General features: G+C 51.4%; 60 protein-coding genes and 1 tRNA gene (2 of these 61 cut by a window edge). 42 read left to right on the forward strand and 19 right to left on the reverse strand.

Annotated features, from left to right (window positions below; translation table 11 throughout):
* The 12 genes from P771_RS0108270 to P771_RS0108330 all read left to right on the forward strand — a co-directional run.
* On the forward strand, positions 1-115 hold the 3' end of the coding sequence (locus tag P771_RS0108270) for a basic amino acid ABC transporter substrate-binding protein (protein ID WP_028574776.1). The gene continues 623 nt to the left of window position 1, outside the view; 115 of the gene's 738 nt are visible here — the last part of the coding sequence; the start codon falls outside the window, past its left edge; it ends in the stop codon at positions 113-115.
* A 366-nt stretch (positions 116-481) separates the two neighbouring features.
* A complete protein-coding gene (locus tag P771_RS0108280) occupies positions 482-1,267 on the forward strand; it encodes an amino acid ABC transporter permease (RefSeq protein ID WP_028574778.1) in 786 nt (261 codons plus the stop codon).
* Entirely contained in the window at positions 1,254-1,997 is a 744-nt protein-coding gene (locus P771_RS0108285; protein ID WP_028574779.1) for an amino acid ABC transporter ATP-binding protein, read from the forward strand. Before P771_RS0108280 ends, P771_RS0108285 begins: the two co-directional genes overlap by 14 nt.
* 31 nt (positions 1,998-2,028) lie before the next feature.
* Positions 2,029-2,517 (forward strand): HIT family protein, encoded by a 489-nt coding sequence (locus P771_RS0108290; protein WP_028574780.1) that lies wholly within the window; start codon positions 2,029-2,031, stop codon positions 2,515-2,517.
* A 12-nt stretch (positions 2,518-2,529) separates the two neighbouring features.
* The gene (locus P771_RS0108295; protein ID WP_028574781.1) at positions 2,530-2,883 is read left to right on the forward strand and encodes a lipopolysaccharide assembly protein LapA domain-containing protein; all 354 of its coding nucleotides are present in this window, start codon (positions 2,530-2,532) and stop codon (positions 2,881-2,883) included.
* Between the two features lie 35 nt (positions 2,884-2,918).
* The gene (locus tag P771_RS0108300) at positions 2,919-4,034 is read left to right on the forward strand and encodes a tetratricopeptide repeat protein (protein WP_028574782.1); all 1,116 of its coding nucleotides are present in this window, start codon (positions 2,919-2,921) and stop codon (positions 4,032-4,034) included.
* A 59-nt stretch (positions 4,035-4,093) separates the two neighbouring features.
* Positions 4,094-6,742 (forward strand): DNA mismatch repair protein MutS, encoded by a 2,649-nt coding sequence (mutS, locus tag P771_RS0108305; protein ID WP_051617213.1) that lies wholly within the window; start codon positions 4,094-4,096, stop codon positions 6,740-6,742.
* Positions 6,739-7,161 (forward strand): hypothetical protein, encoded by a 423-nt coding sequence (locus P771_RS18300; RefSeq protein WP_051617214.1) that lies wholly within the window; start codon positions 6,739-6,741, stop codon positions 7,159-7,161. Before mutS ends, P771_RS18300 begins: the two co-directional genes overlap by 4 nt.
* A gap of 54 nt (positions 7,162-7,215) precedes the next feature.
* Positions 7,216-8,463 carry a diaminopimelate decarboxylase gene (gene lysA, locus P771_RS0108315; RefSeq protein ID WP_028574784.1) on the forward strand — a complete coding sequence of 416 codons (1,248 nt, stop codon included), beginning with the start codon at positions 7,216-7,218 and terminating at the stop codon, positions 8,461-8,463.
* A 158-nt stretch (positions 8,464-8,621) separates the two neighbouring features.
* Positions 8,622-10,718: a succinate--CoA ligase subunit alpha gene (gene sucD / locus P771_RS0108320; protein ID WP_028574785.1), complete on the forward strand. Its 2,097-nt coding sequence runs from the start codon at positions 8,622-8,624 to the stop codon at positions 10,716-10,718.
* Positions 10,719-10,777: 59 nt separating this feature from the next.
* Complete coding sequence (locus P771_RS0108325) at positions 10,778-11,242, forward strand: 23S rRNA (pseudouridine(1915)-N(3))-methyltransferase RlmH (RefSeq protein ID WP_028574786.1); 465 nt, start codon at positions 10,778-10,780, stop codon at positions 11,240-11,242.
* A gap of 77 nt (positions 11,243-11,319) precedes the next feature.
* Positions 11,320-12,063 (forward strand): SDR family NAD(P)-dependent oxidoreductase, encoded by a 744-nt coding sequence (locus tag P771_RS0108330; RefSeq protein WP_028574787.1) that lies wholly within the window; start codon positions 11,320-11,322, stop codon positions 12,061-12,063.
* 25 nt (positions 12,064-12,088) lie between these two features.
* Here the strand turns inward: P771_RS0108330 and P771_RS0108335 are convergent, their stop codons facing one another.
* Positions 12,089-13,405 (reverse strand): L-cysteine desulfidase family protein, encoded by a 1,317-nt coding sequence (locus P771_RS0108335; protein ID WP_028574788.1) that lies wholly within the window; start codon positions 13,403-13,405, stop codon positions 12,089-12,091.
* Between the two features lie 312 nt (positions 13,406-13,717).
* On the opposite strand from P771_RS0108335, the gene P771_RS0108340 reads away from it, so the two are divergent.
* The gene (locus P771_RS0108340; protein WP_028574789.1) at positions 13,718-15,457 is read left to right on the forward strand and encodes a dipeptidase; all 1,740 of its coding nucleotides are present in this window, start codon (positions 13,718-13,720) and stop codon (positions 15,455-15,457) included.
* Between the two features lie 175 nt (positions 15,458-15,632).
* Here the strand turns inward: P771_RS0108340 and murA are convergent, their stop codons facing one another.
* Positions 15,633-16,883: a UDP-N-acetylglucosamine 1-carboxyvinyltransferase gene (gene murA, locus P771_RS0108350; protein WP_028574790.1), complete on the reverse strand. Its 1,251-nt coding sequence runs from the start codon at positions 16,881-16,883 to the stop codon at positions 15,633-15,635.
* A gap of 230 nt (positions 16,884-17,113) precedes the next feature.
* On the opposite strand from murA, the gene P771_RS0108360 reads away from it, so the two are divergent.
* From P771_RS0108360 to hisF, 10 genes are all read left to right on the forward strand, one after another.
* The gene (locus tag P771_RS0108360) at positions 17,114-18,415 is read left to right on the forward strand and encodes a phenylacetate--CoA ligase family protein (RefSeq protein ID WP_028574791.1); all 1,302 of its coding nucleotides are present in this window, start codon (positions 17,114-17,116) and stop codon (positions 18,413-18,415) included.
* Positions 18,416-18,445: 30 nt separating this feature from the next.
* Positions 18,446-18,877: an ACT domain-containing protein gene (locus tag P771_RS0108365; protein WP_028574792.1), complete on the forward strand. Its 432-nt coding sequence runs from the start codon at positions 18,446-18,448 to the stop codon at positions 18,875-18,877.
* 87 nt (positions 18,878-18,964) lie between these two features.
* Positions 18,965-19,040 (forward strand) — tRNA-His (locus P771_RS0108370).
* Between the two features lie 412 nt (positions 19,041-19,452).
* Complete coding sequence (locus P771_RS0108385; RefSeq protein ID WP_028574793.1) at positions 19,453-19,674, forward strand: hypothetical protein; 222 nt, start codon at positions 19,453-19,455, stop codon at positions 19,672-19,674.
* Positions 19,652-20,407, forward strand: coding sequence for an ATP-grasp domain-containing protein (locus tag P771_RS16960; protein ID WP_035244145.1), 756 nt, complete (start codon positions 19,652-19,654; stop codon positions 20,405-20,407). The genes P771_RS0108385 and P771_RS16960 overlap by 23 nt, the downstream gene beginning before the upstream one ends.
* Positions 20,408-20,527: 120 nt before the next feature.
* Positions 20,528-21,631: an NAD(P)H-dependent flavin oxidoreductase gene (locus P771_RS0108395; RefSeq protein ID WP_028574794.1), complete on the forward strand. Its 1,104-nt coding sequence runs from the start codon at positions 20,528-20,530 to the stop codon at positions 21,629-21,631.
* A gap of 49 nt (positions 21,632-21,680) precedes the next feature.
* On the forward strand, positions 21,681-22,511 hold the full coding sequence (locus P771_RS16965; RefSeq protein WP_035244147.1) for an amino acid ABC transporter permease: 831 nt from the start codon (positions 21,681-21,683) through the stop codon (positions 22,509-22,511).
* Between the two features lie 31 nt (positions 22,512-22,542).
* Positions 22,543-23,367, forward strand: coding sequence for a transporter substrate-binding domain-containing protein (locus P771_RS0108405; protein WP_028574795.1), 825 nt, complete (start codon positions 22,543-22,545; stop codon positions 23,365-23,367).
* A gap of 74 nt (positions 23,368-23,441) precedes the next feature.
* Positions 23,442-24,083, forward strand: a complete 642-nt coding sequence (hisH, locus tag P771_RS0108410; protein WP_028574796.1) for an imidazole glycerol phosphate synthase subunit HisH — start codon at positions 23,442-23,444, stop codon at positions 24,081-24,083.
* Positions 24,073-24,852 carry an imidazole glycerol phosphate synthase subunit HisF gene (hisF, locus tag P771_RS0108415; protein WP_028574797.1) on the forward strand — a complete coding sequence of 260 codons (780 nt, stop codon included), beginning with the start codon at positions 24,073-24,075 and terminating at the stop codon, positions 24,850-24,852. The genes hisH and hisF overlap by 11 nt, the downstream gene beginning before the upstream one ends.
* A gap of 56 nt (positions 24,853-24,908) precedes the next feature.
* Here the strand turns inward: hisF and moaC are convergent, their stop codons facing one another.
* The 3 genes from moaC to rpoZ are packed head-to-tail and all read right to left on the reverse strand — an operon-like array spanning position 24,909 to position 26,722.
* Entirely contained in the window at positions 24,909-25,391 is a 483-nt protein-coding gene (gene moaC / locus P771_RS0108420; protein ID WP_028574798.1) for a cyclic pyranopterin monophosphate synthase MoaC, read from the reverse strand.
* A gap of 9 nt (positions 25,392-25,400) precedes the next feature.
* The gene (gene dnaJ / locus P771_RS0108425; protein ID WP_028574799.1) at positions 25,401-26,504 is read right to left on the reverse strand and encodes a molecular chaperone DnaJ; all 1,104 of its coding nucleotides are present in this window, start codon (positions 26,502-26,504) and stop codon (positions 25,401-25,403) included.
* A 2-nt stretch (positions 26,505-26,506) separates the two neighbouring features.
* On the reverse strand, positions 26,507-26,722 hold the full coding sequence (gene rpoZ / locus P771_RS0108430; RefSeq protein ID WP_028574800.1) for a DNA-directed RNA polymerase subunit omega: 216 nt from the start codon (positions 26,720-26,722) through the stop codon (positions 26,507-26,509).
* 283 nt (positions 26,723-27,005) lie between these two features.
* Here rpoZ and P771_RS0108435 point away from each other — a divergent pair, with 283 nt between their 5' ends.
* The 17 genes from P771_RS0108435 to P771_RS0108530 all read left to right on the forward strand — a co-directional run bounded on the left by P771_RS0108435 (position 27,006) and on the right by P771_RS0108530 (position 41,861).
* The gene (locus tag P771_RS0108435; protein WP_028574801.1) at positions 27,006-27,752 is read left to right on the forward strand and encodes a tRNA lysidine(34) synthetase; all 747 of its coding nucleotides are present in this window, start codon (positions 27,006-27,008) and stop codon (positions 27,750-27,752) included.
* Positions 27,753-27,953: 201 nt separating this feature from the next.
* Positions 27,954-28,856 (forward strand): M23 family metallopeptidase, encoded by a 903-nt coding sequence (locus P771_RS0108445; RefSeq protein WP_028574803.1) that lies wholly within the window; start codon positions 27,954-27,956, stop codon positions 28,854-28,856.
* Between the two features lie 166 nt (positions 28,857-29,022).
* The gene (fliR, locus tag P771_RS0108450) at positions 29,023-29,811 is read left to right on the forward strand and encodes a flagellar biosynthetic protein FliR (RefSeq protein ID WP_028574804.1); all 789 of its coding nucleotides are present in this window, start codon (positions 29,023-29,025) and stop codon (positions 29,809-29,811) included.
* Between the two features lie 23 nt (positions 29,812-29,834).
* Positions 29,835-30,896, forward strand: coding sequence for a flagellar biosynthesis protein FlhB (gene flhB, locus P771_RS0108455; protein ID WP_028574805.1), 1,062 nt, complete (start codon positions 29,835-29,837; stop codon positions 30,894-30,896).
* A gap of 97 nt (positions 30,897-30,993) precedes the next feature.
* The gene (flhA, locus tag P771_RS0108460; RefSeq protein ID WP_028574806.1) at positions 30,994-33,096 is read left to right on the forward strand and encodes a flagellar biosynthesis protein FlhA; all 2,103 of its coding nucleotides are present in this window, start codon (positions 30,994-30,996) and stop codon (positions 33,094-33,096) included.
* A complete protein-coding gene (locus P771_RS0108465) occupies positions 33,086-34,153 on the forward strand; it encodes a flagellar biosynthesis protein FlhF (protein ID WP_028574807.1) in 1,068 nt (355 codons plus the stop codon). The genes flhA and P771_RS0108465 overlap by 11 nt, the downstream gene beginning before the upstream one ends.
* Positions 34,154-34,201: 48 nt before the next feature.
* The gene (locus P771_RS0108470) at positions 34,202-35,020 is read left to right on the forward strand and encodes a MinD/ParA family protein (protein ID WP_028574808.1); all 819 of its coding nucleotides are present in this window, start codon (positions 34,202-34,204) and stop codon (positions 35,018-35,020) included.
* Positions 34,974-35,762, forward strand: a complete 789-nt coding sequence (locus P771_RS0108475) for a FliA/WhiG family RNA polymerase sigma factor (RefSeq protein ID WP_028574809.1) — start codon at positions 34,974-34,976, stop codon at positions 35,760-35,762. Before P771_RS0108470 ends, P771_RS0108475 begins: the two co-directional genes overlap by 47 nt.
* A gap of 9 nt (positions 35,763-35,771) precedes the next feature.
* Entirely contained in the window at positions 35,772-36,155 is a 384-nt protein-coding gene (locus P771_RS0108480) for a chemotaxis response regulator CheY (RefSeq protein ID WP_028574810.1), read from the forward strand.
* Between the two features lie 35 nt (positions 36,156-36,190).
* Positions 36,191-36,880, forward strand: coding sequence for a flagellar basal body-associated FliL family protein (locus P771_RS0108485; RefSeq protein ID WP_028574811.1), 690 nt, complete (start codon positions 36,191-36,193; stop codon positions 36,878-36,880).
* On the forward strand, positions 36,881-37,186 hold the full coding sequence (locus P771_RS0108490) for a hypothetical protein (protein WP_028574812.1): 306 nt from the start codon (positions 36,881-36,883) through the stop codon (positions 37,184-37,186). It begins immediately after the preceding gene.
* Between the two features lie 20 nt (positions 37,187-37,206).
* Positions 37,207-37,620 carry a hypothetical protein gene (locus P771_RS0108495; protein ID WP_028574813.1) on the forward strand — a complete coding sequence of 138 codons (414 nt, stop codon included), beginning with the start codon at positions 37,207-37,209 and terminating at the stop codon, positions 37,618-37,620.
* 81 nt (positions 37,621-37,701) lie between these two features.
* Complete coding sequence (locus tag P771_RS0108505; protein WP_028574814.1) at positions 37,702-38,007, forward strand: hypothetical protein; 306 nt, start codon at positions 37,702-37,704, stop codon at positions 38,005-38,007.
* A 5-nt stretch (positions 38,008-38,012) separates the two neighbouring features.
* Positions 38,013-38,999, forward strand: a complete 987-nt coding sequence (locus P771_RS16970) for a tRNA dihydrouridine synthase (RefSeq protein ID WP_035244148.1) — start codon at positions 38,013-38,015, stop codon at positions 38,997-38,999.
* Positions 39,000-39,025: 26 nt separating this feature from the next.
* Positions 39,026-39,895, forward strand: coding sequence for a 4-hydroxy-3-methylbut-2-enyl diphosphate reductase (gene ispH, locus P771_RS0108515; protein ID WP_035244149.1), 870 nt, complete (start codon positions 39,026-39,028; stop codon positions 39,893-39,895).
* Positions 39,896-40,013: 118 nt separating this feature from the next.
* On the forward strand, positions 40,014-40,961 hold the full coding sequence (locus tag P771_RS0108525; RefSeq protein ID WP_028574816.1) for a chemotaxis protein: 948 nt from the start codon (positions 40,014-40,016) through the stop codon (positions 40,959-40,961).
* Between the two features lie 18 nt (positions 40,962-40,979).
* Positions 40,980-41,861: an amino acid ABC transporter permease gene (locus tag P771_RS0108530; protein WP_028574817.1), complete on the forward strand. Its 882-nt coding sequence runs from the start codon at positions 40,980-40,982 to the stop codon at positions 41,859-41,861.
* A gap of 117 nt (positions 41,862-41,978) precedes the next feature.
* Here P771_RS0108530 and P771_RS16975 read toward each other — a convergent pair whose 3' ends face one another.
* From P771_RS16975 to P771_RS0108590, 11 genes are all read right to left on the reverse strand, one after another.
* Positions 41,979-43,163, reverse strand: a complete 1,185-nt coding sequence (locus P771_RS16975) for an MFS transporter (protein ID WP_051617215.1) — start codon at positions 43,161-43,163, stop codon at positions 41,979-41,981.
* Positions 43,164-43,333: 170 nt separating this feature from the next.
* Positions 43,334-44,485, reverse strand: coding sequence for a glutamate 5-kinase (gene proB / locus P771_RS0108545; protein WP_028574818.1), 1,152 nt, complete (start codon positions 44,483-44,485; stop codon positions 43,334-43,336).
* A gap of 20 nt (positions 44,486-44,505) precedes the next feature.
* The gene (gene obgE / locus P771_RS0108550; protein ID WP_028574819.1) at positions 44,506-45,522 is read right to left on the reverse strand and encodes a GTPase ObgE; all 1,017 of its coding nucleotides are present in this window, start codon (positions 45,520-45,522) and stop codon (positions 44,506-44,508) included.
* Between the two features lie 72 nt (positions 45,523-45,594).
* Positions 45,595-45,864, reverse strand: coding sequence for a 50S ribosomal protein L27 (rpmA, locus tag P771_RS0108555; protein WP_028574820.1), 270 nt, complete (start codon positions 45,862-45,864; stop codon positions 45,595-45,597).
* An 18-nt stretch (positions 45,865-45,882) separates the two neighbouring features.
* Complete coding sequence (gene rplU / locus P771_RS0108560) at positions 45,883-46,194, reverse strand: 50S ribosomal protein L21 (protein ID WP_028574821.1); 312 nt, start codon at positions 46,192-46,194, stop codon at positions 45,883-45,885.
* Positions 46,195-46,275: 81 nt separating this feature from the next.
* On the reverse strand, positions 46,276-47,028 hold the full coding sequence (locus P771_RS16980; RefSeq protein ID WP_051617216.1) for a ComF family protein: 753 nt from the start codon (positions 47,026-47,028) through the stop codon (positions 46,276-46,278).
* A gap of 57 nt (positions 47,029-47,085) precedes the next feature.
* Positions 47,086-47,664, reverse strand: coding sequence for a flavodoxin family protein (locus tag P771_RS0108570; protein WP_028574822.1), 579 nt, complete (start codon positions 47,662-47,664; stop codon positions 47,086-47,088).
* Complete coding sequence (locus P771_RS0108575; RefSeq protein WP_028574823.1) at positions 47,654-47,833, reverse strand: hypothetical protein; 180 nt, start codon at positions 47,831-47,833, stop codon at positions 47,654-47,656. Before P771_RS0108575 ends, P771_RS0108570 begins: the two co-directional genes overlap by 11 nt.
* A 56-nt stretch (positions 47,834-47,889) precedes the next feature.
* Positions 47,890-49,011, reverse strand: a complete 1,122-nt coding sequence (locus P771_RS16985; protein WP_161635955.1) for a glycosyltransferase — start codon at positions 49,009-49,011, stop codon at positions 47,890-47,892.
* Positions 48,965-49,597, reverse strand: a complete 633-nt coding sequence (locus P771_RS0108585) for an MBL fold metallo-hydrolase (RefSeq protein WP_028574825.1) — start codon at positions 49,595-49,597, stop codon at positions 48,965-48,967. Before P771_RS0108585 ends, P771_RS16985 begins: the two co-directional genes overlap by 47 nt.
* Positions 49,598-49,638: 41 nt before the next feature.
* Positions 49,639-50,145, reverse strand: a complete 507-nt coding sequence (locus P771_RS0108590) for a nitroreductase family protein (RefSeq protein ID WP_028574826.1) — start codon at positions 50,143-50,145, stop codon at positions 49,639-49,641.
* Between the two features lie 159 nt (positions 50,146-50,304).
* Between P771_RS0108590 and P771_RS0108600 the strand changes: the two genes are divergently transcribed.
* Entirely contained in the window at positions 50,305-52,695 is a 2,391-nt protein-coding gene (locus P771_RS0108600) for a diguanylate cyclase domain-containing protein (RefSeq protein WP_028574827.1), read from the forward strand.
* A 104-nt stretch (positions 52,696-52,799) separates the two neighbouring features.
* Positions 52,800-53,210, forward strand: coding sequence for an acyl-CoA thioesterase (locus tag P771_RS0108605; RefSeq protein WP_028574828.1), 411 nt, complete (start codon positions 52,800-52,802; stop codon positions 53,208-53,210).
* A gap of 96 nt (positions 53,211-53,306) precedes the next feature.
* Here the strand turns inward: P771_RS0108605 and P771_RS0108610 are convergent, their stop codons facing one another.
* The 3 genes in view from P771_RS0108610 to P771_RS0108620 are tightly spaced (at most 20 nt apart) and all read right to left on the reverse strand, a layout consistent with a single transcriptional unit that may run on beyond the window.
* A complete protein-coding gene (locus P771_RS0108610) occupies positions 53,307-54,464 on the reverse strand; it encodes a M20 family metallopeptidase (protein WP_028574829.1) in 1,158 nt (385 codons plus the stop codon).
* A gap of 11 nt (positions 54,465-54,475) precedes the next feature.
* Positions 54,476-56,026: a KamA family radical SAM protein gene (locus tag P771_RS0108615; protein WP_028574830.1), complete on the reverse strand. Its 1,551-nt coding sequence runs from the start codon at positions 56,024-56,026 to the stop codon at positions 54,476-54,478.
* Positions 56,027-56,046: 20 nt separating this feature from the next.
* Positions 56,047-56,401, reverse strand: the 3' end of a protein-coding gene (locus tag P771_RS0108620) for an ATP-grasp domain-containing protein (RefSeq protein ID WP_028574831.1). It continues 1,040 nt past the right edge of the window; 355 of the gene's 1,395 nt are visible here — the last part of the coding sequence; its start codon lies beyond the right edge, outside the window; its stop codon occupies positions 56,047-56,049.

The raw sequence follows: 56,401 nt of genomic DNA on the forward strand, positions 1-56,401 counted from the left end.
AATTGCTGTCCAAAAAGGCAATGAAAGGGTCCTGGAACTGATCAACAAGGGAATCCAGGCTGTCAAGGACAAGGGAATCGAAGACGAACTCAAGGCCAAGTGGTTTGGTCTGTAAAAAAATGCCGGGACCGGAGTGGTGAATCACCTCTCCGGTCCCTTTTGCATTGCCGGTCCTTCTGGAGCCAGGTTTTGTCCGGTGGTTTTAAAAGTACGACAGCGGGACTTGGTGCTTCTGGAACCCGGACGGTCCCGGCCCATCCAGACTGGACAGCCACTATTCAATGTGAAACCCTAGTCTTTTTGACTGAAACCTGCGGCTCTCCCAGCTGGTCCAGACGGCGGTCCGCATCCATCAATCTGGACAAGCTGATCTTTTTTCAAGTCATGTCCGGGTCTGCCTGGTTCAGGATCTCGAACCTCAACCGGCCAAGACCCTCTGAATCAGGATCTGTTCGATATTGACCTACACAACCATTACCCAATGAACGATAATAAAATCAAAATCGAAGTCACAGACGGGGCAGCCATCCCTTCATCCAAGGACCGGGGCATGGTAAACGCCTGGAGGGTGACCTTTGTCGGAGCTGTATCCGCCATTATTTTCCTGATCCTGTACAAGCCCGATCCATACCTGCGGATTATCAAGTTTGTGCCCGACGGGATCCTGATAACCTTTCAGATTACCTCCCTGTCCATTATTCTGTCCCTGATAGTTGGACTCTTTACCGGCCTGGGCAGGCTGTCCAAAAACCCGGCAATAAACCTCATTGCCTCTGTCTATGTTGAGGTTATCAGGGGAATCCCTCTGCTGGTTCAGCTGTTTTATATTTACTATGCCCTGGGCACATTCTTCAGGGTTCATCCCTTTACAGCTGCAATCATAGCCATGACTGTCTGCTACGGGGCCTACATGGGCGAAGTGTTCCGGGCCGGCATCGAATCCATTGACAAGGGACAGACCGAAGCAGCAAGATCCCTGGGATTCAGCAAGTCCCAGACCATGTTCTATGTGATCATTCCCCAGGCCATGCGCACTATCCTGCCCCCAGTGGGCAACGAGTTCATAGCCCTTTTAAAAGACACTTCTCTGGTGTCCATCCTGGCTGTATCCGACCTGCTGCGCCGGGGCCGGGAATTTGCCACCCAGACCTTTGCCTATTTTGAAACCTATACCATGATCGCCCTCATCTATCTGATGATAACCCTGATCCTGTCGAAAATCGTCAGTATCCTGGAAGACAAGGTAAGGCCATATGACAGAAAATAGTCAGCCCATGATTCAGATCAACAATATTTTTAAATACTTCGGAAATATCCAGGCCTTGAGCAATGTTTCCCTGCAGGTGGCCAGGCGGGAAAAGGTGGTTATTATCGGCCCCAGCGGCTCTGGCAAGAGCACCCTGCTCAGGGCCATTAACAGGCTTGAGAGTGTTGACCGGGGTGAGATAATAATTGATGGTCAGAACATCACCGATAAAAGATGCGACATCAACAAGGTCCGGATGGAACTGGGGATGGTCTTTCAGAACTTCAATCTTTTTCCCCACAAGTCCGTGCTTCAAAACCTGACCATGGCCCCCATGAAACTGAAAAAGGTGCCCCCTCTCCAGGCCAGGGAAACGGCAATGTATCTTCTGGAAAAAGTCGGGATAAAAGACAAGGCTGCTGCTTATCCGGCTCAGCTTTCAGGGGGCCAGCAGCAGAGGGTGGCCATAGCCAGGGCTCTGGCCATGAATCCCAAAATAATGCTCTTTGATGAACCAACTTCAGCCCTGGATCCGGAGATGATTGGCGAAGTCCTGGAAGTCATGGTCAATCTGGCTCTGGAGGGAATGACCATGGTGGTGGTGACCCACGAAATGGGATTTGCCAGACAGGTGGCGGACAGGGTAGTATTCATGGATGAAGGAAAAGTCGTGGAAACCGGAACTCCTGAACATTTTTTTCAGAGTCCTGAACACCCCAGGACCAAAAAGTTTCTGAGCCAGATATTGTAAGCAGAAGCATCAACAGTGGATCAGAGTTGAAATGAAAGCTTTATGGGCACCCTGGCGGATAGAATACATCCTTGGCCCCAAGCCGGATGAATGCGTTTTCTGCCTCCCCCGGCACAGGGACGAGGACAGGCAGCGCCTGGTCCTGCACAGGGCTGAGCAGTGCTTTGTCATCATGAATAAATTTCCGTATAGTAACGCCCATATCATGGTTACCCCGTTCAGACATGTCCAGTGCATGACCGAACTCCAGGACCATGAGGTCCAGGAAATGATGCTCCTTATCAGATCCTGCACCAGGATTCTCAAGACAGCCTTTAACCCGCCGGGAATAAACATCGGCCTGAACATCGGTGAGGCAGCAGGGGCTGGAATAAAGGAACACCTTCATTTTCACCTGGTGCCCAGATGGGTGGGAGACCATTCTTTCATGGCCGTCATGAGTGAAACCATGGTCATACCCGAGCACCTGCAGTCAACTTACACCAAACTGAAACCATTTTTCAAAACCCTTACCACATAAAAGGAGCATTCCATGAAATACCTTAGAGTGGCCGCTCTGATTCTGCTGTTTTTCTTTTCCATGCTTTTCTTTGTCCAGAACCATGAACTCCTGTCCACCACGGTCAGACTTCACCTGGACCTGCTGGGAGCTGAATTCCAGAGCAGGGACATTCCTTATTATCTCATAGTGTTGCTGGCCTTTGTGGCTGGAGGATTCATCTCCCTTATCTATTTACTGGCCGAGAAAATCCGCCTGAGCGGAGAAATCAGGAAAAACCGGGCCAGAATCAAGGATCTGGAGGAAGAGGTTAACTCTCTGCGCAACATGCCTCTGGACAATGACAGCTTTGTCATGGACTCTCAGGAAAACGGAACCAGGCCCTAGGCCCCGGCCCTGGGCACCGCAGAAAAAAGGACTTCATGTTTCACTGGCTTCAAGGGCTTAAACGCCGCACCAGGGATGAAAAGAACTCCCTTCTTCAGTTCAGCGAAGGTTTCCTGCCTCCTTCCCAGGACACCTTTGCAGCCATTGGAGAACTGAGCCGGGTTGTCAGGAACAATCCGGATGCGGTTGAAATTTACCTGGCCCTGGGCAACCTGTTCCGATCCCAGGGCGAAATTGAAAGGGCAATTCAGATTCGGACCAATCTCATTGCCAGGCCGCAGCTCAACGAGCAGTTCAAGGCCAGGGCCTGGTTTGAGCTGGGCATTGACTTCAAACGGGCCGGAATCCTGGACCGGGCTCATGCCGCCCTGGAACAGGCCCATAGAATTACCGGCGATGATCCGGCCATTCTCAAGGAAATGGCCAGACTCTACGCTGACACCAACGATTTTGACCGGGCTGCCAAATACTACTCCCTGCTGGGCCAGCCCCTGGCCCAGGCCCATTACATGGTCAAAGACGCTGGCCAGGCCGCCCGGAACGGTGATGAAAATTCAGCCTACAGACTCATCCACAAGGCAATCAGAGTTTATCCCGGGTCAGTGGAAGCCTGGCTGGAAATCATCTGCCGGGACTATGAACTGGAACAATGGAACAACCTGCAGGCCAATCTGAAAAAGGCCCTGGAGCTGGTCAAGGATGATCTGCGTTTTGTTCTCCTGGAGGGTCTCTATCAGTTCATCCGAAAAAGGTCCCCGGATCAAGGGCATGACTTTATTAATGAGAATTGCTCAAGAATCATCGTGGAGACCTTGGGCAGCTTTGAGCAGAGCCTGATTTTCTGCTACTATTGCTCAATCTTTTTAAAAGAATCGGGCAAGATGGAACAAACCAGAGAGTGGCTGGAAAAATCTCTGGTCATGGACCCGGAATTCTGGCCGGCCAGGCTGGAAATCCTGGACATCACCCAGCAGGAACAGATCATGACCGAATCCTTCAAGACCCAGCTCGGTTTTTTCACCCGCAAGGCCAGGATGGTCAAAAGGTTTGTCTGCCGCAGATGCGGTCTTAAACGGGAACAGCTCTTTTATTTATGTCCCAGATGCTACAGCTGGCACTCCATTTCCTTCAGGACTCTTTTGAATGAATAAACCATACGGGCTGGCCAATTGGTCCTGCCCCGACTGCTTGACACCGGTTTGAATCCAATATGCCACCTACTGCCAAACCCTTCAGTCTGCCTCAGAACATCAAGCTGACTCCCATGCTGGAGCAGTATCTCCGGATTAAACAGGAAAACCCTGATGCCCTCCTCTTTTTCCGGATGGGAGATTTTTATGAGCTCTTTTTTGAAGACGCTGAAACTGCAGCCAGGGAGCTTCAGATTACCCTGACCTCCAGAAACCCGAATGCCCAGACCAGGGTGCCCATGTGCGGAGTACCCCACCACGCCTGCGATGAGTACTTAAGACAACTATTGGAAAAGGGTCACAAGGTGGCCATCTGCGACCAGGTCGAAGACCCCAGACAGGCCAAGGGCCTGGTCAAGAGGGCTGTGACCAGGATTCTGACTCCGGGTACAGTGGTCGAGGAATCAAGTCTTTCAGCCAAGGAACACAACTACCTGACCTCCCTGTACTGGGACCAGGACCAAAGCACCGGTGCCCTGTGCTGGGCTGACTTTTCCACTGGAGAATGGACCGGCCTTGAACTGAAAAACCTCCATGATATCTGGCAATGGATCTATAAGCTAAACCCCTCAGAAATCCTGGCACCTACAGGATTCACCCTGCCTGCTGTCCATGCCGGGCTCAAAAAGCGCTTCAACTTTGTTCCCCAGAACTCCTATTTTGATCAGAGATCCGGTGCTGAACTGATCCTCAGGGATCAGCAGGTCTCTTCCCTGGAAGTCCTGGACCTCCAGGACAAACCAGCCCTGATCAGGGCCTGCGGTGCAGTGCTCATGTATCTGATCCAGACCCACAAGGGCGATCTTGGACATATGGCCCCGTTCAGGCCCATGGTACCAGGCAGATATCTGAACCTGGACGAAGTTTCCATCCGAAACCTGGAAATATTCCGGAGTCTGAGCGGAGATAAAGGACCAGGTACACTGGTCCATGCCCTGGACAGCACCATCACCCCCATGGGCGGACGATACCTGGAAAAACGCCTGCAACAGCCCTGGAAGGAATCCGGGATAATCCGGGCCAACCAGGAAATGACAAATCTTTTCCTGACTTCGGATAGCCTGCGCAGTTCCCTGAGACAGAAGCTAAAAAAGACCTTTGACCTGGAAAGGATCTCAACCAGGATCACTCTGAACAGGTGTACGCCTAAAGATTTTGCCGCCCTTGGCCATTCTTTGAAGATCCTGCCGGAAATCAGGTCCATTCTGGAAAACTCCAGCCACCAGCCAGGTCTGCTGGAAAATCTGCTTGCAGACTGGGACGATCTGGAGGAACTTGAGACCACTCTGACCAGGGCCTTTCCGGACAATCCTCCCCACCTCATAACTGAAGGAGGTATTTTCAGACAGGGCTTTGATCCGGAACTGGACGAACTAATTGAACTCACCGACCACGGCCAGGCCAGACTCAAACAACTTTTGGAGACTGAACAGGACCAGAACAGCCTGCCCAAGCTCAAGCTCGGATTCAACAGGGTTTTTGGATATTATTTTGAACTGTCCAGGGCAGTTCAGGACAAGGTGCCTGATCATTTTGAACGCCGCCAGACCCTGGTTTCCAGTGAACGGTATGTCACAGCCCGGCTCAAGGAACTGGAAAACAGCCTGGTTACAGCCTCGGAAAAAAGAAAATCCCGGGAATACGACCTGTTCATGGACATGCGCCAATACGCAGCCGGTTACAACCAGAGGATCAAGGCCATGTCCACCTGCCTGGCCAGGCTGGACTTCTGGCAGGGCCTGGCTGAAACCGCCAGGGCCAATAACTGGTCCAGGCCGGAACTGTCCACTGACCTGGGCATCAGCATCAAGGCCGGCAGACATCCGTCCATTGAAGCCATTCAGGGCCGGTCAGGATACGTTCCCAACGACCTGGAACTGACTGATGAGGGCCGGATGCTTCTCATCACCGGGCCCAACATGGCCGGTAAATCCACGGTACTCAGGCAGACGGCCATCATCTGCATCCTGGCCCAGATGGGTTCCTTTGTCCCGGCCAGGGAAGCCCGGATCGGCCTTTGCGACCGGATCTTCTGCAGGGTGGGAGCCTCGGACAACCTGGCCCGGGGCCAGAGCACTTTTATGGTGGAAATGACCGAGACGGCCCGTATCCTGCGTCAGGCCACCAAAAAAAGCCTGATCATCCTGGATGAAATCGGCCGGGGCACCAGCACCTTTGACGGCCTGGCTCTGGCCTGGGCCATAGTGGAGGAACTGACCGGAAAGCATGGAGGAATCAGGACCCTGTTCGCCACCCATTATCATGAACTCACGGTCCTGGATCAGAATATTGCCTGCCTGAAAAACTTCAATATCGCTGTCAAGGAATGGAAGGGAGACATCGTCTTTTTGCGTCGCCTGGTGCCTGGGCCGGCAGACAAGAGCTATGGGATCGAGGTGGCCAGGCTGGCTGGAGTTCCGAACCGGGTTGTCCAGCGGGCCGGAGAAATCCTGACCCATCTGGAAAGACAGCGGGACAGAAAACCGGTCCTGGTGGAAAACCGGCCCTCACTTCTAGGCCTCTCTAGAACCCCAAAGGCCCGAATAGAGCCTGAAAAAAAACAGGATCAGCTGGCCCAGGAGCTGAAAATAATGAACCTGGACTCCATGACCCCCATGCAGGCCCTGACCACTCTGCATGAATGGAAATCCAGACTGGAGCAGAAATGAAAAAAGTAATCTGTCTGATGATCCTGGCTGTGGCTTTGGGAACCATGGGCTGCGGCAAGAAGGTCTGGCCCGAACCAGATGCAGACCAGGAAAAATTCAACCTGGCCATTATTGATTACAAAGCTGATTCCACCTGCCTGGAAATCACTGCCCAACTCACCGGGAACCACCGCAATCTGGCCCGGGTGGTCCTGGAGCTGGAGGCATCTGATGTCCCATGTCCCACCTGCCCTTTCCTGATTACTGATTCGGTCTACCTGGAGCCGGGTTCCCCGGCCATGGACAGGTCTGAAAACAGGGTAAATATCACCCATTGCGGACTTGACCCTGACAAGCACTACAGGGCAAGGTTAAGGGCAGGCAATGTGTATCCCGCCATCCGGGAAACCCTGTCAGGGGTGATTACCATTGTCAGATGATCAGTCACTTTAAAAACCTTATCAACAATTTCAAATAGTTTTTCTGGAGAAAAAATGCACCACTTTGAGTACAGAGACGGACAGTTATTTGCAGAGGATATCAGTATCAAGGACCTGGTCAAGGAATTCGACACTCCGCTGTATGTTTATTCGGCCAGGACGCTTAGACGACATTTCCAGGCCTTTGACTCGGCCTTTGAAGGCATCAGCCATTTGACCTGCTATTCAGTCAAGGCCAATTCCAACCTGTGCGTGCTTAAAATGCTGTCTGAAATGGGTTCGGGCATGGATATTGTATCCGGCGGAGAGCTCTTCCGAGCCCTCAAGGCCGGGGTGGACCCCCGGAAAATCGTCTACTCCGGAGTAGGTAAAAGAGAGCATGAAATCAGGGAGGCCCTGATTGCCGGAATCCTGATGTTCAACGTGGAATCAAGACAGGAACTGGAAAAGATCAACCAGGTGGCCGGTGAGATGGACATGAAGGCCAGGATCAGCCTGCGCATCAACCCGGATGTCGATCCCCAGACCCATCCATACATTTCCACTGGTCTGAAAAAAAACAAATTCGGTCTGGACCTGGAACAGGCCCTGGAATCCTACAAGCTGGCCAGGGACCTGCCCCATATTGAGCCCGTAGGGATAGACTGCCATATCGGGTCCCAGCTGACCAGTATCGAACCTTTTATCGAAGCCCTGAACAGGATCAAAAAATTCCACTCCCGGCTGGCCGGTCTGGGCATTGCAATCAAATACCTGGACCTGGGTGGAGGCCTTGGTATAACCTATGACGAGGAAACTCCTCCCCATCCAGTGGAATTCGGAAAGGCTGTAAAAGAAGGCCTCCAGGGTTTGGATCTGACTTTGATTCTGGAACCCGGAAGGGTCATCGCTGGAAACGCCGGGATCCTGGTCACCAGGGTTCTCTATACCAAGCAATCACCTTCCAAAAACTTCATCATCGTGGACGCGGCCATGAACGATCTGGTCCGGCCTTCACTTTACGGCTCTTTTCACCGCATTGACTGCGTGGACCAGAAAGACGCCCCTGCCTACAAGGCCGACGTGGTGGGTCCCATCTGTGAGACCGGGGATTTCCTGGCCCAGGACAGGGAAATCAGACAGGTTGAACAGGATGAACTCCTGGCTGTCTTCTCAGCCGGGGCCTACGGCTTTACCATGTCTTCCCAGTATAATTCCAGGCCCAGAGGTGCTGAAGTAATGGTGGACGGAGACAAGGTCACCCTGGCCCGGCGCAGGGAAGTCTACTTCGACTTGGTGGACCTGGAAGAGCAATGCTTCTAACAGACCGCCCTTTAGACCTTCAAAACCTTTGATGCGGCTTTAGCAGTAAATTCTGAAAAAATATTCCTGAATGGATAAAGCAGCCCGGCACTTTTCCGGGCTAGTCCACATCCCAGGAATGGAGATATTCCGAACCAGACCCACAATAAGGGGCATTAATGAAGCTGAACGAACACAACAGCAAGGTTCTTTTGTCCAGATCCGGAATCCCGGCTCCCCAGGGTGATCTCCTGGATCTGAGCCAGGTTGAGAATTATTCACCTGCCTTCCCCTTTCCCGTGGTGGTCAAGGCCCAGGTCCTGTCCGGAGGCCGAGGTAAGGCCGGAGGGGTCAAACTGGCCGCAAATCCGGAAGAATTAAAAACCACTGCCCAGCAGATCCTCGGGCTGACCATCAAGGAGGAAAGAGTCCCCTTTGTCCGGGTGGAACCGGCTGCAGACATCCAAAGGGAAATATATCTGTCCATTTCCCTGGTCCGGGCCACAGGCAGATTTGCCCTGACCATAGGCCGGGAAGGCGGAGTTGATATTGAATCGTCAGGCCCGGACAACCTGCTGATCATGGATGTTGACCCATTAATCGGACTCTGCCAGCACCAGGTCCGCCAGGGCTTCTTCCATCTCGGCCTGGAAAAATCCCTGCTCAAGCCCTGGGCTGAACTGGTCAACAACCTCTTTCAAGCAGTATGTAAGCATCGCCTGCTCCTGGCTGAGATAAACCCCCTGATTCTGACCAGCAAAGGAGATCTGGAAGCCCTGGACGGCAAGGTGGAGATTGACGACAATTTTGCCGATCTCCATCCTGATTTGAATGAATTCTTTGAGCCCAGACATTTTGGGCCGGAAGAAAACGCTGCCAGAAAGGCGGGGCTCAGCTACCACAAGCTCCATGGTTCAGTGGGCCTTATGGTTAATGGCGCTGGGCTGGCCATGGCCACCATGGATCTGCTGAACTTTTCCGGTCTGCCGGTCGCCAACTTTCTGGATCTGGGCGGAGGGGCCGACCAGGAAAGAATGGGCAAGGCCCTGGAGATCCTGTTTCTGGATGATTCAGCCAGGACCATATTCATTAATATCTTCGGTGGAATTTTGTCCTGCGAAAAAGTGGCTCTGGCTCTTTCCGGAGCCCTGAAAGGCCAGGACCCACCCAAACCCATGGTGGTCAGATTTTCGGGATTCAAGTCCAAAGAGGCTGGAGAAATCATCCGCTCCTTGAATTCCAGGGACATCCATGCGGTGGACGACCTGACCAGTGCAGTTGATGCCCTGAAAAAGATCAGCCCTGATCAGGCTGACCTTCCAGAATTCAAGCGCATTGAACTTTCCGGGGAGTCAAGCCCTGTTCTTACCAGAACTTTGGGCCAAGACCTGCCCTTCCCCATAAACAGGGAAACCAGGGTCCTGGTTCAGGGCATCACCGGCCGGGAAGGGAGCCTGCATACCAGGGAAATGCTGAGCTACGGAACCAGGATCGTTGCCGGAGTTACTCCATTCAAGGGCGGAACTGAGGTCCAGGGAGTGCCGGTCTACAACACGGTGAGCGCTGCCTGTGCACAACACCGGATAGAGGCCAGCATCATCTTTGTTCCAGCCGCATTCGCTGCAGACGCCATCCTGGAGGCCGTTTCCTGCTCCATTCCCTGGATTGTCTGCATTACCGAAGGCATCCCTCAGCAGGACATGGCCAGAATTCTTCCTGCAGTAAGATGCTCAAATTCCAGACTTATCGGTCCCAACACTCCTGGTATCATTGTGCCCGGTCAGACCAAGATAGGGATCATGCCCGGGTCCGTATTCACCCCAGGACCAGTGGCTGTCCTGTCCAGGAGCGGTACCCTGACTTATGAATGCGTGCATCGGCTCAGCCGGGCCGGAATCGGCCAGAGCCTGTGCGCAGGCATTGGCGGAGACCCCTTTATCGGCCAGGACTTCATTGACATCTGCCGGTTACTTCATGACGATCCAGCCTGCAAGGCCCTGCTCATCCTGGGGGAGATCGGAGGAACAGCAGAGGAAGACCTGGGCAGGGAACTCAAAAAATCAAGGTTCAACAGACCGGTCCTGGGTTTCATAGCCGGACAGACCGCACCTCCGGGCAAACGTCTGGGGCATGCCGGGGCCATCCTGGACCCGTCTGGCGGAGGAATCAGGACCAAGCTTGAAGCCATGCACCGTTCCGGGATGATCATCTGCCCGGATCTGGCTTCCATTCCAGAGCTGGTGAGCCGGGCCCTGGCCGACAGACAGACATTTTGACAACCGGGTCTTTTAAAAAATGATCCCGGATATCCCAAGTTTTTTCAGATGAGGCAGGTATGCGGGGAATCAGGATAATCCAGGTGGGCAAGGTTCGAAAGGGATTTTGCAGAGAGGCCCTTGGCCACTACCTGCAAAAAATAACGCCCTATATTCAGGTCCAACTGGTCACTGTCAAGGATGCCAGAAACGGGGACAGACATCAGAAAATGGAGACTGAAGCCAGGGCCATCCTGGACCGGCTCACCCCCCAGGACCTGTTGGTGGTCCTGGATGAACAGGGCAAGGCCATGACCTCCAGAAAATTTTCAGCCAGGCTCCAGGCCTGGGATGAAGACCCTGGGCGCCGGCCCTGCTTTGTAGTGGGCGGAGCATGGGGCCTGTCCGACACGGTCAGGTCAAAAGCCGACCAGCTCATGGGGCTGGGACCCATGACCCTGCCCCATGAGCTGGCCGCAGTAGTCCTTTTGGAACAGATCTACCGAGCCCAGACCATACTCCATGGTCATCCCTATCATCATTAAGTTCTGTCTTGCCGGACTGAACAGTACAGGTAAACAGCATAAACAAGCTTCGGTAAAAACAGCCCGGTCATTCAACCATGCTCAATAATGATTCAACTCTGATCATCACTGGAGCCTCCATGGGCATAGGCCGGGCCCTGGCCCTTGGTCTGGCCGGACTTGGAGTCAACCTCGTTCTTAATGCCAGAACCAGAGATCTTCTTGATCAGACTGCTTTTCAATGTTCAAAACAAGGAGTAACGGCCAGGGCCGTGTGCGGGGACATTTCCCGGCCGGAAACTGCAGTCTGCTGCGTTGAAAAGGCCCGTGAGTCCGGCAGGTTGACCGGCTTTATCCATGCTGCCGGCCTGCTCAATCCAGGTCCATATATCTGGGAGCTGGGCTACCAAGAGTTCTCAGGAGTGTTTGACGTAAATGTCCTGGCTTCTTTCACTTTGATCAGGGAGGTAGTCCCGCTGCTCATCCCGGCAGGACAGGGCCTGGCCGTGTTCATTGGTTCAGGTGCAGCTGAAATCACCCAGCCGGGCATTGCTGCTTATTGTGCTGCCAAATCTGCCCAGGAGCATCTTGCCAGGCAGCTGGCCGCAGAAACCAGGGCAGTGACATGTTTTGTCTACAGGCCGGGGATTGTGGAAACCAGGATGCAGGAACAGGCCAGACAGGCCCGGGGCGGCGGCGCCCGGGAACTGCACCGGGTATTCAGACCCTGGAAGGAAAAAGGACAGCTCCTGAGCCCTGAACAATCAGCTCAAGGGCTGATCAATATCCTGAAAAACAACCCTCACAAACATCATGGTAAAACCGTGACCTGGACCCCCTGACTGCTCCAGGCCTGCAGGGTCATCCTCAGACATCAGAAAACTGCTTGGCCACCATTATCTCCAGGATGGTCCGGTCGGTCTCGATCATCCCCTCTGTGGCCAGTGTCCCCATGTTGCGCATGGTATCCTCGGAAGAACGCCCGATAATCCCGTCTGTGTCCTGCACATTTACCCCGTGTAAAGAAAACAGGGCCGCCTGGACCGCTGTTCCGGCTGCTGTTGCCAGCTTCAGGGCACACCCGGTTTTGGCGCCGTCGCAGATCACTCCAGCCAGATCTTCCATCAGATTCTTGATGGAGCCGGCAATATGTCTGGCATCGCCCCCCAGCAGAAAAGTTATGCCTGCTGTGGCTCCGGAGCCGGCTGCCACGGAACAGCCGCAAATGGCGGACAGTCTGCCGGTGTGAGCCTTTACATACGCTGTAACAATATGGGACAAAGCAATGGCTTCCAGGACCGTATTCTGGGGCAGACCAGACACATAATCCTTTACCGCCCAGATAGGAAGCACTGCTGTCAACCCGTGATTACCTGAACCGGCTGAACTCATGGCTGGCAGGGGAACTCCGGACATCCGGGCATCAGCTGCAGCAGAAGTAAGAATCCGGGCAGACAGGATCATGTCCTTTTGAATCAATCCCTGGCGGAACAGACGCTCCAGGGTCTTACCCACCCCCAGGCCCAGACCGTACTTCAGGCCCTGCTGAGCCAGACGCAGATTGACATCAACTCCTTGTTGCAGAAAGTCAAAATCCTCATCATCCAGGTTGTCAGTCAGAGCCAGAAGATCGGTTAAAGAAAGTTTTTTCAGCCACTCATCCATTTGATCCAGGGGGTTATCCTTGCTGCCTGTATCTTCCCGGATCAGGGGACTTGAGACGGCTTTTCCGTTCAGCTTCAGATCAGTGATATTATCATGCAGTCCCTGGATGATGGATTCTGCCCTATCCTGCCCTCTGGTGATCATGGTCCGCACATACAGACCCCGACGGTCTTTGAGCAGGTTCACCTTTATCCGGCCAGCCTGAATCATGCGCTGGGCCTCTGCAACGTGGTCCTGGGTCAACGGCTGCAGAACTTCCAGCCCCAGATCCGGATCACCACCCAGGGCACCCAGGGAAGCAGCCATGTCCAGGCCGGACAGCCCCCCGGCCCCGGGGATGGAAACTGCCAGTCCGTTTTTATACACATTGGGGTCCAGCCATAACTCTATAGAATCAAAAAACTTGTCCGGAAGCAGGGATATGGCGGCAGCAGCACCCAAAGCAACAGCTGCCGGTTCAGTACACCCAAGGGCAGGAGAAACCTGAGCCTGGAGGACATCTTTGACTGAATAATCCATGGTGGTCCTCTCTCAAAAAAAACATATTATAAAACAGGACGGTTCAAACCCAGGTAACCATCCTATCTTTTGCCCCAAAAATCAATCAGGTAATAATGACCAGGGCCCTGATTTAAAACAGCTTCCCCCTGTGATTAGACCTTGCATTCAAGGCTGCCCTGGGGCATGTTTTTATAAAAGATGGAAATACCTGAAGTTATGAATGACCTGGTCTTAACATCGCCAAATTAGCTGGCCTGATCAACTGTAAATCCAGATCCGAATATTTTTTGACCCAGCTGGTCAACCGGTTTGAACAAGGAGAAAATACCGATGCCCAAAGTCCTGATTTTTTCTATGGTTATTGCCATGCTGGCCATTTCTTCACCCGCCCTGTGCTGCACCACTACCCTGACCGGCAAGGACGCTTCAGCCGACGGATCAGTTATGATCTCCCACACTGACGACGGACTGGTTGATGCACGGCTGGTGCATGTTCCGGCCATGGACCATCCTGAAGGTGCCCTGCGCCCTGTCTACTATGACCTGGCCGCCATGGGCTACCTGCCTGAATGGGGAGGTTCAGAGCAGCACCGCCTGATAACCGATACCAGGGGCCCGGGGTATGACATCCAGGGAGAGCCGCCCAGCATCCCCTTGGGATATATTCCCCAGGTTGCCCATACTTATGCCTATATTGACGCCAATTATGGTGTAATGAATGAACATCAGGTGGCCATAGGGGAATGCACCAATAAGGCCAGGGTACATCCCATGCCTGCGCCGGGCAAAAGAATTTTTTATTCAGCAGAATTGTCCAGGGTGGCTCTAGAGCGGAGCAGGACTGCCAGGGAAGCAGTGGAGCTCATGGGGCAGCTCATTGAAACCTACGGCTATTACGGAACCGGAGAAACCCTTCTGGTGGCCGATCCCAATGAAGGCTGGGTCATGGAAATGGCCGGTTATGACCTCAACGGCACCAGCGGTGTCTGGGTGGCCAAACGGGTCCCGGATGACGGATTCTTTGTGGCTGCCAACCAGTTCAGGATCAGGGAAATCCAGGAGAATAACCCGGACATGCTCTATTCTGGCAATATTTTTACAGCTGCCCAGTCCAAAGGGTGGTGGAAACCAGAAGACGGTCCCCTGGACTGGGCCAGGGTTTATGGAGACGGTGAATTTCATCATCCATACTATTCCCTGCGCAGAGTGTGGCGGGCCCAGTCCCTGGTGGCACCATCCCTTGATCTGCCGGCATGGGTGGATGGACCCTTTACCAAAGAATATCCATTTGCAGTCAGGCCTGACCAGAAACTCACCCCCCAGGACATCATGGCCATCCACCGGGACAATTATGAAGGTACGGAGTTTGATCTGACCAAAGGGCTGGCAGCCGGACCCTTTGGCAACCCCAACCGTTTTGAAGGCGGACCTGAAATCACTATGGACGATGAAGGTGAAGTCTCCAGGCTTGAAGGTCAGTTTGAGCGTCCTTTGAACGTATTCCGCTGTGTATACGCCTATGTGACTCAATCCAGGAACTGGCTGCCCGGTCCCATCGGGGCCAAGGTCTGGTACGGGGCTGACCGTCCGGCCACTTCAGCCATGATGCCCCTTTATCCTGGCGGTTCCTATCTGCCGGAGTCCGTCCAGAGGGCCAGCATCCTGCAGTTCGATCGGGGCAGCATGTGGATGGCATTCAACTATGTGGCCAATTATGCCATGCTCAAATACTCGTACATGATCGAGGACATCAGAAGCGAGCAGAAGCGCTTTGAAGCAAGGGTCTTTGGAGAACAGCAGTCAGTGGAGGCAGCAGCCCTGGAACTCTGGACAGCCGGTGATGAACAGGGGGCCAGAGCCCTGCTTGCTGAATATTCCCAAACCACTGCCTGGGAAATACTTGATACCTGGTGGAGATTGTCGGAGCATCTTTATGTCAAGTACAATGACGGATACATAAATACTCCTGCGGCCATTGCCCAGCCAGTCCCCTATCCAGCCTGGTGGCTCAAGGCTGTAGGGTACGAAGACGGTCCGGTTTCATACCATAAGCCTGAAAACAGGAATTGAAAAAGCCTGATGCTGTTTCAAGGCGGTTTCAGGATTTCCTGAAACCGCTGGCCAGGCAGCTGTGCTTGTTTATATTCTCAAACAGGCAGCCACAATTACGGCTGAGTCAGAAATAACGCCAAGGCCAGGAAGCACCCGGATGTCATGAACTGCCCGGCCTCCCCAAAAGGCTTTATCACTCCTTTTCCCGGCTGATCCTGGCCCCGACAGCAGACAGTTTTTGCTCCATGCTTTCATAGCCCCTGTCCAGATGGTATATCCTTCTCACCTCTGTCCTGCCCCTGGCTGCCAGACCGGCCAGGACAAGGCTGGCACTGGCCCGGAGATCCGAGGCCATGACCGGGGCACCGGTCAGCCTGGCACCTCCCCGGATCATGGCCGTCTGTCCGGACAGCTTGATCCTGGCCCCCATTCGGATTAATTCCAGGGCATGCATGAACCTGTTTTCAAAAATTGTTTCCTTGATCATGCCCGAACCATCAGCCACGCACATAAGGGCCATGATCTGGGCCTGCATGTCCGTGGGGAATCCTGGATAAGGAAGGGTGACCAGGTCAACGCAGTTCAGCTGACCATTGGGCTTGACCCTGATCCCGGACTTTTCCTTTTCAATATGAACCCCCATTTCCCTGAGTTTGGCCACCACCGCTTCCAGCTCTTCAAAGGGACAATTACTGAGAACCAGATCTCCCTGGGTAATGGCTCCGGCCACCATGTAGGTCCCGGCCTCAATCCGGTCGGACATGACCCGGTATCTGCAGCCCTTGAGGCTGGAAACCCCTTTGATGGTAATAACACTGGTTCCCTGGCCGGTGATCCGTGCGCCGCAGGCATTGAGAAAATTAGCCAGATCCACAACTTCCGGTTCCCTGGCAGAATTCTCCAGGACTGTTTCTCCATCTGCCAGGCTGGCGGCCATGAGCAGATTTTCCGTGCCCCCGACTGTTGGGAAGTCAAAGATAATATGGGCTCCTTTGAGCCGCTGGCAGGTTCCCATAATATAGCCAGAGTCAAGATCAAACCGTGCCCCCATCTGTTCCAGGGCCCTCAAATGCAGATCCACCGGTCTGGAACCAATGGCACATCCTCCGGGCAGGGCCACCCTGGCCCGGCCCAGCTTGGCCAGCAAGGGACCCAGGCAGAGCACTGAAGCCCGCATGGTCCGGACCAGATCATAGGGAGCTTCAGGCACCAGATCTCCGGCCCGGACCTCGACATATTCTCCCCTGAACCTGGAATCACAACCCAGAAGAGTCAGCAGCTTGAGAGTGGTATGAATATCCCGCAGGCCAGGAACGTTCTCCAGGATGACATCTCCGTCAGCCATAAGAGCGGCAAACAGAACCGGCAGGGCTGCGTTCTTTGAACCACTTATCCGGATCACACCCTTCAGGGCCTGTCCGCCGTCAATTATCAATTTGTCCATCTGTTGTCTCAACTTGTAGTTTGTTCAGTTTTCAAGATTATTCAAGGAGCTGTCCAGGGCATTCCAGAGCCCGGCTCAAGCTTCAGTGGCCTGTATATTTTGTCCCTGGCCGGGTGTAAACCTTTTTCCCTTGACTATGTATGGGCTTTTAAGGCAAAAAATCGGATGTTGAAGTAAAATCCGTTAATTTTCAAGAGCATTCTATTCAGCCCGTTTCAGGAGATACACCTATGGTCTTTGACGTTCAAAATGAAACCATGCCCCGGGATGAACTGGAAACTCTCCAGCTCAGACGACTCAAATATCTTGTCCAGAAAGTCTATCATAATGTCCCCTTTTATAAACAGAAATTTGACGAGACCAACTTCAGACCAGATCACGTCAAATCCCTTTCTGACCTGAAGTACCTGCCCTTTACTGAAAAGCAGGATCTGCGCAACAACTATCCCTTTGGGCTTTTTGCCGTACCCAGGGAAAGCGTGGTCCGGGTCCATGCATCATCCGGAACTACAGGCAAAGCCACGGTGGTGGGTTATACCCAGCGTGACGTGGACAACTGGGCCGGACTCATGGCCAGATCTTTTGAGGCCTGCGGGGTCACCAGGGCTGACATCGTTCATAATGCTTACGGGTACGGCCTGTTCACCGGCGGCCTTGGAGCCCATTATGGAGCTGAAGCACTTGGAGCCACCATCCTGCCGGTATCCGGAGGAGCAACCAAGCGCCAGGTGATGCTCATGAAGGATTTCGGTCCCACTGTCATCTGCTGCACTCCATCTTATGCCCTGCACCTTTACGAAACAGCCCTGGCCAATGGAATCAGCATCAACGACCTCAAACTCAGGGTGGGCATCTTCGGGGCTGAACCCTGGACCGAGGAAATGCGCCAGGACATCCAGAATAAACTGAGGATCAAAGCCCTGGATATCTACGGACTATCTGAAATCATGGGGCCTGGTGTGGGTATCGAATGCATTGCAGCCCAGCAGGGCCTGCATATCTGGGAGGATCACTTCCTGGTGGAAATAATTGATCCTGAGACCGGTGTTCCCCTGCCCTATGGCGAGAAAGGGGAACTGGTCATCACCACCCTGACCAAGGAAGCCCAGCCTTTAATAAGATACAGGACCAGGGATATCACCAGGATCAATTCCATCCCGTGCCGGTGCGGCCGGACTCACTACCGGATAGAACGAATCACCGGAAGAAGCGATGACATGCTCATCATCCGGGGAGTCAATGTATTTCCTTCCCAGATTGAAAGCATTCTCCTTGAGACAGAAGGTCTCTCACCCCACTACCAGCTCATAATCGACCGTAAGGGTTCCATGGACATCCTGGAAATCCAGGTGGAGGTGGATGAAAAGATCTTTTCGGATGAAATCCGTCATCTTCAGAAGATGGAAAAGAAAATCACGTCACACATCAAAGAATTCCTCGGGGTCACTGCCAAGGTCACCCTGGTGGAGCCCAGAGGCATTGCAAGATCAGAAGGCAAGGCCCAGCGAATTTTCGATAAAAGAAAAATCTAGATTACTCAGTCAACCATCAGGAGGATGACCATGAAAGTGGAACAGATTTCAATATTTCTGGAAAACAGAGCCGGGAGACTGGCCGACGTAACCAGAACCCTGTCTGAAGCCGGGGTGAACATAAGGGCCCTTTCCCTGGCCGATACCACTGACTTTGGAATACTCAGGCTCATTGTCACTGATCACGAAAAAGCCAAGGAAGCCCTCAAAAAGAACGGATTCACTGTTGGCAGGACCAATGTTGTGGCTGCTGAAGTAAAAGACAGGCCGGGCGGACTGCACGATATCCTGTCCATGCTCAGTGAAAACGGAATCAACGTGGAATACATGTACGCCTTTGTCCAGCAAAGCGGCAAAAACGCTGTGCTCATATTCCGTTTTGACCGGACTGATGAAGCCATTGAAACTCTGCAGAAAAACGGAGTGCGCATCATTCCGGGAAATGAGCTTTACAATATCTGACCGATACAAATCAGCCATTGGTTGACTGCAGTAATATATTTGACTTGACTGCAGCCCTGAGAACATTTAAGAAATGGCTCTTTCATGGTGGGTGTAGCTCAGTTGGTAGAGCACCTGGTTGTGGCCCAGGTGGCCGTGGGTTCAAGTCCCATCACTCACCCCAAAAAGAAACAAGAGGCCGTGTCCTGATACACGGCCTTTTTTGTGACGAATTTCCAGCCTGCACTTTGAATCATGGCCCGGGTTTAATGACCCTGGATAAAATTTCAGGACTCTTCCGGCATAAACAGCTTTACATATTCTGGCCATGATCTCTGGCTCATCCGCCGGTCCTGCTGCCTGCCTTTGTTATGACCTTCAGACTGACCACAATTATTCCCCCAGGGATCTTTGACCGACTCCCCCGGTCCGGCTAGCAGGCCAGGGACATCATCCGTTCAAAAGGCAAAACTTTAAATTTCGTGTGCACACCTTGAATTCTCACCAACAAAAGTTTATTGTTACAAGTAGATATAAGAATGAACGCCTGCTTTTTAACAGGCGTGAGACCATGGCTGATTAAGCCCGGAGAGTATATGGACCCCAAGGATTTCAACCGGTTTTTTTCTGATATCAGAAAGCATTTCCATTCAGGCAAGGCCAGCCTGGAAAGGAAAATGCCCGGAATAGAAGCTGAGATTGTTCGCTATGCAGGAAAGATCGGCCTGAAAGAAAAGGACATTGAAGATGCCAAAAACAAGGTCAGAGAAAAACTTAAAGAGTTGAAGATAATTAATGATAATCAGAAAAATAAATGAGTTCCGGGGAAAATTTTCTCAGCTGCAAAAGGGCGACGCTTTTGTTGGCAACCTTGTGTTAAGGCCTGGGGAAGAATTCATTCCTGTGGATATCATTAACCGGGGAATCATTGTTTTCCCGCCTTTATCAGCCCAGCTCCTGAGCAGATCCAAAATTTTCCAGGCTGAGATCCTGGGCGGTTTCATGGTTGAAGATACCTTTGTGGCTTATAAAAACAAGGATATCATGCGCAATATGCCCCGGTTTGCCGGACATACCCAGGTAGTCTGCAAAAGGGACCGCAAGCACCTGGGGCTGGGACTCAGCAGGTGGGACTCCCTGGAATCCCTGCAGAGCCTTGCAGCCATGGAAACCCTTCCCTTTCCTTTTGTTGTCCAGCCTTTTGTACCAAATGCCAGGGACATCCGGGTAGTCATCATTGAAGACTATTGTGAAGCCTATGAAAAAATCAATCCATACAGCTTTCGCAAAAATCTGGCCCATGGCGGAACCGCCCATAAAATAAAACTCACTCCGGAACTGGACAGTTTCTGCCGCAGGGTTATGGCCAGGGGTGAATTTCCCTACGCCATTCTGGATATACTCGTGGATGAATCTGACAGACTGTATCTGTCGGAAATCACCCTAACCGGGGGACTCACAGGCTCCAGACTGGGCCAGGAAGAATTCCGGAAAAGAAAAAAATCCATCAACAACGCCTATGCCTCCTCGCTGGGCAAGTCTCATCTATAACGCCCTGGACTTGTTTAATTATTATTCAGGTCAATCTCATTTTACCTGATCCACGGCCTTGCTTTTTCGGCATTCCTGTGTTTATCTGTCTAGATAAACAATGTCATTCGGAGGATTATTATGGACTTTCCAGAATTAAGAATAAAAGACCTAGTGGCCAAGGTTCCCATCATCCAGGGTGGAATGGGAGTGGGAATTTCCCTGTCCCGCCTTTCTTCTGCCGTGGCCAATCAGGGCGGGGTGGGGGTTATTTCCGCAGCCATGATCGGAGTTGATGAACCGGATGTGGCCAAAAATCCGGTCCAGGCCCATATCCGGGCCTTGAAAAGGGAAATTCAGAAAGCCAGGGAGATGACCTCAGGCATCCTGGGAGTGAATATCATGGTCGCTTTGACCAACTTTGCCGATATGGTCAAAACATCTGTCCAGGAAGGCATTGACATCATCTTTTCCGGAGCCGGGCTTCCCTTTGATCTGCCCAAGTATCTCAAAGAAGGTTCCAGGACCAGGTTGGTACCCATTGTTTCGTCGGCCCGGGCCGCCAAAATCCTGTGCAAGAAATGGATATCCAAGTTTGACTATACTCCTGACGGTTTTGTAGTGGAAGGGCCTCTGGCTGGAGGACACCTTGGCTTTAAACCCGAACAGATCAATGATCCGGCCTACCAGCTTGAAAAGCTGGTCCAGGAGGTCGTGGAAGAGGTCAAGCCCTTTGAACAGGAACGCGGACAATCCATTCCGGTCATTGCTGCCGGTGGAATCTACACTGGAGAAGACATCTGCCGCTTTCTGCGTCTTGGAGCATCCGGTGTCCAGCTTGGCACCCGTTTTGTGGCCACCCATGAATGCGATGCTGATGACAACTTCAAACAGGCCTTCATAAATTCCAGACAAGAGGATCTCATGGTCATTAAAAGTCCGGTGGGCATGCCAGGACGGGCTCTGCGCAACACTTTCCTGAGTGACGTGGAGCAGGGCAAAAGAAAGCCCTTTAAATGCCCCTACCACTGCATTGTAACCTGCGACTACCAGAAAAGTCCTTACTGCATAGCTGCAGCCTTGAATAGCGCCAAAAAGGGCAAAATGCATCGGGGATTCGCTTTTGCCGGAGAAACAGCCTGGCGCATCACCGGGCTGATGTCTGTCAAAGAACTGATGGACACGCTGAAACAGGAATACATCATGGCCTGTTCCGATCAAAAAGAACCGATTCCGGCCCTTTGATTCTGCAACCGCCTCCAGGATTCTTTTCTGGAGGCGCACCCCAGAACCCATGATCCCTAGTCTTATCAGGAAGTTCCATAAAGTCATTTTATCCAGGAACCTTTGGGATATCATCAAGTTCCTGATAATTCTGGGAATAATCTACTGGATTATTTCCACCGGGTCTGACAAGCTCAACTATAACTGGCAATGGTACAGAGTAAAACAGTTTCTGTACACTTTTGACCAGGGCAGTTTTACTGTCGGTCCACTGCTTCAGGGTTTGTGGGTCACCCTGAAGATCACCTTTTTCAGCCTGTTCCTGGCCCTGGCCCTGGGGCTGACCACCAGCATCTTCAGGTTGTCCAATTCCATGGTGGCCGGCCTTGTTGCCAGGACTTACGTTGAAGTCATCCGCAATACTCCGCTTTTGATACAGCTTTTATTCAACTATTTTGTTTTGTCCCCTATCCTGGGCATTTCACCCTTCATGACCGCAGTGCTGACTCTCAGCCTGTTTGAAGGAGCCTATGCGTCTGAAATAATCAGGGCCGGCATCCAGTCCATTGACAAGGGACAGTGGGAAGCAGCTCAGAGTTCAGGATTAAACAGGATGCAGACTTATTTTTACATAATAATTCCACAAGCATACAGATTTCTTGTCCCTCCTTTGACCAACCAGAGCGTATCTCTGGTCAAGGACTCTGCCCTGGTAAGCACCATAGCCATCTATGACTTGACAATGCAGGGACAGGTCATAATATCAAATACGTTTTTAACCTTTGAAATATGGTTTACCGTCGCTGCCATTTACCTGGCCGTGGCATTGATCATCACCCTGGTGGTGTCCATCCTGGAAAAGCGCCTTCAAGGAAAAAAAGTTCCGGTTAAAACCTTCTGAATTTTCCACATCCCCAAACCAAGGAGTCAACATGTCAGTTTATAAAAAGATCATGATTGCCCTGCTCATGGTTATGTTCATGGCCCCGGCAGCCCATTCATCCCAGATCCGCTCCCAGCTGACCCAGGAGAGCACACTCGAACAGATCCTTAAGCGAGGCGTGATCAGGGTGGGCATGTCCACCTTTGTGCCTTGGGCAATGCAAAACAAAGAAGGGGAATTCATTGGATTTGAAATTGATGTAGCCACAAGACTGGCCCAGGACATGGGTGTCCGAGTTGAGTTCATACCCACCAGGTGGTCTGGGATCATCCCGGCCCTGCTCACCGGTAAATTTGATGTCATTATCGGAGGGATGGGTATCAGGCCTGACCGGAACCTTAAAGTCAACTTTTCTATCCCTTATGATCATACAGGCATGTCCATGGTTGCCCATCAAGAAAAAGCCAAGGGCTTTTCCTCCCTGGAAGACTTTAACCGTTCCGATGTGACTGTAGCAGCCAGACTCGGGACCACAGCTGCCGCTGCAGCCGGCGATTTCTTACCCAAGGCCTCTTTAAGACTTTTTGATGATGAGGCCCAGGCAGTCCAGGAACTCCTCAACGGAAGGGTTCATGCTGTAGTGGCCTCAGCCCCTCTTCCGGCCTTCCAGGCACTGATGCACCCCAACAGACTGTTCGTTCCGTTTGAGGGCACCTTCACCAAGGAGCCCATCGGTTTTGCAGTCAGGAAGGGCGACCCTGATACATTGAATTTTTTTGACAACTGGATAAGATTTGTCCAGGCTGATGGCTGGCTGGAAAAAAGAAAAAAATACTGGTTCGAGACCCGGGACTGGGAAGACCAGATCAAGTAATGGACCGGATATATCTTTAAAGGCCTTTTTTTGACCCCATTGCTTTATTAATAATTCTACCCAAAGAGCGACCAATGATTGCAATCCTGGACTACCGGGCTGGAAACCTGACCAGTGTCAAAAGAGCCCTGGATCACCTGGATATCCCCAACCAGATCACCAGTGATCCTGAAATAATAGACAAAGCCCCGGGCATAATCTTTCCTGGAGTGGGCGCAGCCGGCTCAGCCATGCGCAACCTCAAAGAGAGCGGCCTGGACAGCTCCCTGATGAGTGCCATCCGATCAGGTAAGCCCATGCTCGGCATCTGCCTGGGATGCCAGATCATTCTGGACAAAAGCCTTGAAAACAATGCCCGGACCCTGGGAATTGTTCCTGGAGAATGCAGAATATTTTCACCTGATCTGAAGGATGAATCCGGAAGACCCATCAATATCCCTCACATGGGCTGGAACAGGGTCCGGCTTGTCCAGGACTGCCCTCTTTTCAAGGGCATCCCGGATGATGCTGAATTTTATTTTGTCCACAGCTACTATCCTGTTCCAGACCCTGGGATGGTAATAGGCATGACCACCTACGGGCTGGACTTCTGCTCGGTCTTTGGTCGGCCTGGACTGTGGGCCATGCAGTTTCATCCGGAAAAAAGCGGCAGACCGGGCCTCAAGATCCTTTCCAATTTTTACGCTTACTGCCTGGAGAACAGCAATGCTCAGTAAAAGAATCATCCCCTGCCTTGATGTCAGGGACGGGCGCCTGACCAAAGGAGTCAAATTCAAAGGTAATGTAGATATCGGTGATCCAGTGGAAACTGCAAGGCTCTATTATGAGCAGGGGGCCGATGAAATAGTATTCTATGATATTACGGCTTCAGCCGAAGGCAGAGGTATTATGCTTCGGGTCGTGGAAAAAGTTGCTGCAACCATCTTTATTCCATTTTCTGTCGGCGGAGGCATAAGTACCCTTGAAGATATGCGGGCAGTGCTTCTGGCTGGGGCTGAAAAAGTCTCTGTAAACTCGGCAGCAGTAAAAAATCCAGGAATTATCTCCCAGGGGGCTGAAGCTTTTGGATCTCAGTGTATCGTGGTGGGAATGGACGTCTTGCAGGTGGAAAAAACTGAATCCATTCCTTCAGGATATGAAATAGTTATCCACGGAGGCAGGAAACACATGGGGCTGGACGCCCTGTGGTGGGCCAGGGAAGTGGAAAAGCTGGGAGCCGGAGAAATATGCCTCAACTCCATTGATGCCGACGGGACCAGGGATGGTTATGAACTCCAACTGACAAGGCTCATTTCCGAACATGTCCGTATCCCGGTAATTGCTTCCGGGGGAGCTGGAAATCCCCTGCACATGGCCGAAGCAGTAACCAAAGGCGGAGCATCAGCCGCCCTGATAGCATCCATTGTTCACTACGGGGAGTACACTATTCTGGAAATAAAGGAGTACATGGACCAAGCCGGGATCAAGGTCAGGATGAACTGGTAAAACAGCTTGAAAAGACTGGGATGATGCTCAAGGGGCCAGGATAATTCTACACAGCCTTAAGGAGTATCGTAGGTCCCGCTCCGGCCTCCGCTCTTATGGATCAGCCGGCACTGGTCAATAACAATATCCTTCTGAACAGCCTTGCACATGTCATAGATGGTCAGGCAGGCCACCTGGGCAGCCACCAGGGCCTCCATTTCAACCCCGGTGGATGAATTAGTGCGGGCTTCAGCCTCCACCATGATGCAGCAGTTGTGCTCATCCAGGCTGAAACGAACGTCTGCAAAACTCAAGGGGACCGGGTGGCAAAGAGGTATGAGTCTGCTGGTCTCCTTGGCAGCCATGATTCCGGCTATCTTGGCTGCTACCAGGACGTCGCCTTTGGGAAGGGCCTTGTCTCTGAGCAGGGAAAAGGTTTCAGAAGAAAGTCTGACTCTGCTCTGAACCACGGCCTTTCTTCTGGTATCCGGCTTGCCGCCAACATCCACCATTAAAACCTGTCCGTCCCTGTCCAGGTGGGTCAGTTCTTTCCCGCTCATCAAACCTTCCTATTCGCCCATAACCTTTTTAAAAAAACTTTTTACCTTCTGACCAGTCTTCTGATTTTCCAGGCGTTCGAATTCGCGCAGCAGTTCAGCCTGCTTTTTGGAAATCCTGGTGGGAGTCTGCACATGAACCTGGACCAGCAGGTCTCCCTTGTGATGACTGCCCGGATGAGGCAGGCCCAGCCCTTTAAGCTGCAGAACCTTTCCGCTCTGGGTTCCCTTGGGAATCTCCATGGGCACAGGTTCATCAAGGGTGGGGACCTCAATCTTGGCTCCAAGGGCAGCCTGAACAAAGCTGATTTCCACGTTGGTTATGAGATCCTGGCCCTGTCTTTTGAAGATCTTGTCCTCGTCAACATACAAGACAACGTACAAATCTCCCGGAGGTCCTCCGTGTTCCCCTGGTTCACCTTCAGCTCTGAGACGCAGTCTACTCCCGTTGTCCACGCCGGCCGGGATCCTGACCTTAATCTTTTTATTAACAGTTACCACCCCTCTTCCCCGACACTCAGCACAGGGATGAGGAATTATGGTGCCCTGTCCCCGACACACCGAGCAGGGCATGGAAACCCGGAAAAAACCTTGAGAACGGTAAACCTGGCCCGCCCCCTGGCAATGGGCACAGGTTTCAACTGAATAGCCCGGTTCAGAACCATCTCCGCTGCAGCGTTCGCAAATGGTCTTTTTGGGAAGCTCCAGGTCGACCTCAGTTCCCTTGGCTGCATCTCGAAAAGATATATTCAGGTTATACCGCAGATCAGCCCCTGACCTGGGCCTGGGTCCGGACTGGCGGGTGCCGAAACCGAAAAATTCACCAAAAATATCAGAAAAAGAACTGAATATATCTTCAGTTGAATTGAATCCCTCAAAACCGTTGTTATTCAGGCCTGCATGGCCCAGATGATCGTAGCGTCTCCTTTTATCCGGATCCCTGAGCACCTCGTAGGCTTCGGCAGCCTCCTTGAACATGGTCTCAGCATGGGGGTCATCAGGATTACGGTCAGGATGGTACTTAAAGGCCAGCTTGCGATAGGCCTTTTTTATCTCTTCATCATCTGCCTGCCTGGAGACACCTAGAATCTCGTAATAATCCCTTTTATCGGACATTCCTAATCGACCCTGATTCCGGCTTTCTGAATGGACTTGGAAGGTATGACCTTGCCTGCGGCTATTTCACGCAGGGCAGTGACTATATCCTTGTTTTTACTTTCAACCAGCGGACTGTAACCGTCCCGGTACTGCTTGATCCGCCTGACAGTCATCTGAACAAGAAGAAATCTGTTGTTAACCTGCTGCAGACAATCTTCAACGGTAATCCTGGCCATATACACCTCGTCAAATTAATTAAGATTGAAAAACACGGCTTTCTGCCGTAGCAAAATATATTTTTATAGCTGACCTTTAAATCACAGGTCAAGAAGAAAATCAGGGCAGAATTTAACTTCTGGCCAAACTAATCGGTCCGCCTGCAGCAAGTTGAAATAAATCAACTTTGCCAGACGTACCCCCGGGGAAACACTCGGCCAGGGGTCTTGAGGGTTTGTCCAATTCCGTATAAAATCAAATTTTCTGCTGTCAATAGCTCAAAAGCCTTGTTCAAGGATTGCCATGGGATTCAGAAAACAACTCAACTACGCTCAAAAAACCTGCCTGGGCCGGTGCGGCAAGCTCATGCAGCAAACATCAATGATCCACCCTGGTGCCAGAATCGGCGTGGCCCTGTCCGGTGGAGTGGACAGCTGGGTGATGACCATGGTCCTCATGCTCAGGCAAAGGATCGTGCCCTTTGATTTTGAACTGATGATCCTCCACGTCAATCCCGGTTTTGATCCCCGGAACCACCACCCCTTGAGGTCCTGGCTCAGAGACAATCCTGTTGCTGCCCATGTGGAAGTCACTCAAACAGGCCCCAGATCACACGATCCGGGCCACACCAAATCCCCCTGTTTTCTCTGTTCCTGGGAAAGAAGAAAAATCCTCTTTAACTTATGCCGAAAATACAGGCTCACTCACCTGGCCCTGGGCCACAATTCCGATGATCTTGCTGCAACCTTTTTCATGAACCTGATGCAGACCGGAAGGGTTGAGGGTCTCTCAGCCAGGGAATCTTTTTTTGAGGGCAGGTTAACTGTGATTCGGCCGCTGCTCATGGTTGAAAAAAAATATATCCGGAATGCAGCCTCCCGGTGGAGCCTTCCAGTCTGGGCCAATCCCTGTCCATCTGCTCAAACAGCCAAAAGAGCCCAGATGGAAGAAATATTGAACTCACTCTATAGAAAAGACAGGATCTACCGAAAAAATATAATCAACGCCCTTAAAAGATGGCAGCTTGACTTGAACCTGCAGTTTAATTAATCAAACTGAAATATCTTGGTTGACCCAGTATCTTGCCCTGACCCAAAAACCCGGATAACAGTCCCGAGAAAGAGGCAGGATCAGTTTCGGCTTCCTGGTGCTTCACGGAACTGGCCCTGAACCCGGTTCTTTCCCGTATCCAGAGGTCCGGGCCGAAAAATAATTTAGATCCAGTCAACCAAGCAGTGGAGATGACTTTTCATGCTTTTTAGAAAATACCAGTTTGTAATATTCAAAGAAAGACACGGCAGCTGTTCCAAAGTCTGCATTCCAGGCTGGACCTTTCTTCTGGCTGGCGTGCTGTTTATCGCCCTTATAGGAACCAACATCTTTTTCTGGGATTATTACAGAAACTTCAAGTCAGTCAGTCAGCAGCTGGAACAGGCTGAAAAAAAGGGCCAGTCCCAGAATATCCAGCTGACTTCTTTTTATCATAAAATTAAAGAGCTTGAACAGGATCTGGACCGGGTCAGAGAATTTGATGACCGGCTCAGGGTGATGCTCAATATCGACCCGGAGCATCCAGCCAGCAGCTTTCCAGCCGGAGGGACTCCGGAAAACAGCCTGTCCAACTCTTACCCGTTCTACCGTCAGGAGATGCTGGCCAGGAAAATGCACAGCTTCATTGAGCAGCTGAGCACTCAGGCCCGGCTGGAGGAAATCAGGCAGCAGGAAATAATCCAGGCCATCAAGAACCAGAACGATTTACTGTCCAGCACCCCCTCCATCTGGCCCACCCAGGGCTGGGTGTCTTCGGAATTCGGTTATCGGAACTCGCCTTTTACCGGACGCAGGGAATTTCATCGGGGACTGGATATTTCAGCTCCCATCGGAACCCCCATCTATGCCCCGGCTGATGGAAAGGTCTCTTTTTCCGGCAATGACGGAGCCTACGGCATATCCCTGGTCATAAATCATGGAAGGGGGATAACAACAAGGTATGCTCACCTGCAAAGATATGTTGCCCAGAGAAATCAGGAGGTTTCCAGAGGGCAGCTCATTGGATACGTCGGCAACACCGGGCGCAGCACCGGGCCTCACCTGCACTACGAAGTCCGGGTCAACAACATGCCGGTCAATCCCATGAGGTACATCCTGAACTGATTCTCACCCTTTATCCAGCTATTCCCAAGGCAGGCTCCACAGCCTGCCTTTTTCTTTGCAGACAGGTCCACTTCCATTTCGCCTCTCTTCCCATTCAGATCCTTTTCCTCTTCTCCAGCACCATCCTGTCGGTAGTCATGGCGCAACTTTTGCTAAAGCCAAATCCATGGATCTCTATAACTTTAATCCTGAAACCATACTCAGCTTCATCCTTACCCTCTTCAGAATAAGCCTGGTGGTCTTTTTGCTGCCCTTTCTGGGAGGCGAAGCCATTCCCAGAATCATCAAGGCAGCCCTGTGCATTGTGCTGTCACTGGGACTCTGGCCTTACCTGGCCTTTGAAGGAAGCTACATGCCCGACCATCCCATCCAGATCGCCATCTGGCTTTTTGGAGAACTGCTCCTGGGGCTGGTCCTGGGCATGGTGGTCAGATTCCTCATTGCAGCCATTCAGACTGGAGGCCAGATCATTGGATTTCAGATGGGCTTTGCCATGGTCAATGTTGTTGACCCCATAACCGGTGTTTCTGAAGCTGTAACTGCCCATTTTTTATATATGACCTCAATGCTGACTTTCCTGGCCCTGAACGGTCATCTGTACATGCTCAGGGGTTTGACTCAAAGCTTCGAGCTGGTTCCACCGGGCGGACTGCTCATAACCCCTGAACTCGTCAACCAGGTGCTCTTTTTCTCGGGTCAAATTTTTGTTCTGGCTGTAAAAATTGCAGCTCCCATCATAACAGCTGTGTTCCTGGTCAACCTTGGCCTGGCCTTTATATCCAGGGCTGCTCCCCAAATGAATGTGCTGCTCATCGGCTTTCCCTTGAAAATCGCCATCGGCTTCCTGTTTCTGGGCATGGTCTTTGAAATAATGTCCATCTACGTAGCCGAATTCATCACCACCCTTGGCGCAAACCTGTATAATCTGCTCAAGGCTGGCAGCCCGGCTTTGTGATATTTTTTTAACCGGACAAGAGCATGCCCCAAAAAGATCCAAGTCGCACTGAAGATGCCACCCCGAAACGGCGAAAAAAAGCCAGGCAAGAGGGTAATGTCCCTAAAAGCCAGGAATTGCCAAAGGTGGTGGGACTCCTTGGCGGAATCATTGCTCTTCGCTTTGCCTTTCCGCACATCAGGGATAACGTGACCCACAGTGTGCAGTGGTTTCTGAGTCAGGCCACCCTGTTTCAGTTCAACCAGGAAAATATCTATCATCTCTTTATCTTCTGTGCCTCCATCATTGGCAAAATCGTCCTGCCGATCATGTTCTTCATCCTGTTTTTCACCATCACCATCATGTACATCCAGATCGGACCGCTCTGGACTACCAAACCTCTCAAGCCAAAACTCAAGGTCTTTAACATTGTCGAAGGCCTGAAAAAAAAATTCATGGATGTCAAAACGCTGGTCAGGTTGGTCAGGAACGTCTGCCAGGCCCTGGCTGTTGCGGTTGCTCCATATATCGTTCTCAAAATGGAATTCTCCAACCTGGTCCCCCTTTTCTATGAATCCCCGGCCATGATCGGAAGCTACATCCTGAACGCCGGATTCAAAATGGCCCTTTTCGCTCTTGTGCCCCTGCTTATCATAGCCATTGCTGATGTGGTCTACACCAGATGGGATTACAACGAAAACCTCAAAATGACCAAAGACGAAGTTAAGGACGAAAGAAAACAGGCAGAAGGAGATCCCAAGATCAAAAGCAAACAGCGTCAGAAAATGATGGCCGCTGTCCAGCAGCGCATGATGCAGGACGTGCCCAAGGCCGATGTGGTCATCACCAACCCGACCCATATTGCCGTAGCCATAAAGTACGATCCAGCCAAGGCCCCGGCCCCCATGGTCCTGGCCAAGGGAGTCAATCACCTGGCAGAAAAAATCAAAGATGTCGCTAGGAAGAATAACGTGCCCATCCGGGAAAACAAACCCTTGGCACAGGCCTTGTATAAGAGTGTTGAGATCGGCCAGACCATACCTGAAGACCTGTATAAGGCAGTGGCTGCGGTTCTGGCGGAAATATACAAGATGAAAGGCAGATGATCAGGTCCGTCCTGAACTTCAGCCCATCCGGAACAAACCAGCAGGTGGTTCTGGCAGGCTAAAAAGGTCCGAAACAAACATTCCAGGTGTCAAATATATGTCAGTAAAATCATCAGTGGCCAATCTGGATTACTCCAAGTTCACCAGACAGGGCGATATCCTCCTGGCTTCGGGAGTTGTAATCATACTGTTCGTCATGCTTGTGCCTCTGCCCACCATCATCCTGGACATCATGCTGACCTTCAATCTGTCCTTTGCCTTTGTGATCCTGATGACCGCCATGTTCATCAAGACTCCTCTGGAATTCACCATCTTTCCCTCACTGCTCCTGGTCACTACCCTCATGCGTCTGGCCATCAACGTGGCCACAACCAGGTTGATCCTGCTCCACGGCGATACCGGGACCAATGCTGCAGGCAAGGTGGTGGAGTCATTCGGAAGCTTTGTGGTGGGCGGTAATTACCTTATAGGTATTGTCATATTTCTGATTCTTTTCGCCCTGAACAAAATGGTCATTGCTACTGGAACCACCAGGATCGCTGAAGTAGCCGCCAGGTTCACCCTGGATTCACTGCCTGGCAAACAGATGTCCATTGAAGCCGACCTGAATGCCGGGCTCATCGATGAAAACGAAGCCAAGAGACAAAGAGAAGCCATCCGCAAGGAATCGGATTTCTACGGAGCCATGGATGGTGCAGGCAAGTTCGTATCCGGTGACGTCAAAGCCGGGATGCTCATAACCGTGATCAATATTGTCGGGGGGCTACTCATAGGCATTTTTCAACAAGGCATGAGCTGGAACGAGGCTGCCCAGACCTACACCCTGCTGACCATAGGGGACGGACTGGTGGCTACCATCCCTTCCATCATCATCTCTACATCAGCCGGCATCATTGTCAGCCGGGCAGCGGCAGAAGCCCAGATGGGAGAGGAATTCATCGCCCAGCTGACCAATCACCCCAGGGCCCTGCGTCTGGTAGCCGGAGTCCTGTTTTTGTTCGGCATGGTCCCAGGGATGCCTACTTTTGTTTTCCTCCTTCTGTCAGGCTTTCTGTTCACTGTCTCCTTCCTGGCCCAGGGCCAGAAAGACCGGGAAGAAGAAAAGAGGGGTCCCAAGAGGCAGGACAAGAAGCCCTCCCTGGAAACCCCTGAAGAAGTCCACGCCCTTCTGCCTCTGGACATTCTGGAACTTGAAGTTGGTTACGGACTGATCCCTCTGGTGGACGAGGAACAAAGCGGCAATCTTCTGGCCAGGATCAGGTCCATCCGCAGGCAGTTCGCTGTGGACATGGGCGTGGTCATTCCTTCCCTTCACCTGCGGGACAACCTGCAGCTCAAACCAGGTGAATACGCAGTCCTGATCAAGGGCAACCAGGTGGCCAGAGCAGAAATCATGATCGATCACTTTCTGGCAATGGACCCCGGGGATGCCAAACATCGGATCAAAGGCATTGAAACCCTTGAACCGGCCTTTAATCTTCCAGCCCTGTGGATTCCAGAAAACAAAAAGGAAGAAGCAGCCATGGCCGGATATACTGTAGTTGATCCGTCAACTGTAATTGCTACTCACCTGACAGAAATATTCAAGCATAATCTGCATGAATTTCTGGGTAGGCAGGAAACCCAGGCCCTTCTGGACAATCTGGGCCAGAGAGCTCCCAAAGCTGTAGAAGAACTGGTTCCAGGCACCCTGAGCCTTGGAGTTGTCCAGAAAGTTCTCCAGAACCTGGTAAAAGAGAAAGTTTCCATCCGGGATCTCCTGACCATAATTGAAACCTTGTCCGACTATGGACAGCAGACCAAGGACCCTGAACAATTGACCGAATTCGTCCGGCAGAAAATGGGCCGGACCATTGTCAAACCATTTTTAGGAGAGGAAGGGACCCTGTCCGTGATTTCAATGGAAGACAAAATCGAGGCAGCCTTTCAGGATGGTTTAAGGCAGACCGACCATGGCACCTATCTGGCCATGGAACCCAAGCTGGCCCAGAAAATCATCCAGGCAATCAGCAGAATAATGGAAAAGACAGTGGTCAGCGACGGCCAGCCGGTTCTTTTGACCACGCCGGTCATCAGGCCGCATCTGGCTCAGCTCCTGCTCCGCTTTGTCCCGAATCTTCCAGTTATTTCCCAGACCGAGATCCCTTCCAACATCCGTCTGGAATCAGCCAACATTGTGAGCCTGAAAAATGCAGATTAAGACCTACCGCGGCACCTCATACTCATCACTGATCCGAAAAATAAAGGGAGAGCTGGGGACTGACGCAGTTATTCTGAGCAGCGACTGCATCAGCTCCAATGGCAACAAATGTTACGAAGTTGTGGCTGCCCTGGAAAACGGCACTGACAATACGGCCCAGGAAACCTGTCCCTCTGTGAATCCCAAGCTGGATCAGCGCATGGATATGGACTGGAGAATGGAATGGGAAAACTTCAAGAACAGCTTTTTCAAGATCATCAAGAGCAATATTCCTGGGCCCAGCATAACCAAGAGGCAGAAGCAGATCCTGGAATACCTGGAAAAGCAGGGGGTTCATCCTGAGGTAATCATGGACCTTTGGTCCTCCATGGCTGAGAACATCCACCTTCCGACCCTTAAGGTTCTAGGAGATGTTGTTCCTACGATCTCCTGGGACAAATGTCTGTCCAGTTCAAGAATACATGCCTTGGTTGGACCAAGTGGCGCAGGAAAAACCACCACCATACTTAGGCTGGCTCTGGACGCCAGACGTAAAGGGCCGGACAAAAGAATCTGTCTGGTCAACACTGACACCAATCACGCCGGTGGAAGACTGTACCTCAAGCACTATGCCGACCTCTCAGGACTTGACTACATGGAAGTAAAATCTACTTCACACTGGCAGGATCTGGCAGCCAAAAAATCATCATATGACCTTATTTTTGTTGACACCCCAGGGCTTGGCGATGACACTGAACCCTTAAGCCGCGAAATCAGGGAGCTGCTTTCCATGCATTGCCATCTGGTCATGAGTCCGGTCTATGGGTCAGCCCAGATTGACCATTACCTTGCCGGACTGCCTTGCACAGATGGCCTGAAAAGTATCATCTGGACCAAGATCGACGAGGCCTGCAATCATGGGGTGCTGATCAATACATCCTGGAAAACCAGACTGCCGGTTTCATATTTTTCATTCGGGAAAAGTCTCAGACAATGCTCGTCACCAGCTACTCAGGAAAGTCTGTGGATGCTAATCTTCAAAAAGCAGCTGCCCAAAGGCAGCCCTGCAGCTGACTGACCGGTGATAAACCGCCAAAACAATCGACCAGTATTAACAGGCAACAAAATGAAAGACAGCAAGCTACCCATGGTATTTTCAGTAACCTCCGGCAAAGGTGGGGTCGGCAAGACAAATATTTCAGTCAACCTGGCCTGCTCCCTGGCTGATATGGGCAAAAAAGTGCTCGTCCTGGATGCCGACCTCGGGCTGGCTAATGTGGACGTGCTTTTGGGAATTGCTCCAAAACTCAATCTGTTTCACCTCTTTCATCAGCAAGAACCCCTGGAAAACATTGTTGTAGATACCCCCTACGGATTCCAGGTCCTCCCGGCAGCATCCGGGGTCAGCGAGATGCTGTCCCTGTCCACGGGACAGAAGCTTGAACTTTTGGAAGCCATGGATTCTCTGGAGGACAAGATTGACTACCTGATAGTGGACACTGGAGCCGGAATAAATGAAAATGTTGTCTATTTCAATCTGGCTGTGCAGCAAAGGCTCCTGGTGCTGACTCCTGAACCCACCTCCTTGACCGATGCCTATGCCCTGATCAAGGTACTGAAAACCAGGCACGACATTGACAAATACAAGGTCGTGGTCAACTGGGCCAGATCCAGGGAAGAGGCCAGAAATGTATTCAAAAAACTTTATAACGCCTGCGACCACTTTCTGAGCGGAGTTTCCCTGGATCTGGCCGGGATCATCCCCCTGGACGCCAAAGTTAAAAAAGGTGTTGCCAGCCAGATACCCTTTTGCCATTATGATGCCGACTCACCAGCTTCCAGGGCAATAAAGGACCTTTCCAAAACAGTAGTCAACTGGGAACCGGACAAAAACCTTGATGGCAATATCAAATTCTTCTGGAAAAAGCTGCTCTTCCAGGAATAATCCTTGGCAAGTCCTTGAAAACAGGGATGTTTCCTTTGGCGAGCTTTCACCCGGTGAAAAAGACGAGATCGTCAGGGCCTACGCCCATAAGATAAAAATCAGCGCGGCCAGGCTCAAACACAGACTGCCCCGGCATGTGGAGATAAACGAACTCATCAGCGCTGGGACCCTGGGCCTGATGGAAGCTCTGGGTAATTTCGATTCCAGCTTTGGAATCAAGTTTGAGACTTTTGCCGACAACCGGATCAAAGGTGCCATGCTGGACGAACTTCGGAAAATGGACTGGTTTTCCCGGGGGCTTCGGAAAAAGGTAAAACGGCTGGAGGAATGTATCAGAGACTTTGAACAGAATTCCGGGACCAGGCCAACCAACCAGGAACTGAAAAAAATAACCGGTTTTTCTCTGGGTGAAGTCGAAGAGGGACTGGTGGCCCTGCAAAACCAGATCTGCCTGAGCCTTGAAGCTGTGCAGGAAAACTTTACTCTTGCCGGAGAACAGGATATTACTTCCGAACCCCAGTTGAGCACGGTATTCAACGACCTTGTGGATAAAGTCGCCAGAATCATCGACAGGCTCACTGAAAAGGAACGCCTTGTTCTTTCTTTGTATTATGAAGAAGAGCTGACAATGAAAGAGGTGGCCCGGGTACTTGAGGTCACGGAAGGGAGGGTTTCACAGCTCCACTCCCAGGCCATAGGAAAAATTCAGAAAAAATTTTCGGAAGAGCACGAAGAAATTTAGGAGGAACCTATGCCCACCAACATGCAAATGCGGATTCTGGTAGTTGACGACTTTTCAACTATGCGCAGAATAATCAAAAATATCCTCAGACAGCTGGGTTTCAATAATATAGTTGAAGCCGACGACGGCACCACGGCCTGGGAAGTCCTGAACAAAGACAAGATCGACTTTATTGTCAGCGACTGGAACATGCCCAAGATGACCGGAATTGAACTTCTGCGCAAGGTCAGGGCCAGTGAAGAATTTGCGGACCTGCCCTTTTTAATGGTTACTGCCGAAGCACAGCAGGAGAACATCATTGAAGCGGTCCAGGCCAAGGTTTCCAACTATATTGTAAAACCCTTCACAGCCGACACCCTGAGTCAAAAAATTGAAAAAATCTTTGAAAAATAGGCTCCACTCCTGAACTGGAGATAACAGAATAAGGCATGGCGGAAAAAGATCCCTCACAGAAGGACAAGGTTACTCTGGACAAGAGTGAGCTGGATATTGACCGGGCCAAGGACAAGGTTGAACTGGATCTTGATGACGCTCCCTTTCTGGAGGAAGAAGAGGAATTCCAGGAGCCCAGCCACCAGGAACCCCTGGAGGAAGACACTGAGTCTCTGTCCGTGTCTGAGGAGCAGCCCCGGGAACCGGGCTGGAAAAATAGAAAGAACCTGACCATAGCTGGCATCGTTCTTCTGATTCTAGTTGCTCTTGCTGTTGTGCTGCTTTTTATTTCCTCTGGAAAGCCGCCGCCGCCCCCCTCTGGTGAGCAGCATGATCAGGTGATCCGGGATGATGTTCCAGGGCCAGAACCGCCCGAAGAAATATTTGAAGAAGTGGTGAATTTGAAGCCTTTCATGGTGGAACTTCGGGAAGGGGAAAATATCCAGTTCCTGTTCGCCAGGTTTTCACTTCCAGCCAAGAGTGAACAGATGGCAGGAGAAATCCGGGATAAAACCATAATCATCCGGGATGCGGTTTATTATTACCTGCGCAACAAAGAAACAATCTTTCTCAAAGACAAGGATAACTCCGACGCAATAAAAAAAGATCTTCTTTCAGTGATCAACCAGTACCTGGGTACCGGTCGCCTGGAAGACATTCTCATTGAGGAATACCTGGTGAAATAAATGATCAGGCCCATTGACCTGCCTGTTGTGCTGTCCCAGACCCCTCTGGCCCAGCAACTTCAATTTGCGGCCCAGAACGCTCCCGGGGCCCATCAGGCCTTTTTGAGCCAACTGGTGATTCAAAAACAACAACGGGAGATGGAGCAGGTGGCCAAGACTGAAAAGACCCAGGCCTTTAACAATTCAGTCAAAGACAGAGAAGGACAGGGAGGGGACCTCCAGCAGGAGGCTGACCGGAATAATGACGCAGAGCAAGACCAAGAAACCTTTGAGCATAGTGAACATATCGTGGACATCAAGGTCTGAGGGAACCGATCCAGCTTAAAATGAACTCTTTTGAATGGATAATCCTCGTTGTCAGTGGAGTGGAAATAATCCTTCTGATACTGGTCTTTCTTTTTTTTTATCGCTTGCGAAAATCAGAAAACCTGCTGGCTGCCATGCAGAAAAACCAGCATGCTTTCATTGAAAAGCTCAACTTCAATTCCCAGCTTGAACAGGAACTTGTTTCCACCTTTGAGCAGCGACAAAAAGAACTCATCAATCTAGAGGCCAAAATGGATGAGAGGATCAGGGAACTGAACAGGCTTGTCAGACAGGCTGAAAAATTCACCGCCTCTCCCCAGTTCATGAGAAACATCATTATAAGTGGATACAAGAATGGCCGGTCCATTGAAGATCTTACCAAAGCCACCGGACTTTCCAGGGACGAGATAGAGCTGATCATCGACGGCCATTGAACATAAGCTTGGAAAACCCTTCATCGGCCCTGGAAAGGACCTGCCTGGCACAGCTGCACCTTGAGCAGCGGACATAAGCAGATGCGCATATTCAACAGCGGATCAGACGAAGAATTCGTCTACCTGGCCATGGACAACCCCAGAGTCAGGAAATTCAGAAGGAAATACAAGCAGGGAGATGTTGTACCGGGTATAATCCTGGAATACGATTCCCCTGGACTGGCCTGGGTCCTGGTGGACGATCTGCGCCTGCTGGCCTGGGTGGCCAGGAACTACTTTCGTGGGCAGCGCCTGCACCTGGCTGTGGAAAACCTCTATCCGGAAATCATTCTCAGGGAAATCGACCTGACCTCCGACAACAGTGACGGACTGAGCATAATCGTCTGATATTCATGTACCAGCCAACTCCACCAGACCTGAACATTCATCCTGACCATCCCTGGCTTGCCCCTCTGGCCGGGTTTTCCGATCTTCCTTTCAGACTGCTTTGCAGGCACTATGGCTGTTCTGCCGCCTTCACTGAAATGGTCAGTGCCAAAGGGCTGATATATCAGACCAGAAACACTTTGGAACTCTTGAAGAGCTGTCCTGAGGATTCCCCCCTTATTGTCCAGCTTTACGGAAATTCCCCCCAGATCATTCAGCAGGCCGTGTCAATTCTCATGGACCAGGGTTATCATTATTTTGACTTGAATTGCGGTTGCTCAGTGAAAAAAGTGGTTAAGACCGGGGCTGGAGCGGCCCTGCTTAAAGATACCTCACTTTTGGTGGAAACCGCCCTGGCCATGATTGAAAAAGCCGGCCAGGGAAAAGCAGGGATCAAAATCAGGCTGGGCTGGAGCAATCAAAGCCTGGTATACCTTGACCTGGCCCGGGCATTGGAAAGAAGCGGGCTGGGCTGGATAACCCTTCATCCCAGAACCGCAGTCCAGCTTTTTTCCGGCCAGGCCGACCATGACGCTCTTAAAAAACTGAAACAAAACACCAGGATTCCGGTCATTGCCAGCGGAGACTTATTCACTGCTGCCGACGCAGCAGACTGTGTCCGCCGGACCGGGGTGGATAATATCATGTTTGCCAGAGGAGCCCTGAACAATCCATTTATCTTCAGTCAGTACAAACTGCTCAGGATGAAAAAACCAATTCCTCCGGTTGGTCCTGATTTTCTGGCAAAAATATGCTGTGAAACAGTTTCGTTTTACCGTCAGCACTGCAGCTCTCCAAGGGCCGTCCTCAAGATGCGCACCATCCTTCCCCGGATGATCAAAAACGTTCCCGGTGCAAAAGAGTTGCGCAAAGAACTCATTATGGGTAGGAATTGGGATGATATTCAAAGGGCCTTGTCCAGAATAACCAGCCTCAAGCCCAACAGCCCCTGATTAAAATGACCAGTCCAGGAGGATCAATGGTACCGGAAATCATGCTTGCTGACAGTGCCGGATTCTGTATGGGGGTAAGTCTGGCCTTGAACAAGCTGGATAAAGCCCTGGAGGAAAAAAACAGCAGGAAGATCTTCACCTTGGGCCCCATCATTCATAACCCCCAGGTCCTTGCCCATTACCAGGAAAAAGGGGTGAAAATCACTGAAAACCCTGATGAACCGTCAACCGGCGATACCGTCCTGATCAGGGCTCACGGGGTTCCACTGGCAGTTGAAAGAAGACTCCAGGGAAAACAGGTCCATATCATTGATGCCACATGTCCCAAGGTCAAAAGAGCCCAGCTTTTGATCCGCAAAAACAGCCGGAAAGCTGACTACACCTTACTGTATGGAGAGCCGGAACACCCTGAAGTAAAAGGACTCCTCAGTTACGCCCATTCAAGGGCTTATCTTTTCGAAGACCTGGATGCCCTGACCGGCATCCCCCTTGACCCGGAGAAAAATTACTGTCTGGCTGCCCAGACCACCCAGGACCGGCAACAGTTCAAAGCCATCAGCCGGTATTTATGCAGCAGATTAAAAAATGATCCTGTGATCCTTGACACCATTTGCGATGCCACTAAAAACAGACAGATAGAAACCATTGAAATCGCAAAAAAAGTGGATTGCCTGATTGTTGTGGGCGGAAAAAACAGCGGCAACACCAGAAGACTCTGCAAGGTGGCCACGGAGCACTGTCCCACCTGCATCCATATCGAAACTCAGGATGAGCTGGATATTGAAATGATTTCTGGATACACTAAATTCGGACTCACTGCCGGGGCCTCAACCCCGGACGACACCATAAACAAGGTTTATCATCTTCTCAAATCCATGATTGCCCAGAGCCCCTGAGGATCTGGCTCAAAATAATCAATCCCGGGCAGTTGAAAATTTTTCCAGATAGCTGCCCTGGGTCTCAGGCCCGGGCCGGACTGTCAGGCTGCCTTCAAACTTTAAAACGGGGTTTATCATGTCACAAACAGGCATTCTCCTGGAATCAGGAACCAATGAACTGGAAATTGTAGAATTTTTTCTCAATGAAAACCTTCCGGACGGCAAGGAATACAAAGGGTATTACGGGGTGAATGTTTCCAAGGTCTTGAGCATCATCAACCGCCCTGAAGTTACTGAACTACCCAATGCTCCCCACCCGTGCGTCCTGGGCGCCTTTAATCAGCGGTCAAGAATCATCCCCCTGGTGGACCTGGCCCTGTGGATGGGCAAACAGAGGATAAAAGGCCAGGATACAAAGGTGATTATCACTGAATTCAACAGGCTGATCAACGGATTCCTGGTTTCCGGGGTAACCAGGATTCATCGGCTGAGCTGGGAAGAGATAGAAGCTCCAGATTCATATACTGACAAGTACAGCTCCAACAGCATCACCGGTGTGGTTAAAATTGAAGACAGGATCGTATTTCTCATCGACCTGGAAAAGATCATTGCTGAACTCAATCCCGGTGCAGGCCTGAAGCTGGATGAAGAACTGGATTGGGGCACGGAAAAAAAATATACTGCCCTGGTGGCTGATGATTCAACCCTGATCAGGAACATGCTGGGTGATCTTTTGGAAAAAGCCGGATTCAATGTCCTGAAAGTCAAAAATGGAAAAGAAGCCTGGGATGAACTCGAAAGATTCAAGACCGTGGCCGGAGAAAAAGGGGAATCCATCTCTTCCATCCTCCAGATAGTCATCTCGGATATTGAAATGCCCATGGTGGACGGGCTGAACCTGACCAAAAGGATAAAGACTGATCCTGAATTAAAGAGCCTTCCAGTGATCCTTTTTTCCTCCCTCATCAGTGAACGGCTGCGGCACAAGGGGGAATCTGTCGGAGCAGATGATCAGATATCAAAGCCAGAAGTCTCCCTGCTGGCCCAGAAGGCCAAGAGCCTCATTGAAGAATCCCTGACCTAACCTCATCAGGAAGCTGATTTGAATTCTCAACGCCCCAGGATAACGGTTCTGGATATTGTGGTTATTGCCCTGCTGGCTGCTGCCGGGGGATTATTGTACTTAAGGATTGTCAGCCAGCTGGACTACAACTGGGAATGGTCCCTGATATTTCAGTATATCTACCGCTATGACGAGGCCAGCGGGACCTGGGTCCCGGGCATGCTGGCCAGGGGCTTCTTCACAACCATCAGGTTGAGCATTTGGGCGACTCTACTGGCCATCATCCTTGGAACCATCATCGGTCTTTTCAGAACCAGCAGGAGCCTTCTGCAGAAACTCCTGGGCTTCAGCTATGTCCAGACTATAAGAAACATCCCCCCTCTGGTCCTGATCTTCATTTTTTACTTTTTTGTCAGTGATCAAATCATGCCCATTCTGGGAGTGGATGAATTCTTCAGGAGCCGGTCCGAGGAAACCCAAAAGGTCCTGGCCTTTTTATTTGCTCCAGCTGCCCAGTTCTCCTCCTTTCTGGCCGCTGTAATCACCCTGGCCATCTATGAGGCAGCCTATATTGCCGAAATAATCCGGGGGGGAATCAACTCCGTTAACCGGGGACAGTGGGAGGCTTCAGCTGCCCTGGGATTCAACCGGGGGCAGCAGATGCGGCTGATCATCCTGCCCCAGGCTTTCCAGCGTACTCTTCCCCCTCTGGCCGGGCAGTTCATTTCCACCATCAAAGATTCGGCCATTGTTTCTGTAATTTCCATCCAGGAACTGACTTTCCAGGGAATGGAGCTGATGGCAGCCACCTACAAAACCTTTGAAATCTGGATAACCATAACCATCCTGTACTTTTCACTTACTTTCACCTGCTCCAAGATCATAGGTCGGCTGGAGCACAGACTGGCCAGAAAATACTGACACTGATCCCTTACCCAGGACCATTTTTATCTTAACGAATTCAGGAAACTCTCATCAGAAGTAGCCATGACCGACTCAGCCCTAACAGCGAAAAATGGCTTGTTCTCAAGATGGTATTCAGCCTGACCGCATAGCTTCAGCATCATTTTCTTTGTCTGAAAGGAATCCAACAGCCCAGGCACTTATGGTGATGACTCCTCCCAGAAGCACGAACCCAGCTCCAAACATATCCCTGTCCCCAAAATAACCGAGTATGGTGGGGATCAGTCCGCCTCCGGCCAGAACTGCTGTCGGCACAATCAAGGATATGGCTATAGGCCTTTCTTTTCGGGAAAAAACCCGGGAAAGGGCGGCAAATCCAGCCGGGAAATAACAACAGGCCATGGTCGGCTGAATAAGTATTGCAACAATCAGCCAGCCCCCAGAAAACACTCCCAGCAAAGCAGTAGACAGACCAGTCAGTCCCATGAAAATGAACAGGGAACGCCTGATTCCCAGCCGGTCCACCATAACTCCAGCCCAGAAAACCAGAAAAATCCCGGAAATCCTGGAAATGGACAGCAGGTAATTAACCCGGCCATGATCATAATCATGAGTACTTACCAGATACAAAGGAGTCTGGGCAAAAACGCCCTGGGTTGATCCTACCGCCAGGATAAAAAACAGAAGCAGCACCCAGAATGACGGCCTGGTAATGATCTCCTGATAAGCACCTGGATTCGGGGCCTGACTTTTCTCCCTGCCTGAGCCGCAATAGCGGACAAACAGGATACATACGACCACCGCATAGACAGCTACGGATACCAGCATCCATCTCCATCCCAGTCCTGTCCTGATAAATACCTCTGCCACCAGGGGAGCAGCCACAAAGCTCAAATTCGGAGCAATTTCATGTATGGCAATGGCCTTTCCCCAATGGGCAGGGGAGACCATTGAGGTCAGCATGGCAAACCCGGATGGGAAATAAAGTCCGCCGAAAAGTCCGGCCACCAGCAGAGAAACGCGCAGCCATAGCCCTGAAGGACTCAATCCAGCCAGGCACAGGGCTCCACCTATTCCCAGAGCAGATATCATGACCACCTTATGATGCTCCATCCTGGACGATACCAAGGTTGAGCCCAAGAGGCCGATACTGTATCCTAGAGAAAGGACAAGAAAAAGCTCCCCTGCCTGGGCCTTGGTCAGGTCAAAGTCTTCACGAATATATATCAGAAATGGGGCCAGGATTATCCTGGTGATGAAATTCAGGAAAAAAATCCCGGTCAGGGTGAGAATTGACGGAACTGCGTTTCGGAACTCCATGACCAAATATTCTTCCGGCTCCTGGTTGTGGGCAGGATGTCTGCCACACTATAAGAGGGTAAGCATGTTTATTCCGGGATCAGGCCGGCAGGCAGCCCAAAGATGGAAAAGGAAAGTATGGGAAAAAACCTGGAGTGAACTCTGTTTTCCTGCAAAAAAAGCCAGGCCATTTAAAGACCCAGAACTTCGGACAGAAGGTTGTCCCGGTGAATGGCTTCAGAATACAGGCACTCACCCAGAAGTTCTTCTATTTCAGAAGATTTCTTGCCCATAATCAGCGCAAGGTCTGAGGAACTATAGTTGGACAGGCCCACAGCAGGTTTTTCCGCTCCCCCCCGGACAATGACCTTCACCAGATCACCCTTGCCAAATTCCCCTTTGACAGCCACTATGCCGGCCGGCAAAAGGCTTTTACCCTGCAGGAACACGGCCCGGGCAGCTCCCTGATCAATGACGACCTCGCCGCAGGGCTCAAGGTTGTAGGCCAGCCAGAATTTCCGGCTGGAAATAACCTTCTGGCAGGGCATGATCCAGGTTCCAAGATCTTCTCCTTCAAAGGCCTTTTCCAGGCAGAAGCGGTCCTTTCCGGAAAGAATCAGGGTGGGGACACCTATCTGAGCGGCTTTTCTGGCGGCCATCAGTTTACTGTACATGCCGCCGCTGCCCTGCTTGGTCTTGCCTTTGCACATCTCCTGAATGGGCATGGCATTGATGTCCCGGATGCAGGCTATCCTCTCTGCCTGGGAGTTTTCCAGGGGATTATCGCTGAAAACCCCGTCTGCAGAGGTCAAATTGATGAACAGATCGGCTTCAGCCAAATTCAGGATTAATGCGGCTAAAGCGTCATTATCCCCGAACTTGAGTTCCTGGACCGCCACTGTATCGTTTTCATTGATAATCGGTATAACCCGCCACCTCAGGAGTTGAAGCATGGTGTTGCGGGCATTGATAAACCGTTCCCGGTTGTTAAGGTCATCTCTGGTCAAAAGGATCTGGGCTGTAATTTTCTTATACCTTCCAAAGACCTCGTCATAGGCATGCATAAGCCTGCTTTGACCCACCGCAGAAGTAGCCTGTTTAAAGACCAGGTCGCTTTTGGCCCGGCAGGATGACAGGACTTTACATCCGGCAGCCACTGCTCCGGATGAAACCAAGATCACATCCACTCCCCTGTCATGAATCAGGGCAATCTGATCAACCAGCCTGTTCACTACCCTCAGGTCAAGACCGTCTTCAGAAGTAAGCACTGCACTTCCGATTTTGATGACAACCCGTCCCACTTTTTCCAGGGCCTTGAGTCGTTCTTTAGTGGCATCCTTCATGGAAAATAGTCCTTATATCATTAGACCCGGCCGGACAACCTGTAAAATTTTTCCCATATCGCCTTAAGGAGTCTATCCACTCCTGTTCCTTCAAGGGCAGAAATATAGTATATATCCGGGTCAATATGGGATGAATTCTTCATTATCCTGTCCAGGGTATCCTGGTCCAGCAGATCGATCTTGTTAAACACCCGGATCTGCTCCTTTTGAGCCAGTTCCGGGGAGTATTTTTCCAGTTCATGGTTAAGAAGATCAAATCCCTGCGTGGGTTTATCCGGATCAATATCCTCTACACTCAATATATGGACCAGAAACCTGGTCCGCTCAACGTGCTTCAGGAACCTGTCTCCCAGGCCGTGCCCTTCATGAGCACCCTCAATGAGCCCGGGAATGTCAGCCATGACCAGACGGGTTCCCTGATCATTATCCAGGACTCCAAGATTGGGAGTCAGGGTTGTAAACGGATAGGCCCCAATTTTTGGTTTTGCAGCTGAAACCAGGGAAATAAATGTGGATTTTCCTGCATTGGGCAGACCCAGAAGACCAGCGTCAGCCATGACCTTGAGCGTCAGGCGAAGCCTCAACTCCTGGCCTTCCTGTCCGGGCTGGGCAAATCTGGGAGCACGCATGGTTGAGGACTTGAAATGGGCATTACCCTTGCCACCGGTTCCTCCTCTGGCCACAAGGACTTTCCGGTCAGGAACAGTCAGATCGGCCACCAGAGATTCGCCTTCGTCCGAGACCGAATAAATTATGGTTCCTGGAGGCACTTTCACCACCAGATCATTTCCGCCAGCTCCGAATTTCTGCCGGCCCATCCCGGACTGCCCGTTACCAGCCTCATAAACTCTTTTATGTCTGAAATCATACAGGGTAAGCAATTTGTCATCAGCCACAAAGTAGATGTCTCCGCCTTTTCCTCCATCACCACCGTCGGGTCCGCCCTTGGGAATATATTTCTCCCGTCTGAATGAAACGCAACCGTTTCCGCCTTTTCCCGAACGTACGGTAATCATGGCTTCGTCAACAAACCTCATGCCCTGCTCCTGAATCTAAAAAAAAAGCCGTCCGGAAGACCAGACGGCTTACAATCAAAAAAACAAAGTAAATCAGACAGCAACCGGGACAATGCTGACCCTGGTTTTGACCCTTTTCTGGCGGGCGTACTTCTCATATTTGACCTGCCCGTCAATCAGGGCAAACAGAGTGTAATCTCTGCCCATACCTACGTTTTCACCTGGATGGACCTTGGTTCCCAGCTGTCTGACCAGTATGTTTCCGGCTTTAACCGCCTGACCGCCGTATTTTTTAATTCCTCTTCTCTGCCCCTGGCTGTCCCTGCCGTTTCTGGAGCTTCCACCGGCTTTTTTATGTGCCATTATCCAATCCTCCCGGAACTAGGCCTCAATGCTCTTCACCCGCAATCTGGTGAAGTCCTGGCGATGTCCCTGTTTTTTGCTGTAACCCTTGCGCCTTTTTTTCTTAAAGACAATGACCTTTTTGTCCCGCTCATGGCTGAGAACATCGCAGACCACTTTGGCCCCATCAACATAAGGCTGACCGAATTTAACTTCGGACTGACCGCCTGCAGCCAGAATTTTGTCCAGCACAATCTCGGATCCTGCCTCGTCAGCCAGTTTGGCCACCTTAATCTGCTGTCCTTCCTTGACACGGAACTGTTTTCCACCAGTCTCTATAATCGCAAACATTTTTACCTCCCAAATGGAAAAGAAGCTTATTACACACAAACCATGGATATAGTCAAGAAATATCCAGACAAAAAAATAAAGTCAGACCGCTCTGGCCAGAACCACCACCCGGACCTGAGAGGCCCCGGAACCCAGGAGAACCCTTGTACATTCCTCTAAAGTGGAACCAGTAGTCATTATATCATCCACCAGAAGGATTTTTTTATCCTTGACCTTTTCCTTGCCTGCCTGAAAAGCACCCTTCTGAGCCTTAAGTCTGTGTTTACGGTCCAGGGCGCTCTGAGGAGGAGTATTCCTGGTCTTGACCAGGGCATCCTTAGACCATGGCAGTCTGATCCTGCCAGCCAGAATCCTGGACAGTTCCTGGCTCTGGTTGAAACCTCTGCTGGCCAGCTTTGCCCGGTGCAGAGGAACAGGCACTATCAGATCAAGATACTCGTAGGGGTGAAAAGAGGTTGCAGAAAAGAGAAGATTTCCCAGCACATTGCCCAGCCCCAGATCCGCCCGGAACTTGTACCTTATGATCATTTCCTTGAGCAGGCCGTTGTAGACTGAATAAAAAGATATGCCCTGCCAGGAAAAAGGTTTGGTTCTGCAACTCAGACAGAGGTGGGTGGACTCATCCTCCAGGGCATAGATCCTGGCGCACAGGCCGCAGAACCCTCCGGTCCTGGGTCTGAGTTCCCAGGAGCATGCCGGGCAAAGGATAACGCCCGGCCCTGCTTGATCAAACACTGATCCGCATACGGAACATCTTTTCCCCAGCACCTGGCGGAATCCGCTGGAGAGTATGCTGTAGGTCTTTTGCCAGAAAAAAGAAAGTTGGGGATCCATGGTCAGTTCCTGCCTGCAGCATAGGAAGCAGTCAAAAGCCCTCAGGGCAGTCCGGCATCATTTCAGCCCAGCCTCTACAAAGCTCCTGATCCTGGCCCTAAGCTGGGGAAGATTTTCAAGATCGCTCTTTTGATCCACTCCGCGCAGACAAAGATCATTCAGATCGTAGCCGAATGGTGTCAGAAAATACCTCATGGTCAAAAGGCTTCCCTGAAAAAGCGACCTCCCCCTGCTTCGTCCGGCCACCAGTACACATAAAGCCTTTTTGCCCCTGGGAGAAGAAGCCGGATTGGCAACCCACCTTTCGTAGTAACTCTGACTCCGGTCAATAAGTCCCTTGAACCCGGCTGGCAAATGATAAAAATAAATGGGCGAACAGAAACAGACTGTCCCGGCCAGATCAATCCGCTCCAGCAGCATGGCACAGTCGTCTCTGTCCTTGAAAAGGCATTCAAAGTCCTGGGATTCTGCACAACCGTGACACCCCACACAGGGCATGACCCGGTAATTGCGCAGATAAACCAATTGCGCACTGCAGCCGGCCCTTTGGGCTGCCTCCAAAGCTTCATGGGCAGCCAGATCAGTATTTCCCCCTTTCCTCGGGCTGCAGGCAAATATGGTCAGGTCATTCTTCATACGGGCTGGCCTTTCTGGTAAAATCAGCTTCAATATGATCGTTTTTTTCTGAAACAGTCAATTTCCATCCAGGATGCAGGTGCAGCACGTTTTCAAGCTGCCCCCTGGACTCTTTAAGGGCCAGAACCCGGACATTGTTCCCTTTGCTGAAACGGAGATGCCAACCCACCTCCAGTCCAAGGCCTCAGCATTTGCTTCGCATATCAAGCCAGATCAGATCCCTGCTCACTTTTCCTCCTTTTTGGCTGCAAGATCCTGATAAATATCCCCATACTCATCAATCATTCTTGGGGAAGTGAACCTGTCCATTGCCACACCATAAGCTTGCTCAGCCATGGCCCTGGCCTGTCTGGGATGCATAAGCAGTCCTGCGGCAGACTCGGCCATGGCCTGATAGTCACCCGGCCTGATCAGAATCCCAGTGCTCCCGGATTTGATCTGCTCCGGGATGCCCCCCACACCAAAGGAAACAACTGGCAGCCTGCTCATCATGGCTTCCAGAATCACCAGCGGATGGTTGTCAGCTATTGAAGGATAAATCAGGATGCTGGCCCGCTCCATGATGGACCGTACCGCATGGTTGGGCAAATACGGAAGATGAAACACATCAGCTGTTCTGTCCTGTACTTTATTGCCCACAAACAAAGCTCTGGCCCTTGGCCGGGTCTTTTTTATCAGTTTCCAGATCCGCATCCACTGGCCACCGCTTTTATAACCGGCCTCAACCCCACCATGAGCAACAAACAGTACAAGCTCACCCTGAAAATCCGGGATGTGCCCCTGGTCATCCTTCAGGGCAGAGGCCTGTTCTATTCCATTGGCAATAACCCTGACCTTCAAGCCCGGAAAAGCCCTTTCTGCCATCTCCGCGAGCCAGGCTGAAGGACTGACCAGGACCGGTTTGACCAGAGCAGCCGCATCCTGCCTGCGCTGCCAGTCCTCATGGGAATCACTGTATCCCCTTTGGCATTCATGACATCCTGCAAGCCATTTGCGACATTCCAGGGGATAGACGCAGCCCCCTGTAAAAAGGGAGGCATCATGCATGGTCACCACTGGTCTTTGCTTCAGGCCGAGGCAGGATAAAAGGGTTTTTGGCCAGTTCTGGGTGGAATGGATATGGACCAGCACGTCCTGATCTCGCCCCTTGAGGTCAGGACTCGGCCTGCCATTTGTCCCGCAGATTTCGCTTTCAACCCGACTGTCCCATCCCCTGGAGCACATCCCCAGGCTGAGCAGCCCGGCAATCATGGCTGTGCCACCCTGATCTCTGAGGATGGTATGGTGGACCATGCGCAATCTAGATAAATTTGTGCTCATGGAAAAAGGGATTGTGGAGTCTTTCATCCAGAACCCTGCTTTCCGGGCCATGACCTGAATAGATTGTGGTATTGTCCGGAAGGGTGAATATCTGTTTCTGGGCTGACTCTTTTAAAACTTCGGGATCTCCTCCTGGAAAGTCTGTCCGGCCAACAGAACGGAAAAACAACAGGTCTCCTACAAAAACCGCATTCAATTCAGGAAAGTAAAATGACAGGCTGCCCGGGGTATGTCCCGGAGTCCCAAGGACATGGCAGGGGCTGTCCAGAAATACTGTCTGACCCGGTTCCAGGTTGATGAAGTCAAATGCAGGTGTCTCTGGAAATCCCATGAAGCCCCCTCCGCCCACCTCTGTCTGGAGGAGAAAACTGTCCTTTTGGGGAGCCATAATCTCCGCCCCGGTCCTGGATGACAAGGACTGATTTCCCTGGATGTGGTCAAAATGAAGATGAGTGTTGAGAATGGTCTGGAGGTTAAGTTCCTGAGTCTGAAGAAAGTCTATTACAGCCTCGGGATCACCGCCTGGATCCACAGCCAGGGCTTGCTTGTCATTGTAAATAAGGTAACAGTTTGTTTCCAGAGGACCAAGATTGAATTGTTTTAATTTGAGCATGATATACCCATAAGTTAAATGTGGCCTGCCTGTTGAGGCAGTTAAAAAGGTTCCACCATCAGCTGGGAAAGTTCCCTCCGTGAAGATGACCCCCCAGATGCAGGATGACCCAGAGCAACTACAGCCATGAGTTCCAGGTGTTCGGCATCTGTTCCCAGAACCTGATGTACCTCCTTCTCCTGATTGATGATTTCTCCCAGCCAGACCCCGCCAAGACCGAGTCCGTGTATGGCCAGAAGCATGTTCTGGATACAGGCCCCAGCGCCCTGACAATCTTTTTCATGGTGGTATTTGGCCTTTCTGTCCAGAAAAACCACAATAAGCACCTGTGCCCCCCGGACAACATGGGCATACTTGGTACAGCCTTCCAGGGCCTGTTTTCTGGAGTCCCTTGCATTCAGCACCAGAAATCTCCACGGCTGATTGTTGAGGCCGCTGGGAGCCCACCTGCCAGCCTCCAGCACCGCAAGAACATGCTCTTTGGTAACCGGTTCATCTGTAAACTTCCGGATGCTCCGTCTGGTGGTTATTGTTTCCATTATCCTCATTCCTGCTCCTTTGTTTCATCAGTACTTAAACCCATCCTACCCTCTCATTCACCGGGAATCAACCTTATCCGGCCCGGATCATTAATATAAGGACTGGACAGCATGGTGTCATTTATATAACTTAAAAACTTTGCTTTTAACTGTAAACCCGGCCACCACATGTACCTGAACCTTGATAAAAGCGATCTCATCCGGTTTGAGTCCATTCTCAAAAACTCCCTGGCGTCACTTATCTCTTTTACCTCCTACAGCCTTTACTTTCCCAGAGAAATTCCTCTGGCAATGCAGGAGGGAAAAAAACTTGTTCCGATCATTGAAAAAGACCGGACCCTGTTGCCTCTAAGCCTGAACAACAACTTCCTGGGCATTTTCCTGGCCAAAGGCACTGATTATAACCAGCTGATCTCCCTTAAAGATCACCTTGGGTCATTCACCTCCCTGAGCCTGGACAAACTCTTCCTGCACAAACAGTGCATGCTGGACGAACTAACCGGTCTGAGTAACCGGGAACAGTTCACCAGAATGGTGGAAAGGGAGATTGAATCAGTACTGTCCAGCATCACCCCGGGTCCGGCAGCCACCATGGATAACGGCCCGGAACGCCACAGCGCTTCATTCTGGATCATGATCTTCAACCTGGACCGGTTCAGACGGATAAACAACACTTACGGTTACATGTTCGGCGATCAGGTACTTGAAGGGCTGGCTGCTGAACTTAAAAGGGTGATCCCTGAGCAGGCCGCCCTGGCCAGGCTCTGGGGGGATACCTTCGGCCTTTTTCAGCCTCAAAGCTCTCCTTCCAAATGCCAGGAACTGGCCAAGTCCATCCTTGAAAAAATATCAGAAACCGTTTTTGAATACGCTGTTTCAGGAGAAAAGGTGTCCCTGACTGCCAGTGCCGGTTCATCTTTTTTTCCTCAAGACATCAAAGGCCATCAGTTCAGAAAGACTCCCTACGAACTGGCCAGGATAGCCATTCAAAAAGCCCAGCAGGCCCTGGATATAGCCAAGGAAAACGGCAGAGGCAGGTCCTATTTTTTTGGCCAACTCCTGTCCCGGGGGGGAGTGATCATGGAGAACCTGCCCCTGAACCGGATGATAATCAACCTGGGAAAAAATGTAGATGCCTGCGAAGGGCAGAAGTTCATGGTCTGGTCCAGAAAATTCAATGGGCATTCCCAGATCATTCAGGAGCCGGATAAAAAATCCCTTGGCCATTACCCACCCATCCACAAGGGCGAAATCACCCTCCAGGAGGTCCAGGAGCGCATATCCATTGCCGAAGTCCTGTACCTGAATGATCCGTCCTGGGAAATCGAGCCTGGAGACAAGCTGAGCCTTTTGCCTGAAAAAGACAGCCTCCTGGAAAATAACGGTATCGTGGAAAACACCCTCCCCAAAAAAGATATCATGACCGGGCTTTATTCTTACAGGGACTTTGTCTCCCTGTGGAGCAAAAACCGCAATTGTGTTGACTCATTTTCCATGGTCATGATCAGAATCCATGACCATGGAAAAAATGACAGTGAACAGGGTATCGGAGGGGAAAACCTGATCCTCGAGCTGATGAGTTCCCTTAAGGCAGTTCTGGCAGAGGAACCCCTTGGGGGCAGGTACAGCTCCACCTGTCTCATCTTCTATTTCCCGGGTCAAAGTCCGCAAGACCTGTACCCGGCACTCTGTCAGCTGAGCTCTTCAATCCGGGACTCCTGCCAGGCCTCTATATTTACCGGTATTGCCTGTTTTCCATATCTTAATTACTCCCGCATCAACACCCTTGAAAACTGCCGCAAGAGTCTTGAGCACGCTGACTTGATCGAGTTTCCCCATGTGGCCTGTTTTGACAGCTTGACCCTTACTGTGAGTGCGGACAGGTTGTTTACCCGTGGCGATACCTTTGCCGCTCTGGAAGAGTATAAACTGGCCCTGGCAGCAGATGAAGCCAACACCCTGGCCCGCAACTCACTGGCCATCTGCTACGCAAGGCTGGGCAGGATGGAAATGGCCGCCAAACAATTCCAGGAAATCATCGGTCTTGAAGATCAGAACATCATGGCCTGGTATAATCTGGGCTGTGCCCACCTCAAGCAAGGCGACCTGCCTGATGCTGAAAAGGCCTTTGAAAAATGTCTTGAAATTGAGCGGGATCACGCATTCAGCCTGTTTCGTCTGGGGCAGCTGGCAGAAAACTCCGGTGACCTGGATAAGGCAGACAAATATTACAACCAGGCCAGAGAAACCAGCAGCGGGAAAAACCTTGCGCCCAGACATCTGGCCAGGCTCGCCTGGAAAAAAGGAGACCGGGAGCAGGCCAGGGAGCATCTGCATCAGGCCCTGATAAACAATCCAAGGGACGCCTTCTCCCTGAACCTGATGGCCAGGATATATCTGGAAAACAACGACGATCCCCAGATAGCTGAATCTCTGGCCAGACAAAGTGTTGTGCTCAGGCCGGACGTGGCCGGATTCTGGAATGACCTGGCTGAAACCCTCAAGGCTCAGGGAAAAGAAGACCAGGCTGCTCAGGCCAAGGCCAGGGCCTTTGCCTGATATGATAGAGAAGACTTCTGGGCATCCTAAGTGGCAGGCATGATATCAGATATCAGCACAGCAAAGACAAGCATTACCAACATTTAAATCAATATGCAGCAGTTATGAATCCTGAACAGACCTATCAGATCAACATTAAGGCGACACCATCAGACATTGACGAGCTGGGCCATGTTAACAATATAGTCTATCTTCGCTGGGTCCAGGATGCTGCTGTTGCCCACTGGCAGGCCCTTGCCCCGCTAAAGGAACAGGAAAAAACACTTTGGGTGGTCCTCCGCCATGAAATAGACTACAAAGCTCCAGCAGTGGAAGGAGACGAAATCACCGCCAGGACCTGGATCGGCCGGGCCAAAAGACTGAGCTTTGAACGCAACACAGAGATCATTCGAAAAAAAGATCAGATCCTTCTGGCCAGGGCCAGGACAATCTGGTGCCCGGTCAACCCGGAAACAGGCAAACCTCAACGGGTCAGCCAGGAAATCCGGGGACTTTTTTCAGTTGAGGAAGTATAGCCATCAATTTTTCCGGGGCAGACCTGCAACCAGGCCCATACTGAGCCGCAGGACATAAAGGACTCTCATCCAGAGGACTGACTAAACTCTCTGTTGTCAGACTTGCTCAGACATGACCTCCAGGATGGACTGGGCCACCAGGGCGGCCCGCTGGGGCAAGGTTTTTTTTATGATGAACTCCTGGTCGCTGTGGTCCAGATCTCCACAGGGACCCAGTCCGTCCAGGACCGGAGTCCCCGTGGCTGCAATAAAATTGGCGTCAGACACTCCCCCTCTGATCTCCCTGGCAATGGGGACCCCGACCTTTTGGGCTGCCCCCTCAACCAGCTGATAAAGCCTTTCCATGTTCCTGCTGGTCGGCATGGCCGGGCGGCTGGAAATGACTCTCATCTCTGTCCTGGTCCCGGGAACTCTTGTCTGCCCGGCTATCTTCCGGATCTCCTCCAGAATGGCATCATGATTTTTCTGATCAGCAAAGCGGGCGTCAACTCCAAGGACAGCCTCCCGGGCAATGGTGTTGGGTCCGATGCCCCCCTGGACCAGACCGACATTGACCAGGACATCCGGCGGGTGGTTCAGGGCTTCCAGGGCAATAGTCTTATGGGCCGCCTCAAGCACGGCGCTGGGCTTGTCAAGACCTGCCACTCCAGCATGTCCGGCCCTTCCAGTAACCTTGAGATCAAGACCGATCTTTCCCTTGCGACCAACAGCCACCTGCCCGTCAACTCCCCCTCCTTCAAGGACAAATGCAGCCCTGCTTTTCCTGGCCTGCTCCTCAATAAGCACCCTGGAAAAAGGAGAACCGATTTCTTCCTCTGAATTGCAGATAAAGGTTATTGGAATATCTTCCAGCAACCCCAGCCTGGACAGGGCTTTTAAAGCAAAAAAACCCACTACCAGGCCGCCTTTCATATCCATGACCCCCGGGCCATATATCTTTTCCCGGTCCTGGCGGAAAAAATTAAAATCAGTATCCTGGGGGAAAACTGTGTCCATATGGCCAACCAGGAGAATCGGCTTACAGGTGCGGGCTTCATTATTCCAGGCCAGGACCATATTGCCGCACTCCTGCATGGAAATAATCTCCACCTGGGGAAGTATCCCGGACAGGGCCCGGAAAACAGTCCGGGCCATCCTGTCCAGCCCAGTTTTATTCATGGTGCCGCTCTGGATCAGGACCAGCTCTTCCAGCAGTTCAAGCATCTCCCCTTTCAGGAAGCTGACCTGTTCAACAATCCTTTCCCCTGAACCCATCCTGGCCGCCTCTATTTATGCTTTCCCAAGGCAAAGGACTTATCAGAATATTCACCCGGATCAGCATCCGGATAGGCCACCTCTTCTCCGCTCCATGGCTTTGTCAGTGTCAGCTCATTTCCCTTTTTTCCGGAAACATTGGAGCGATGCAGAGGAATCTTGCCACCGGCTGTAGCGATATACCTTGGAATGGCATCCCCGGATATGTTGCCATACATGCTCTCCACAATATCCCTGCCCTTTTCCACAGGCACCCGCAGATGTGCGAACTGGGGATTCCGGTAACTGCAGTTGAACAGGTAATAAGGACGCACATAGGCCTCGTGGATGGTTTCACACAGCTTCCACATCTTGACCCTGGTATCATTGATTCCCTTTAACAGCACAGCCTGGTTCATAACCGCGCTGACTCTTTTGGATATCTGCTTGAAGGCGTCCCTGGAGACCGGAGTAATTTCCTGGGCTGTATTAATCTGAGTGACCACCCTGACCGGTTTTTTATCATTACTTTCCTCAAGAATATCCAGCAGCTCGGAATTGATCCTCTGGGGAGTGGTCACCGGAATCCTGGTGCCCAGCCGCTTCATGCGCACGTGGTCTATGGAGTCAAGCTCAACCAGCAGCTTCCTGAGCATGGTGTTGGGCAGCATAAAAGAGTCACCGCCAGTGATCAGCACATCCCGAATCCTTGAATCCTTTCTTATGTAATCCAGGGCCTCATCATAAGCCTCATTTGAATAAATACGGTCTTTTTTGCCGATATGGGCAATGCGCAGACAATGGGTGCAGTACATGGCGCACATGTTGGTGGCCTTGATGGTCACCACCCTGGGATAGAACTGGTCAATGAGCCGGGCCGGAGAATGATCTGCTGCCACAGGCGGAATTTCCACGCCTGTGTTGTCCACCATCTCCCCGGTGGGTACTGCCTGAAGAAGAACTGGATCTTCCAGGTTCCCGGGAATGATCAGGCCGGCATAATAAGGAGTAAGGCGCATCCGATAGTTCTTGGTCACCCGGCCCACCTCCTCCAGGGCACTGGCCGGAAGATTCAAGATCCCTCCCAGCATGTCCAGAGATTCAATGGCGAATTTCAACTGGCCTGAAAATGAATTCCAGTCATCCTCGGTCATGCCCAGGACCTGCCTGATTCTGGAATGATTCTCCCTGATTCTGTCCCAGAGCTGAATACCGCTGGGCGCTTCCAGGTCTTTCTGTTCCAGGTATCTGGCCACCCTTTCTCCAGCCTGCTCAACAATGGACAAGGCCTGATCCAGCCTGCCCCCTACACTTACCTGGTGCTCGTCAATATCTTGGTGTCTGACAGCCAGTTTTTCCAGGTCAGGCCGGGCAATGTCAAAGTCTGCAGGCGTTAGGCCGTGGGAATCCTTGACCTGTTTCAGCACCCTGAAAAGCTCAATAATATTTCCGGTCAAATTTTCTGCAGAGCTTTTATCAAAAAGGTCCCTGATCTTATCTGTCTCTTTTTCAGTCAACCTTCCCCTGGAACCGGTTTTTAAGTAAAGATTGTCCAGAAGCCTGTTGGTAAATTGGTCAATCATGTTTGATCCATCCATTGTTCTTATTCCATGCTGGTTATAGATTCTTCAAGCAACTGCTTGCCCATCTTGATTTCCCTGTCCAGGATCTCTCTCTTCCTGGATACGGCAACCACCCTGCCCAGAAATGTTCCTGGTTTGACCGGACAGCCATGCCCCACGTGCTCCATAATGATCATTTTATACTCAACTCCATTCCGCTTGACCTGGCGAAAGAGCTCCCGCTCGTCTTCATCTGCAGGCAGAAAGTATTTGGTCACAACCTCCCGGTCCACCTTGAAGTTGTATGTTCTCCAGTAGAGATCACTAATGGCCTCCTGGATCTCCATCTTATTTTCGGGCAGTCTGTTTTCTGTGACCGCAAAATATTCCAGTTCC

Source organism: Desulfonatronovibrio hydrogenovorans DSM 9292, from assembly GCF_000686525.1.
Taxonomy (GTDB): Bacteria; Desulfobacterota; Desulfovibrionia; order Desulfovibrionales; family Desulfonatronovibrionaceae; genus Desulfonatronovibrio; species Desulfonatronovibrio hydrogenovorans.

What these genes read in the sequence shown, in the direction of transcription:
- P771_RS0108300 (WP_028574782.1), top strand. Translation starts at nt 2,919, where the DNA reads ATGTTTCACTGGCTTCAAGGGCTTAAACGCCGCACCAGGGATGAAAAG.
- P771_RS0108610 (WP_028574829.1), bottom strand. Translation starts at nt 54,464, where the DNA reads ATGGGTTCAGGGGAAAGGATTGTTGAACAGGTCAGCTTCCTGAAAGGG.
- P771_RS0108495 (WP_028574813.1), top strand. Translation starts at nt 37,207, where the DNA reads ATGAACTCTTTTGAATGGATAATCCTCGTTGTCAGTGGAGTGGAAATA.
- rpmA (WP_028574820.1), bottom strand. Translation starts at nt 45,864, where the DNA reads ATGGCACATAAAAAAGCCGGTGGAAGCTCCAGAAACGGCAGGGACAGC.
- P771_RS0108435 (WP_028574801.1), top strand. Translation starts at nt 27,006, where the DNA reads ATGGGATTCAGAAAACAACTCAACTACGCTCAAAAAACCTGCCTGGGC.
- P771_RS16985 (WP_161635955.1), bottom strand. Translation starts at nt 49,011, where the DNA reads ATGAAAGACTCCACAATCCCTTTTTCCATGAGCACAAATTTATCTAGA.
- P771_RS0108280 (WP_028574778.1), top strand. Translation starts at nt 482, where the DNA reads ATGAACGATAATAAAATCAAAATCGAAGTCACAGACGGGGCAGCCATC.
- ispH (WP_035244149.1), top strand. Translation starts at nt 39,026, where the DNA reads ATGGTACCGGAAATCATGCTTGCTGACAGTGCCGGATTCTGTATGGGG.
- P771_RS0108490 (WP_028574812.1), top strand. Translation starts at nt 36,881, where the DNA reads ATGATCAGGCCCATTGACCTGCCTGTTGTGCTGTCCCAGACCCCTCTG.
- P771_RS0108505 (WP_028574814.1), top strand. Translation starts at nt 37,702, where the DNA reads ATGCGCATATTCAACAGCGGATCAGACGAAGAATTCGTCTACCTGGCC.
- fliR (WP_028574804.1), top strand. Translation starts at nt 29,023, where the DNA reads ATGGATCTCTATAACTTTAATCCTGAAACCATACTCAGCTTCATCCTT.
- P771_RS0108590 (WP_028574826.1), bottom strand. Translation starts at nt 50,145, where the DNA reads ATGAGGATAATGGAAACAATAACCACCAGACGGAGCATCCGGAAGTTT.
- P771_RS0108360 (WP_028574791.1), top strand. Translation starts at nt 17,114, where the DNA reads ATGGTCTTTGACGTTCAAAATGAAACCATGCCCCGGGATGAACTGGAA.
- P771_RS16980 (WP_051617216.1), bottom strand. Translation starts at nt 47,028, where the DNA reads ATGGATCCCCAACTTTCTTTTTTCTGGCAAAAGACCTACAGCATACTC.
- P771_RS0108325 (WP_028574786.1), top strand. Translation starts at nt 10,778, where the DNA reads ATGCGGGGAATCAGGATAATCCAGGTGGGCAAGGTTCGAAAGGGATTT.
- flhA (WP_028574806.1), top strand. Translation starts at nt 30,994, where the DNA reads ATGTCAGTAAAATCATCAGTGGCCAATCTGGATTACTCCAAGTTCACC.
- P771_RS0108615 (WP_028574830.1), bottom strand. Translation starts at nt 56,026, where the DNA reads ATGATTGACCAATTTACCAACAGGCTTCTGGACAATCTTTACTTAAAA.
- P771_RS0108385 (WP_028574793.1), top strand. Translation starts at nt 19,453, where the DNA reads ATGGACCCCAAGGATTTCAACCGGTTTTTTTCTGATATCAGAAAGCAT.
- flhB (WP_028574805.1), top strand. Translation starts at nt 29,835, where the DNA reads ATGCCCCAAAAAGATCCAAGTCGCACTGAAGATGCCACCCCGAAACGG.
- mutS (WP_051617213.1), top strand. Translation starts at nt 4,094, where the DNA reads ATGCCACCTACTGCCAAACCCTTCAGTCTGCCTCAGAACATCAAGCTG.
- P771_RS0108480 (WP_028574810.1), top strand. Translation starts at nt 35,772, where the DNA reads ATGCCCACCAACATGCAAATGCGGATTCTGGTAGTTGACGACTTTTCA.
- P771_RS0108330 (WP_028574787.1), top strand. Translation starts at nt 11,320, where the DNA reads ATGCTCAATAATGATTCAACTCTGATCATCACTGGAGCCTCCATGGGC.
- P771_RS0108285 (WP_028574779.1), top strand. Translation starts at nt 1,254, where the DNA reads ATGACAGAAAATAGTCAGCCCATGATTCAGATCAACAATATTTTTAAA.
- P771_RS0108585 (WP_028574825.1), bottom strand. Translation starts at nt 49,597, where the DNA reads ATGCTCAAATTAAAACAATTCAATCTTGGTCCTCTGGAAACAAACTGT.
- hisF (WP_028574797.1), top strand. Translation starts at nt 24,073, where the DNA reads ATGCTCAGTAAAAGAATCATCCCCTGCCTTGATGTCAGGGACGGGCGC.
- P771_RS0108525 (WP_028574816.1), top strand. Translation starts at nt 40,014, where the DNA reads ATGTCACAAACAGGCATTCTCCTGGAATCAGGAACCAATGAACTGGAA.
- P771_RS0108605 (WP_028574828.1), top strand. Translation starts at nt 52,800, where the DNA reads ATGAATCCTGAACAGACCTATCAGATCAACATTAAGGCGACACCATCA.
- P771_RS16960 (WP_035244145.1), top strand. Translation starts at nt 19,652, where the DNA reads ATGATAATCAGAAAAATAAATGAGTTCCGGGGAAAATTTTCTCAGCTG.
- murA (WP_028574790.1), bottom strand. Translation starts at nt 16,883, where the DNA reads ATGGACAAATTGATAATTGACGGCGGACAGGCCCTGAAGGGTGTGATC.
- rplU (WP_028574821.1), bottom strand. Translation starts at nt 46,194, where the DNA reads ATGTTTGCGATTATAGAGACTGGTGGAAAACAGTTCCGTGTCAAGGAA.
- P771_RS0108295 (WP_028574781.1), top strand. Translation starts at nt 2,530, where the DNA reads ATGAAATACCTTAGAGTGGCCGCTCTGATTCTGCTGTTTTTCTTTTCC.
- P771_RS0108475 (WP_028574809.1), top strand. Translation starts at nt 34,974, where the DNA reads ATGGCAATATCAAATTCTTCTGGAAAAAGCTGCTCTTCCAGGAATAAT.
- lysA (WP_028574784.1), top strand. Translation starts at nt 7,216, where the DNA reads ATGCACCACTTTGAGTACAGAGACGGACAGTTATTTGCAGAGGATATC.
- proB (WP_028574818.1), bottom strand. Translation starts at nt 44,485, where the DNA reads ATGAAGGATGCCACTAAAGAACGACTCAAGGCCCTGGAAAAAGTGGGA.
- P771_RS0108340 (WP_028574789.1), top strand. Translation starts at nt 13,718, where the DNA reads ATGCCCAAAGTCCTGATTTTTTCTATGGTTATTGCCATGCTGGCCATT.
- hisH (WP_028574796.1), top strand. Translation starts at nt 23,442, where the DNA reads ATGATTGCAATCCTGGACTACCGGGCTGGAAACCTGACCAGTGTCAAA.
- P771_RS0108335 (WP_028574788.1), bottom strand. Translation starts at nt 13,405, where the DNA reads ATGGATTATTCAGTCAAAGATGTCCTCCAGGCTCAGGTTTCTCCTGCC.
- P771_RS16965 (WP_035244147.1), top strand. Translation starts at nt 21,681, where the DNA reads ATGATCCCTAGTCTTATCAGGAAGTTCCATAAAGTCATTTTATCCAGG.
- P771_RS18300 (WP_051617214.1), top strand. Translation starts at nt 6,739, where the DNA reads ATGAAAAAAGTAATCTGTCTGATGATCCTGGCTGTGGCTTTGGGAACC.
- P771_RS0108600 (WP_028574827.1), top strand. Translation starts at nt 50,305, where the DNA reads ATGTACCTGAACCTTGATAAAAGCGATCTCATCCGGTTTGAGTCCATT.
- obgE (WP_028574819.1), bottom strand. Translation starts at nt 45,522, where the DNA reads ATGAGGTTTGTTGACGAAGCCATGATTACCGTACGTTCGGGAAAAGGC.
- P771_RS16970 (WP_035244148.1), top strand. Translation starts at nt 38,013, where the DNA reads ATGTACCAGCCAACTCCACCAGACCTGAACATTCATCCTGACCATCCC.
- sucD (WP_028574785.1), top strand. Translation starts at nt 8,622, where the DNA reads ATGAAGCTGAACGAACACAACAGCAAGGTTCTTTTGTCCAGATCCGGA.
- P771_RS0108470 (WP_028574808.1), top strand. Translation starts at nt 34,202, where the DNA reads ATGAAAGACAGCAAGCTACCCATGGTATTTTCAGTAACCTCCGGCAAA.
- P771_RS16975 (WP_051617215.1), bottom strand. Translation starts at nt 43,163, where the DNA reads ATGGAGTTCCGAAACGCAGTTCCGTCAATTCTCACCCTGACCGGGATT.
- P771_RS0108570 (WP_028574822.1), bottom strand. Translation starts at nt 47,664, where the DNA reads ATGAAGAATGACCTGACCATATTTGCCTGCAGCCCGAGGAAAGGGGGA.
- P771_RS0108405 (WP_028574795.1), top strand. Translation starts at nt 22,543, where the DNA reads ATGTCAGTTTATAAAAAGATCATGATTGCCCTGCTCATGGTTATGTTC.
- P771_RS0108445 (WP_028574803.1), top strand. Translation starts at nt 27,954, where the DNA reads ATGCTTTTTAGAAAATACCAGTTTGTAATATTCAAAGAAAGACACGGC.
- dnaJ (WP_028574799.1), bottom strand. Translation starts at nt 26,504, where the DNA reads ATGTCCGATAAAAGGGATTATTACGAGATTCTAGGTGTCTCCAGGCAG.
- P771_RS0108395 (WP_028574794.1), top strand. Translation starts at nt 20,528, where the DNA reads ATGGACTTTCCAGAATTAAGAATAAAAGACCTAGTGGCCAAGGTTCCC.
- rpoZ (WP_028574800.1), bottom strand. Translation starts at nt 26,722, where the DNA reads ATGGCCAGGATTACCGTTGAAGATTGTCTGCAGCAGGTTAACAACAGA.
- moaC (WP_028574798.1), bottom strand. Translation starts at nt 25,391, where the DNA reads ATGAGCGGGAAAGAACTGACCCACCTGGACAGGGACGGACAGGTTTTA.
- P771_RS0108365 (WP_028574792.1), top strand. Translation starts at nt 18,446, where the DNA reads ATGAAAGTGGAACAGATTTCAATATTTCTGGAAAACAGAGCCGGGAGA.
- P771_RS0108290 (WP_028574780.1), top strand. Translation starts at nt 2,029, where the DNA reads ATGAAAGCTTTATGGGCACCCTGGCGGATAGAATACATCCTTGGCCCC.
- P771_RS0108485 (WP_028574811.1), top strand. Translation starts at nt 36,191, where the DNA reads ATGGCGGAAAAAGATCCCTCACAGAAGGACAAGGTTACTCTGGACAAG.
- P771_RS0108465 (WP_028574807.1), top strand. Translation starts at nt 33,086, where the DNA reads ATGCAGATTAAGACCTACCGCGGCACCTCATACTCATCACTGATCCGA.